Here is a 57,671-nt window from a genome sequence, read left to right on the forward strand (position 1 = left end):
TTATTTCCCAATTCCGGATGACCATCCAATGGCAGATGATAGCCAAACAGATTAATGTCATTGGCGAGTAACGCCTTGATTCGACGTTGCTTCATCCCCACCAGAACAGCCGGCTCACTTTTCCAAAAAAATCCATGATGCACCAGTAACGCATCGGCCTTAAGTTCGACAGCCTTATCAATCAATGCCTGACAGGCAGTAACGCCTGTCACTATCGTATTGATTTGCTGACATCCTTCTACTTGTAGGCCATTTGGGGCGTAATCTTTATAACGCTCAACTTGTAAAAACTCATCAAGATACGCTTCAAGCGCTTGCCGCTCCATCCTGCTGCTCCTATTGATATTCATTAGCCGCCAGCATATCACATCCTGCAATTGTCCTGCCGTTTGACGATTAATCCGATACCAATGTAACGTTTCTGACGATTATTACAGCGCCAAATTGGACATTGACAGCATTTGCTTTATAAAATCCCCCGACCTTTGAAATTCACAATAAAATAACAGGCCTAATTCAATGACCAAACTGACTAAAGAAGATGTCATCAGCCAATTGGAAGCAGCTCTTTCAAAGCGTGATGGAAAAGCTGTAAGCATCGAGCAAAGCGGTAGCTGGTATAAGATCGATGGTGGTAAATCAATGCGATTTGCAGAGCTGGAAAGTATGTTAGCGGAATTGGGCACCAATGAAGCACCAGCGGCGACACCTAAAGCTGCTGAAAAGAAAGCTGCCACAGCCGCACCTGCTAAAAAAGCAGCGACGACGTCATCAGCTCAAGGTAAAACACCTAAGCAATTATGGCGCGAAAAACTGGCCAAAAATCCTGGAAGCCGTCTTCCTCGCGGGTTCTAATCGGCTAGGCGATGTGGACGCTAATAGCGCTCACATCGCTTTATCAACACGTACACCGGTATCAAAATAGACGACTCTCACCTCATCACCGCGGCGTAGCGGCATATTGGCAGCTGGCTGTTGAATGACCATCACTTGTTCGCCATCATTTTGCTTAATCAGTAGTTCTTGCAAGTGTACGACACGAGTATGCTGTTGTTGCCCTTGCTGACTGCCCACACCAGCTCCGATGATTGCACCCAAGACTGTTGTGACGTCTCGACCGTGACCATCACCAAACTGATGTCCAATTACACCGCCTAAAAGTGCACCGCCAAAGGTTCGCCAGCCATTACTGCGATCACGTTCTAACTCAGTACGACTTACATCACGAATCGAATCCAAGGTTCCATAGACAACTTTTACTACCGGCATCGCCTGATTACGGGGAAACTCCTCGGAATAAGCTACATTTGTATACGGTAGCAACACTGACAGCCCAAATAAGAGTATTAGTATTTTCCACATACGCGAATTTCCGTTAAGTTATTAGCTAAATTGCATTGTGCACTAAGTAACCGTGAACACACTATCGTTCCTAAAAGATGCATCAGATCCGTTTCCCGCACCAGAGTTAGCGCTCGCCGAGCCTAACGGCTTACTGGCTGTGGGCGGAGATCTGCATCCACAACGATTATTAAGTGCATATTACCAAGGCATTTTCCCTTGGTTTAATCATGATGACCCCATTTTATGGTGGTCACCTGATCCTCGAGCTATTTTCCTCCCCGGTAGTGTAAATGTCAGCCGTAGCCTGCGTAAATACATGAAAAAAATGGGCTGGCGTTTCACCATTAACCATTCATTCGCTGATGTTGTTGCTGGCTGCGCGATGACGCGCCAACAGCAACCCGGCACTTGGATTACCGGAGAGATGCGCTTAGCCTATCAGCAACTGCATGAACTGGGACGGGCGCACTCTATTGAAGTATGGCAGGATGAGCGACTCATTGGCGGTTTATATGGTTTGGATGTCGGCCTCATCTTTTGTGGCGAATCTATGTTCCATCGCGCCACTAACGCGTCTAAAGCAGCATTTGTGGTGTTGCATCATCATCTGCTGTGCCATGGATATAAACTCATTGATGCGCAAGTGATGAATCCGCATTTAGCCTCACTAGGCGCACGCTCATTGGATCGACGTAGCTTTATCGAATTAGTCCACCGTTTTCGTGACGGTCAGGCTCTCGCCGGATGTTGGGCACCACAAGAGGTAACAATTGCACTCTGATCAACAAACAGTTGCGGTGGGTTTAACACAAACCTTCCCTTGTAGTTATCTTGAACATCAGCAAGAACAGCTGCTGGTGATTAAAGAACAGATGATGCAACCAGCACTATTTGAACAGTTGCTATCAATGGGATTCCGCCGTAGTGGCAGTATGGTATACAAACCTAGGTGCCCGAGCTGTCATGCTTGTCAGCCTATCCGAGTACCACTCGCAACGTTCACGCCTTCAAAACGACAAAAACGTACCTTGGCGCACAATCGCGATATTCGTGTACAAGTCAGCCGAGAGTTTCGCGATGCGCACTACGATTTATATCAACGCTATATCAAGGCTCGTCACCACGATGGACCTATGTTCCCGCCCTCATTAGAGCAATATGTGGGATTTATCGGCTGCGATTGGATGCAATCTGGCTTTCTAGAACTCTATTTAGATGAGCAGTTAGTGGGGGTTGCCGTCACCGATTTGTTAGCTGACAGCATCTCGGCGGTGTACAGTTTTTTTGAGCCAGAGTTGAGTCAACGCTCGTTAGGCAGCTTAATGATTTTGCAACAGTGCAAACTCGGAGCGTCGATGAATAAATCCTTTCTTTATCTTGGATATCAAATAGATGATAACAAGAAGATGAATTACAAACGTCTCTATCGTCCCTACCAAGTGCTCACTTCATCCGGCTGGCAAAATGGTACTGCCCTGCCGCAAATTCCTTTACACCGTGGGTAAATTGCGGCATGATACGGCGGTTTTTATTTCCTAGAGGCTAACAGGACAAAAATTTAATGGCGAAAGAAGACAGTATTGAGATGCAAGGGACAATTCTTGAAACCTTGCCAAATACGATGTTTCGAGTTGAACTGGAAAATGGTCACGTTGTGACAGCTCACATTTCCGGCAAAATGCGTAAAAACTACATCCGTATCCTGACTGGTGATAAAGTCACCGTTCAGCTGACCCCGTACGATTTGAGCAAAGGCCGTATCGTCTTCCGCGCACGCTAATATTTATTCTCCACAGCTATCATAGACTTACCACACTGTAGATGTGGTGAAGTGGATTATTTTTAACGCCTGTTAAGATGCCATAAAAAAATGGCTGCAAAGCGCAGCCATTTTTTATGGGTTAAGTTCAACACTAAGACACTTTCTCTGGTACCTCGATTGCGATATTCAGTTCGCCATCAATGATATCGACCTTGGCCGTACCACCAAACTCAAGCTTACCGAACAAGATCTCATCCGCCAGCGGACGTTTCAGCATATCCGTAACAACACGTGCCATTGGGCGAGCCCCCATGGTCTTATCGTAGCCTTTTTCTGCCAGATAAGTACGCGCCTCATCGGTCACATCCAGCGTTACACCCTTCGCATCTAGCTGAGCTTGCAGCTCAACAAGGAACTTATCGACCACTTTCGCAATGATGGTCATATCTAGGCTGTTGAACCAAATGATGCTGTCGAGACGATTACGGAACTCTGGTGAGAACACCCGGTTAATCTCACTCATGGCGTCGTGACTGTGATCTTGCTGCTTAAAGCCTATCGATTTCCGCACTGTTTCCTGCACACCCGCATTCGTCGTCATGACCAATGTCACGTGGCGGAAGTCTGCTTTTCGGCCGTTATTGTCGGTCAGTGTACCGTGATCCATTACCTGCAGCAGCAGGTTGTAGATATCCGGATGTGCCTTTTCAATCTCATCCAGCAAAATCACACAATGCGGATTTTTAATCACCGCATCCGTCAGCAAACCACCTTGGTCAAAACCCACATAGCCAGGAGGAGCACCAATCAAACGCGACACAGTGTGACTTTCCATGTATTCCGACATATCAAAACGTACTAGCTTCATACCCAAACAATTCGCCAGTTGGTTTGTCACCTCGGTTTTACCAACCCCTGTTGGGCCCGCGAAAAGGAAACTCCCCACGGGTTTGTTTTCATTACCTAAGCCACTGCGTGACAGACGAATAGCAGCGCTTAAGCTTTCAATCGCCTTATCCTGACCGAATACTGTCATCTTCAGATTGCGCTCTAAGTTTCTCAACGTATCGCGCTCAGTAGAAGATACTGACTTTTCCGGAATGCGTGCCATCTTGGCGATAACCGCCTCGATCTCCGCTTCGCCGATAGTTTTCTTACGCTTACTTTGCGGCAGCATGGCCATACGAGCCCCCGCCTCATCAATCACGTCAATCGCTTTATCAGGTAGATGACGGTCATTAATGTGACGATCAGACAACCTTGCGGCTGTCGCTAGCGCGGCTTTGGTGTAACGAATATGGTGATGCTCTTCGTAGCGCGACTTAAGTCCTTCTAGGATCTTAGTGGTCTCTTCAACACTTGGCTCATTAATATCAATTTTTTGGAAACGACGTGCTAACGCACGATCTTTCTCAAAAATACTTTGATACTCTTGGAACGTAGTCGACCCCATGCAGCGCAACTTACCGCTAGATAACAGCGGCTTCAGCAGGTTAGATGCGTCCATAACGCCGCCCGAGGCTGCACCCGCGCCGATAATGGTATGGATTTCATCAATAAACAAAATGGCCTGTTTGTCGGCAGTTAACTCTTTCAGAATATTTTTCAGACGTTTTTCGAAATCACCACGATATTTAGTTCCGGCAAGCAACGCCCCCATATCTAATGAATAGACAGTTGCGTCACGAATAACCTCTGGCACTTCATCAGAAACGATACGATACGCTAGGCCCTCAGCAATAGCGGTTTTCCCGACGCCAGCCTCGCCCACCAGCAGCGGGTTATTTTTACGGCGCCGACAGAGGATTTGAATACTCCGTTCAATCTCATCATGGCGACCAATAAGTGGGTCAATTTTGCCTTGTGCGGCCTGTTCATTGAGGTTACTGGCAAATTGCGACAGCATGTTGCGCTCTTCCATCGCCTCAGTTTGCTCTTCTGATGCGCTTTCTTGAGCCGCATTATTTTCAGGCTCCTCATTATTTTTAGCGAACCCGTGGGAGATATAATTCACCACATCTAAGCGGGTCACGTCATAACGACGTAGCAGGTAGACAGCTTGTGACTCCTGCTCACTAAAAATGGCAACCAACACATTGGCGCCCGTCACTTCATTGCGTCCAGAAGATTGCACGTGGAATACCGCACGTTGCAGAACGCGCTGAAACCCCAACGTTGGTTGGGTTTCCCGTTCATCTTCAGGATCTGAAATCACTGGAGTGGTTTGAGTAATAAAACTCGAGATATCATCACGTAATTTCTCAATGTTAGCCCCACAGGCTAACAGAGCATCACGCGCGGCGGGGTTATCAATCAACGCTAATAGCAGATGCTCAACCGTCATATATTCATGACGGGCATCTCTGGCTTGCTGAAAAGCCAAATTCAGCGTGACTTCAAGATCTTTATTCAGCATGTGCACCCCCTAACTTCAGTGATAGCTAAATTTACGCCTTTTCTAAGGAACACAGCAGTGGATGCTGATGTTGCCGGGCGAATTGATTTACCTGCGCTACTTTGGTTTCTGCGATTCCGAATGGATACAGCCCGCAGACCGCTTTTCCCTGGTGATGAACCAACAACATAATGTCGGTCGCTTCCTGATGATTCTTATTGAAAAACATCTGCAACACCTCAACCACAAACTCCATTGGGGTGTAATCATCGTTAATCAACAACACTTTATACATCGGCGGTGGCTGAAGTTCTTGTTCAACGCCGCTCTCTAGTTGCTCAATTTGACCGATTTTTGTCATAACTCAATACTAGTATCTGTATCACACTTCAACCAACCGAACCAATGTGATGAATCGATTAATTTGTGCGATTTTTCCGACTGATTCTAATTTCACTATACGATCAACTTAACGAAATTGTCTAAAGCTATTGGCTAACCAAGCTCGATAAATTTCGCTTGGAAGTGTTCAAACGCTCGAATTTCATACGTTCTGATTTGATTAAGGTTTTACTCAATTAAAAAAATGCGATGTCACGCTTTTCACTATTATCCTTTAGTCTTAAAAATGTTGTAATTATGTTAATTCAATCTTGACATCAACTTTTAAGGCTCGCATTCTGTATCCGATCAGTAGATATTTCGCACAATGAAAACGAAGTATCGGTGTATTGGGAGCAACAGTAGAAGGAAGTAGATGTATGGCAAGCGGAACTGTTAAGTGGTTCAACAACGCCAAGGGATTCGGGTTCATCTGCCCGGATCAAGGTGGTGAAGACGTTTTTGCACACTATTCAACCATTGAGATGGATGGCTACAGAACTCTAAAAGCAGGTCAACCTGTTGAATTTGAAGTAGAGAAAGGTCCTAAAGGCATGCATGCCTCACAGATCTCTCCAGTCAAGTAAAGCACCAGACTAATTTCTACTTAAAAGGCGGGAATTCCCGCCTTTTTTTATTTACCTATTATTAACATCATAATACCCCATGCCACCAATAAGATGTCATGGGGATTTTGCTTAATAGGTCATTAATTGATTAAGTGTCGCACTTGGACGCATGGCAGCAGCAGCCTTGCTGCTATCTGGACGGTAGTAGCCGCCCATATCAACCGCTGCGCCTTGGGCACCATTTAACTCAGCAACAATCTTATCTTCTTGAGCTACCAGCGCATTCGCCAATTCGACAAATGCAGCTCGCAGTTCACTGTCTGTACTTTGCTCAGCCAAGGCTTTCGCCCAATACTGTGCCAGATAGAAATGGCTGCCACGGTTATCAATCTGTCCTACCTTACGAGAAGGAGACTTGTTGTTGTCGAGGAACTCACCAATCGCTTTATCTAAGCAATCCGCCAGCACCTGTGCTTTCGCATTATTGGTCGTCTGGCTCAGATGCTCCAACGAAGCGCCCAAGGCTAAAAACTCACCGAGTGAATCCCAACGCAGATGGTTCTCTTCTTCGAACTGCTGTACGTGTTTAGGTGCACTACCGCCTGCACCAGTTTCAAACAGACCGCCACCATTCATCAATGGCACGATAGACAGCATTTTCGCACTGGTACCCAGTTCCAGAATTGGGAACAGATCCGTCAGGTAATCGCGCAATACGTTACCGGTAACAGAAATCGTATCTTGACCAGCTTTCATACGTGTCAGCGAGAAACGAGCGGCCTCTTCTGGTGACATGATATGAATTTCTAAACCATCGGTCTCTTCTTCTGGTAAGTAGGCTTTCACTTTGGCAATGACTTGCGCATCGTGAGCACGATTTTCATCTAACCAAAATACTGCTGGTGTAGATGACAGACGAGCACGGCGTACCGCCAGCTTCACCCAGTCACGAATTGGCGCATCTTTGGCCTGACACATACGCCAGATATCACCAGCAGCTACTTCGTGTTTCATCAACACTTCACCTGCGCTGTTGATGACTTTCACGACACCATCAGATGGAATTTCAAATGTCTTATCGTGGCTACCGTATTCTTCGGCTTTCTGTGCCATCAAACCTACGTTTGGCACTGTGCCCATAGTGGCAGGATCAAACGCACCATGCTCTTTACAGAAATTGATGGCTTCTTCGTAAACACCTGCGTAGCAACGATCAGGGATCATCGCTTTCATATCTTTCAATTGACCATCTGGGCCCCACATCTGACCACCAGCACGAATTGCCGCTGGCATAGAGGCATCAATAATTACGTCACTTGGTACGTGCAGGTTAGTAATACCTTTATCTGAGTTCACCATCGCTAAAGGTGGCTGTGCAGCATACACGGCGGCGATATCAGCCTCGATTTCCGCTTTTTGTGCTGCGGGCAGTTCAGCGATTTTAGCAACCACATCACCAAAACCGTTTTTCACATCAACGCCCAGAGACTTAAAGGTTTCAGCGTGCTTAGCAAATAAGGCTTTAAAATAAGCTTTTACCGCATAGCCAAACATGATCGGGTCAGACACTTTCATCATGGTCGCTTTCAAATGCAGCGATACCAGCACATCTTGTGATTTTGCGGTTTCAATTTCACGTTCAAAGAAGTCTTGCAGTGCCGCAACACTCATCACTGAGGCGTCAATAATTTCGCCTGCCAATAACTTCAAACCGGCTTTCAGCGTTACTGCTTCACCTGCGGTTTCCAAGACGATGTTGACGCTGTCAGCAGCAGGCAAGGTCACTGATTGCTCGCTACCGTAGAAATCGCCTTGATCCATGTGCGCGACATGCGTTTGGCTGTCTTTGCTCCACGCCCCCATTGAATGCGGATGTTTACGCGCGTAGTTTTTCACTGACAAAGGCGCTCGACGATCCGAGTTACCTTCACGTAATACCGGGTTAACCGCGCTACCTTTAATCTTGTCATAACGGGCTTTTGCTTCTTTTTCTTCAGCTGTCGCCGGTTCTTCTGGGTAGTTAGGCAGGTCGTAGCCTTGCGCTTGCAACTCTTTGATACAGGCTTTTAGCTGCGGAATCGAGGCGCTAATGTTAGGCAGTTTGATGATATTCGCTTCTGGCTTAGTCGCCAATTCACCCAACTCGGCCAAATGATCACCGATTTTTTGTGCTTCAGTTAAACGCTCTGGAAACGCGGCAATTACGCGGCCAGACAGGGAAATATCACGCGTTTCTACCGCGATACCCGCAGGTTTAACGAAGGTTTGGATGATCGGCAGCAACGACAAAGTGGCCAGCGCAGGCGCTTCATCTGTTTCCGTGTAGATGATTGTTGGGGTTTTGTCAGTCATTTTCAGTCCTATGCGTACTTGCAAGAAAGAAAGGAGGACTGCTCCCGCTCGAACTTCTTCGAATAAAGTTAAATAATATTTATATTCAATCAGTTATACAAAGAATACCACTTATCGTTAACGGGTCGCAGATCACATTTTGGCGAACATCATAGTTCATTCTTTAAAAGATTCAAATTCCGCAACGTGGTTTATCAAGGTAGACTATTGTCCGATTGATTCTGATTCATCCTCCGATAAGGCACTCGAAGATCTTCCATGAGTAGCACGCAGCAAAAGTTTAAGCAGAACAAAGGCGTGAAGCCACGCAACGCGAATAGCCAGTCAGCGCGTCGGCGCCCAGCCAAAGCCACAAAATCCGCTAAGCCAAAAGTCAGCGTGCAGGACACGCGCGTTATTTTGCTCAATAAGCCCTACGATGTCTTATGTCAGTTTACCGATGAACAGGGACGGCAAACGCTCAAAGATTTTGTGCCCATCGCCAATATTTATGCCGCAGGCAGACTCGACCGCGACAGCGAAGGTTTGTTACTGCTAACCAATAATGGTCAGTTGCAGGCAAAACTTACCCAGCCCAATAAGCACACTTATAAGACTTACTGGGTGCAAGTTGAAGGCGCCATTACCGAAGCCGCGATGGAAGCGCTGCGCCAAGGCGTCGAATTAAAAGACGGCATGACACTGCCCGCTGCTGTTGAGCTAATCGGCGCACCTGATATCTGGCCGCGCAATCCGCCAATTCGAGAACGTGCCAACATTCCAACCAGTTGGCTCAAAATTTCCATCCGTGAAGGCCGTAATCGTCAAGTGCGGCGCATGACAGCTCATGTTGGTTTTCCAACGTTAAGACTCATTCGCTACGCCATTGGCTCACTATCCTTACAACAGCAGGGTGAACAGTTAGCCAATGGTCACTATTACGAACTCCCTTCTAGCGAAGTCGCTAAGCTGCTGTAGAAAAAGGAAACACTAATGGCTGAAAAATTGCGTTATCGCCCAAATGTAACGGTTGCCTGCATTATTGAAGCTGAACAACGCTTTCTCATGGTGGAAGAATTGATCAACGGTGAGCAGAAATTTAATCAGCCAGCGGGACATCTCGAAGCCAATGAAAGTTTGATAACCGCGTGTGAAAGAGAAATTCTAGAAGAAACAGGCCTTAACTTATCGCCCGCGGCACTGGTACGTATCGATCAATTTTCTGCCTCAGCAGAACTAGCGTTCTTACGCTTTACTTTTTGCTGTTCACTTGAACACGTCATGGCAGCGTCACCGCTAGATCAAGATATCCTTGCCGCTCACTGGTTCACATTTGAAGAAATTTTGGCGCGAAAATCCGCATTACGCAGTCCATTAGTGCTCGATACCATTGAGGCTTATCTTCGCGGCGAACGAATCCCTTTGAAAAGTCTAAATTCAGCGTTTCTGACATTAGCCCCTTAAGCTGATGCGTGCTAGAATACGCGCCCTAATTAGTATGGGATTTGGTCGCTATTGCGAACAAACGCACGCATCGACCGCCCCACCTGTATTTTGCTGTTCAATGGTTGTTAGCATCTATGAATTTTACTGATCCCAATCCTTCTTCTAAAAAAGTCATCGTCGGTATGTCCGGTGGTGTTGATTCCTCTGTTTCAGCTTACTTACTGAAGCAGCAGGGATATCAGGTGGAAGGCCTGTTTATGAAGAACTGGGAAGAAGATGACGACACTGAGTATTGTTCAGCCGCCGAAGATTTAAAAGACGCGCAAGCCGTATGTGACCGCTTAGGCATTAAGCTGCACACGGTGAACTTTGCTGCCGAATACTGGGATAACGTGTTTGAGTACTTTCTCGCCGAATATAAGGCTGGCCGGACTCCGAACCCAGACATCATGTGCAACAAAGAGATCAAATTTAAAGCGTTTCTTGATTTTGCTGACGATATTCTCGATGCCGATTACATCGCCATGGGTCACTATGTGCGCCGTGGTGAACATAATGGTAAGCCTGCCTTGCTTCGTGGCGTTGATGGCAATAAAGATCAAAGCTACTTTCTCTACACGCTGAGCCATGAACAGATTGGCCGTAGTTTGTTTCCGGTCGGCGATTTAGAAAAGCCACGTGTACGCGAAATTGCGCTGGAGCAAGGCTTAGTGACAGCGGCCAAAAAAGACAGCACAGGTATCTGCTTTATCGGCGAACGTAAATTTACTGAATTCTTAAGCCGCTACCTGCCTGCTCAGCCAGGTAACATTGAAACCGTTGATGGCGAAATCATTGGTAAACACCAAGGTTTGATGTATCACACGCTTGGTCAGCGTAAAGGTCTTGGTATTGGCGGCATGAAAGACAGCAATGACGATCCTTGGTACGTGGTAGATAAAGACCTTAAACGTAATGTACTGATTGTGGCGCAAGGTGGCCGTCATCCGCGTCTGATGTCCAATGGTCTTATTGCCAATCAGCTTGATTGGGTAGATCGTCAAGGGCCAGCCGACGGCAGCCGCATTACGCTGAAAACCCGTTACCGCCAAACCGATGTGAGCTGCCAAGTTCACTATAATGCAGATAATGAGCTGCAAGTGACGTTTGATGAGCCTGTTGCGGCAGTCACCCCCGGACAATCAGCGGTATTTTATGACGGCGAAATCTGTCTCGGTGGCGGCATTATCGATCGTCTTATACAAGAGTAAATTCGCGGATGGATACACTAGAAAACAGAACCATGGCCTTGGCAGCTACACTGCAAGCCATTGCTCAGGTTCAGTATATTGCGCGGCACGGCGAAACGGATGAACAACAATTGGCCGCGGCATTAAATTCGGTGTTGGTGACCAACCCTGAAAGCATTGACGACATATATCCTAATAAACAAGTGCTCGCCAATGGCTTTCGCTGGGTGATCAATCAGCTTGGTGATAATCACCAGAAAGATGTTGAGATAACCCGTTATCTAGTAGGACTACTTTCGTTAGAACGAAAGCTAAGTCGTAACAACGGTGCGCTAAATGTATTGTCGGGGCGTATCAACCAGTTACAGCGTCAGCTACAGCATTTTAAGATTATTGACGACCAGATGATCAGTAACTTTGCCAGCATCTATAGCGATGTTATCAGTAATCTCGGCCCCAAAATCCAGATTTCGGGTAATCCGCATGTGCTGAAACAACCCTTAGTACAACATAAAATTCGCGCATTACTGTTAGCAGCAATGCGTAGTGCCGTATTATGGCGCCAGTTAGGCGGTAAACGTCGCCAACTGGTATTTTCGCGCAAAGCGATCGTCGATACGGCCAACCAATTTCTTACCCTACACTAAAAACGAGTTCATCAAGGAGCTTACAATGGAACTTTCCGCACTGACTGCTATCTCCCCGGTTGACGGGCGCTATGGTAGTAAAACCACCGAACTTCGGGGGATATTCAGCGAGTACGGTCTAACCAAGTATCGCGTACAAGTCGAAATTAACTGGTTGAAGCTGCTGTCAAGCTGCCCAGAAATCGAAGAAGTACCACCGTTTAGCGAAGACGCGTTGGCACTGCTTGATAGCATTCGCGACAACTTCAGCGTAGAAGACGCGCAGCGCGTAAAGAACATTGAAGCCACCACTAATCACGACGTGAAAGCGGTAGAGTACTTCATTAAAGAAAAAATCGCGGACAATGCTGAGCTGAGCGCGGTAGGCGAATTTGTTCACTTTGCTTGTACCTCAGAAGACATCAACAACCTGTCTCACGGTTTGATGCTGACTGAAGCGCGCGATCAGGTATTGCTGCCGTACTTAACCAAAATCCTTGATAGCGTTAAAGGTCTAGCACACAGCTACAAAACTGTGCCATTGATGTCACGCACGCACGGCCAACCCGCCTCGCCTTCTACGCTGGGTAAAGAGATGGCCAACGTTGCCGTCCGCCTTGAGCGCCAACTGAAGCAGATCGCAGCCGTAGAAATCATGGGTAAAATCAACGGCGCCGTAGGTAACTACAACGCGCACCTGTCAGCCTACCCGGAAGTTGATTGGCACGCGCTGTCACAACGCTTTGTGACTAGCCTTGGTTTGAACTGGAACCCATACACCACCCAAATCGAGCCACACGATTACATCGCTGAGCTATTTGACGCGGTTGCCCGTTTCAACACCATTTTGATCGACTTCGACCGTGACATCTGGGGCTACATCGCGCTGGGTCACTTCAAGCAAAAAACCATTGCGGGCGAAATCGGCTCATCTACCATGCCGCACAAAGTTAACCCAATCGACTTCGAAAACTCAGAAGGTAACTTGGGTATTGCGAACGCACTGATGCAACACTTGGCCAGCAAACTGCCGGTATCACGTTGGCAGCGTGACCTGACCGACTCAACCGTACTGCGTAACTTGGGCGTCGGTTTTGCCCATTCACTGATTGCTTATCAAGCGACCTTGAAAGGCATCAGCAAGCTGGAAGTGAATGAACAACACCTGCGTGATGAGCTGGACCACAACTGGGAAGTATTGGCTGAGCCAGTACAAACTGTGATGCGTCGTTATGGCATCGAAAAGCCATACGAAAAGCTGAAAGAGCTGACGCGTGGTAAACGCATTGATGGTGCGCAGCTGGCAGCATTTATCGACAATCTGGAACTGCCAGATGCGGTAAAAGCCGAGCTGAAACAGCTGACACCAGCAACCTACATTGGCCGCGCCGAAGCCTTTGTTGACGATTTGAAATAAGCGTCAACGCTAAGTTTATGGGCGGTCACTACTGTGACCGCCTTTTTCATTGCAGGAAACCATATGTACCAACTAAATCTGGATATACAGGATTTTCTTACCAACGTTTGGCAGAAAAAGCCGATGGTTTATCGTCAAGCGTTTAAAAATTTTGCCGATCCTATCGCTGCTGATGAACTGGCGGGCCTCGCCTGTGAAGAGGAAGTGTCTTCTCGTATCGTCGTTACACAAAACAAAGGCAAAGACTGGCAAGTCGTCAACGGCCCGTTTGAAGATTATGACCAATACGGCGAAGAAAACTGGCAACTGCTGGTGCAAGCGGTCAATCACTGGTATCCAGACAGCCAACCGTTAGTTGAAGCATTTAGATTCCTGCCGGACTGGCGCTTTGATGATCTGATGGTGTCGTTTGCCACCCCAGGCGGTGGCGTTGGTCCGCATATCGATCAATACGATGTGTTCATTATTCAAGGCGAAGGCCGTCGTCGCTGGACAGTTGGCGATATTGGTAGCCATCAACAACGTGGTGGCAACCTCACCTCGCCGTTGATTGACAACTTCACGCCTATCATTGATGACATTTTGGAGCCGGGCGACATGTTGTACATTCCGCCGGGATTCCCGCATCAGGGCTTTACTCTGACCTTAGCACTGTCATATTCCATCGGTTTCCGTGCGCCAAGTCAGCAGGAGCTGATGAGTCAACTGGCCGATTACCTAATTGATGAAAACGTTGGTCATCGCCGTTTCACCTCTACCACAGATGCCGCTGGCAAAGGTGTGGTGGCGCAAGAGCAGCAACTCGGCATGATGGCGCTGATTAAACAACTGGCGGAAGATCCACAATATTATCAAACCATGCTGGGTAAGTTGCTTAGCCAAAACCGCTTTGAGCTCGACATCTGTGAAAGCGAACCGGTGAACGCAGAGGCCTTGGCAGACGCTATTGAAGATGGTGCGATACTGCGTCGCATTGGTGGCTTAAAGGTCCTGAGTTTAGAAAATGACAGTCAAAGTCGGCTGTTTATCAACGGTGAAAGCTATTCATTCGATGCGGCCGATACCGCATTGGCACACCAATTAAGCGATGACACAGAATTGAGCGGCGACGCGTTACAGGTACTTGCTGACTCTAGCCTACAACCAGTGTTATTAAAGTTATTGCAACAGGGCCTGTTCTATTTAGCGGAAGCAGAGTAATTTTTTGCTGAACAACAGGCACAAAAAAACCGCTCATTCGAGCGGTTTTTTATTTAACCCACAACCAAATTACAGGTCGTCAGCATTTTCAGCCAGGTAAGAAGCTACGCCGTCAGGGCTACCTTCCATACCTTTATCACCTTTCTTCCAGCCAGCTGGGCAAACTTCACCGTGCTCTTCGTGGAATTGCAGTGCGTCGATCATACGCAGCATTTCGTCGATGTTACGACCCAGTGGCAAATCGTTCACTACTTGGTGACGCACAACGCCTTCTTTGTCGATCAGGAATGAACCGCGGAACGCAACGCCAGCTTCTGGATGTTCAACATCGTAAGCTTTGCAGATGTCGTGACGAGTATCAGCAACCAAAGTGTATTTCACTTCACCGATACCGCCTTTATCGACTGGGGTGTTACGCCATGCGTTGTGGGTAAACTGAGAGTCGATAGAAACACCGATAACTTCAACACCGCGCTTTGTGAATTCTTCCAAACGGTGATCGAATGCGATCAGCTCAGAAGGACATACAAAGGTGAAGTCGAGTGGGTAGAAAAATACAACCGCTGGTTTGCCTTTGATAGCTGCAGTCAGGTTGAAGCTATCAACAATTTCACCTGAACCCAGCACAGCTGCCGCAGTAAAGTCGGGAGCCGGACGGCCTACTAATACGCCCATTTTCTTTCCTCCATCTATGGATTGAGCAGTGATAAAAAGATTCCGTTTTAACTACTCAAGCATTATAGGCTGTGCCTGCTTGGTGACAACCTATTTATGATCTATATCACCTTTTTTAGCTGAATATTCAAACGATTGATTAGTTCTGTCCAGCGTAACAGTCAAGTTCGAATCAGCACTGCTGTTTTGCCCAATCGCTACAAATTATTAACTTGGCGCTGGACAGCACCCGCTGGCTTGCAGACAATGTCTGCTTCTAAAAATAACGATAAAACTCCAATATGAACGCTGTTGTAATTGCGGTATGCCTGATGTTAGCACTGAGTATCGCGCGGATTAACGTAGTAATTGCCCTGACGATAAGTGCCGTAGTCGCTGGACTCGTCGGCGGTTTGGATATTGATCAAACTGTCGCAGCCTTTAATGATGGCTTAGGTGGTGGCGCGCAAATTGCTCTCAGCTACGCTTTGTTGGGTGCGTTTGCAGTCGCGCTATCGCATTCAGGGCTGACCAATGCCATCTCATCGTCTGTGTTGACATTACTCGGTAAAGAACAGCAACAGAGCAACATGAAATTAGTGCGTATTACGCTTATTGTTGCGCTCGTTGCCATGTCCATCAGTTCGCAAAATATTTTGCCAATCCATATTGCCTTTATTCCCATTTTAATTCCGCCATTGCTGCAGTTGATGACGCGTTTAAAAATGGATCGCCGTTTAGTTGCTTGCGCCCTCACCTTCGGACTTGTCACCACCTATATGGTGTTGCCTGTGGGATTTGGTGGCATCTTTCTAAACGATATTCTGCTCACCAATCTGAATAAAAATGGCTTATCAATTACGTCTGCAGATGTGCCGGGCGCGATGTTAATTCCGGCAGTGGGAATGGTGCTTGGCCTGCTGATTGCCGTATTTATCTCTTATCGCAAGCCACGTGAATATCAAGAACACACGGATTTTTCTCCCACTGAGACAACCAAAGTAGGTAAGAAAGATATGGCGATTGCCATCTTGGCAATTGTCGCCACTCTGGCCGTACAACTGCGCACTGACTCCATGATTTTTGGTGCGTTAGTCGGCTTTATCATCTTCAGTTTTTCCGGCGCCTTAAAACAGGTCGATAAAGATGATGTATTCACTCGTGGCACCAAGATGATGGCCAGCATCGGCTTTATCATGATTGCCGCCAGCGGCTTCGCAGCTGTGGTTAATGCGACAGGAGAAGTGGCAACCTTAGTGAATACCCTTGGCGACATTATTGGCAACAATAAGGGGTTAGCCGCATTTTTGATGTTGTTGGTCGGGCTGTTAATTACTATGGGCATTGGTTCGTCATTTTCGACCATCCCCATCATTGCCACAATCTATGTACCTCTGGCACTACATTTTGGCTTTTCACCGACTGCAGTGGTGGCACTGGTGGGTACGGCAGCCGCTTTAGGAGATGCAGGTTCGCCTGCGTCAGACTCTACATTAGGACCTACCGCCGGGTTAAATGCCGATGGTCAGCATGATCATATTCGCGACAGTGTCATCCCGACATTTATTCACTACAACTTGCCGCTATTGGCCTTTGGCTGGATTGCCGCCATGGTGTTGTAAAGGCAAACGAGAATAGTGTATGCAATAAAAAAGCCCGCTCACTGCGGGCTTTTTTATGTTATCAACGCCTTACTTGGTGCCGAATATCTTGTCACCTGCATCGCCAAGGCCTGGCAGAATGTAGCCCTGCTCATTCAGACAACGGTCAACTGAAGCACAATACAACTCAACATCTGGGTGCGCCGCTTCTAATGCCTTAATGCCTTCTGGTGCTGCCACCAACACTAAGGCTTTAATATTGCTACAACCACGTTGTTTCAACAGGTCGATAGTCGCAATCATTGAACCACCAGTCGCCAGCATAGGGTCAACCACCAGCGCCAAACGCTCTTCGAGTTCGCTGGCAAACTTCTCAAAATATGGCACAGGTTCAAGAGTTTCTTCATCACGATACATGCCAACAACAGAGATGCGAGCACTTGGAATATTTTCTAACACACCATCCATCATGCCTAAGCCGGCACGTAGGATAGGAACGACGGTGACCTTCTTCCCTTTGATCTGTTCAACTTCCACTGGACCATTCCAACCTTCGATGGTCACTTTTTCTGTCATTAAATCCGCTGTTGCTTCGTAGGTTAAAAGACTACCCACCTCAGAAGCCAGTTCACGAAAACGTTTGGTGCTGATATCGCCTTCGCGCATCAAACCGATTTTGTGACGGACTAACGGGTGTTTAACCTCAACAACTTTCATGGTAACTCTCCTGAACTATCTCGCGGGGTTGGCGCAAACGAACAGCAGAGTTCGCCTGCGACAGGCAAATTTGTGAAAGTTTAGTAGATTTGCCTGACCTGGAAAACATAAAGTTTTGTTTATCAGCCAATTCGTGAGCCCTATCCGGTTAGCTAAGCGGCACGTTTCGCTTTCGACCCCTACGGCAAACTGATAGAATACGCCCGCATAATATTCATAACCCTGTACCCGAGAGGATCAAGTGAGTACTCCTACCCCACTGAGCTACAAAGATGCTGGTGTCGATATCGATGCGGGCAACGCCTTGGTTGATAACATTAAATCTGTTGTCAAACGCACCCACCGTCCTGAAGTGATGGGCAATCTGGGTGGCTTCGGAGCCCTGTGTGAACTGCCAACTAAATATAAGCAACCAGTGTTAGTGTCTGGTACTGATGGTGTTGGTACCAAACTGCGCTTAGCAATCGATTTTAAAAAGCACGACAGCGTTGGTGTTGACTTAGTTGCTATGTGTGTCAATGACTTGATTGTTCAAGGTGCAGAGCCATTATTTTTCCTCGACTACTACGCCACTGGTAAGCTGGACGTTGAAGCCGCTACCGCGGTTGTCACGGGCATCGGCGAAGGATGTCATCAGTCAGGTTGTGCCCTGATTGGTGGTGAAACTGCTGAAATGCCTGGCATGTACGAAGGTGCTGACTACGATTTAGCGGGTTTCTGTGTTGGCGTCGTTGAGAAAGCGGACATCATCGACGGTTCTAAAGTTGCCGCTGGCGATGCTCTGATTGCGCTGGGTTCATCTGGCCCACATTCAAATGGCTACTCACTTATTCGTAAAGTATTGGAAGTCAGCCAAGCAGACCCACAACAAGATTTGGCAGGCAAGCCTCTCATTGAACACCTGCTTGAACCAACCAAAATTTACGTAAAATCTGTACTGGATTTGATTGCCAAACAAGAAGTACACGCGCTAGCGCACATCACTGGCGGTGGCTTCTGGGAAAATATTCCACGTGTACTGCCTGATAATGCTAAAGCTGTTATTAAGGGTGACTCTTGGCAATGGCCAGTGGTATTTGACTGGTTGATGTCTGCAGGCAATATCGAGAAATATGAAATGTACCGCACCTTCAACTGTGGTGTTGGTATGGTCATCGCCCTGCCAGCTGATCAAGTTGAAGCCGCGCTTGCTTTGCTTAACAGCCATGGTGAGAAAGCATGGCACATCGGTGAAATTGCCGCTCGTGCAGATGGTGATAAAGCGGTGGAGATTGTTTAATGCCGCATTTGTGTCGTGTATTGGTGCTGATTTCGGGCAACGGCAGTAATCTGCAGGCCATTATCGACCACAGCCATCCAAAAGCGAATTATCAGGTAGTAGGCGTTATCTCTAACAAAGCTGACGCCTATGGCTTAAGCCGCGCTGCGGATGCTGCAATCGAGACGAGCTGCATTAGCAGTGTTAGTGGCGAAAGCAGAGAGGCTTATGATGAACGTTTAATGGCGGCTATCGACAACTATCAGCCTGATCTCATCGTACTCGCTGGCTTTATGCGCATTTTAAGCAACGCCTTAGTTGAAAAATATGAAGGCAAAATGCTGAATGTCCACCCGTCACTGTTGCCACGTCATACTGGTTTACACACGCATCAGAAAGCGATTGATGCCGGTGACGACGAACACGGCGCCAGTGTCCACTTCGTGATCCCCAAGTTAGATGCAGGCCCTGTGGTACTACAAGCAAAAGTGCCGGTATTTGAAGATGATTCAGCCGAGTTGCTGGCAGCACGAGTACATGAACAGGAACACGCGATTTATCCGTTGGTGGTTAAGTGGTTCGCTCAGGGAAGATTAAGCATGCAAAAAGGTCAAGCCCTGCTTGATGGTGAAATATTGCCAGAATCAGGTTACGCGGCTGATTGATTTCATGTGAAATTTTGATGAAAAGGAGTCTACGGATTCCTTTTTTTATGCGTGCTTTCATAGTTTAATAAAATAGTCGCTTTCACCATTGATATTGTATGATAATTGTCTTTGAATAATGGCAGTTTATTTAAAAACGATGAGATGGGCATGAAAAATATTATCTGTGATATTGATGGCGTGCTGATGCACGACAACAAGCTGATACCCGGCAGTGAAAAATTTATTGCACGGGTGCTGGAACAAGGCAACCCACTAGTAGTGTTGACCAACAACCCAGCACAAACGGGTAAAGACCTACAAAACCGTCTGGCATCTGCAGGCTATCCAATGATCCCTGAAGAGTGCTTTTACAGCTCAGCGATGGCCACAGCGTCATTTCTTCGCCAACAAGCCGGCACTAATGGCGCCAAAGCTTATGTGATTGGTGAAGGTGCCCTTACCCATGAGCTTTATAATGCCGGCTTTACTATCACCGACATCAATCCAGATTTCGTGATTGTAGGTGAAACTAAAACCTTTAACTGGGACATGATCCATAAGGCCGCGCGCTTTGTGGCGAATGGTGCTCGCTTCATTGGTACTAACCCAGACACTCATGGTCCTAACTACTCGCCAGGCTGTGGTGCATTGTGTGCTCCTATCGAAGTCATTTCTGGTCGCAAGCCTTTCTATGTTGGTAAGCCAAGCTCACTGATTATTCGCTCAGCCCTAAATCATATGGGCGCGCATTCAGAAGATACGGTGATTATCGGTGACAACATGCGTACCGACATTTTGGCCGGTTTCCAATCAGGTCTTGAAACCATTCTGGTATTGAGTGGCGTTACTAAACCTGAAGATATTGAGCGTGAACCGTTCCGTCCGAACCATGTATTCCGCTGTGCTGGCGAAATCGACATCGTATAACGCTCCCTCAGATTTTAATGGTGCCCACGCATTGTCGTGGGCGCTCTATTTTTGTGCGAACAGACATAAAAAGTAACATTCCAGTTACATCTGCTCTCTTTTTTGCTGCTAACATGCGTCGCTAGAAAAATGAGAAAGCAGGACATTTTATGCGCATAATCGTGCCACTCTGCGCTGCAGCACTGTTACTTGGCTGCAACGAGCATAGCGAATCAACCCCATTTCAGGCGAAATTTGACGAACAACTGTTTCGTCAAGACCTCAAAACTTTGTCATCTGATGCGTTCGAAGGACGAGCTCCGACAACCCACGGAGAACAGATGACACTGGATTACCTCAGTGCGGCCTTTAAGCGCATAGGTTTTGCCCCTGCCGCAAATGGCAGCTATCTGCAAAAAGTGCCAATGGTAAGTTATACCGCCAGCGATGATGAACAGGTCACATTGGCGGATCTGCCATTAAAATATCGCGACGATATAGTCCTTAACAGCCGACACGACGTTAGCGAAGTCGCGATTGATAACGCACCTCTAGTGTTTGTTGGCTACGGCATTAACGCACCTGAGTATGACTGGAACGACTATCAGGGATTGGATATGCGGGGCAAAATTGCGGTCATTCTCGTCAATGATCCGGGCTTTGCAGCACCCGATTCTGGTAAATTTGCGGGAAAAGCAATGACCTATTATGGTCGCTGGACTTACAAATATGAGGAAGCTAGCCGTCAAGGTGCCTTAGGGGCGATCATTATCCATGATACAGCACCAGCCTCCTATCCTTGGTCGGTCGTGGAACATAGCTGGACCGGACCACAGCAAGATTTAGCTGGCGATAAAAAAGATTACCGCGTCGCGGTTGAAGGCTGGATGACCAAAGATGCAGCTACGCAAGTCTTCAAAAAATCGGGCTTAGATTTACATTCCGCGAGTGAGCGCGCAGCTCATGGGCCAATTCAGTTACCTCTCGAACAAACAGCATCAATCCATTTTAACAACAGTGCGGTTTATGCCGACAGCTATAACGTTGTGGCCACACTCAAAGGCACCGCGGCAGCGGAAGAACATATTTTAGTCACGGGTCACTGGGATCATCTTGGTAAAGATGACACACTTGAAGGCGACCAGATTTTCAATGGTGCAATGGATAACGCCTCCGGCGTATCAGGTATGCTGGCGCTGGCACGTCAGTTTGTCGCTGCCGCCAATGCTGGCCAGCCACTGCAACGTTCAGTCACGTTTGTGGTTACCACTGGCGAAGAACAAGGACTACTTGGCTCGCGCTACTATGCCGAACATCCGCTCTACCCATTAGCCAATACCATCGGCGTATTTAATTTAGACAGCACCAATATTTTTGGGCGTACCAAAGATTACACTATCGTCGGTAAAGGTAAGTCGGAATTAGAACTCTATCTGCAAAAGGCGACCAGCGACATGCAACGTATCGCGAAAGCAGAATCACATCCAGAGTCCGGTGGTTATTTCCGCTCAGATCACTTCAGCTTTGCAAAATTTGGCGTTCCAGCGGTTTTTGCCGGTGGCGGCAGCGAGCCGGTTGATAAGACAACAGCTGACTACAAGCAACAGATACTGCGACTCGAAAAAGGTTGCTATCACAATACCTGTGACGAATACCACGAAGAATGGGATTTATCTGGCACTTTTGAAGATCTGCAGGTCTACTTTAACGCCATTAGCTTACTGGGGAACAGTCAGGCTCGTCCTGGTTACTATCAGGGGACAGAGTTTTACCAACTCCGCCCAGAATCAGGGATTAGCCTTAAGTAAAATACGCGCTAAAGGGGCTAAATGCCCCTTTTTATTTGACCTTAGTCTAGCTTTTTGCTCAAATTATACCCATTAAAAATCAGATAGTTATTCTACATTGCAACTGGTCATTCTTTCGGCATTATCGTTTTATTAATCAAAACCCAATTTTTATAGGAAAACGATAGACACCAGCTCACTTTTGCCACCTCATTTGATAGATCATCATAAAAAAACACTAATCTTTGAATTTGATCCACATAAATCAAAAAATTAATAAATTATTCATCGTTATTTTGCTTGATTTCTACATAATTAATGGCAAAGTATCTCTAAATAGTTTTTTGTGAAAGCCCGGAGTTTTTATGTGTTCGATTTTTGCCATTCTTGATATTCAGTCTGATGCGGCTTCACTACGACAAGTAGCTTTAGAAATGTCCAAGTTAATGCGCCATCGCGGCCCAGATTGGTCAGGTATCTATGCATCCGACAAAGTGGTAATGGCCCACGAGAGATTAGCGATTGTTGATATTGAACACGGTGCACAGCCGTTGTACAGCGAAGACGGCAGCATTGTCTTAGCCGCTAACGGTGAAATCTATAACCACAAAGAATTGAAAGCTAAACTTGGTGATAAATATACTTATCAAACCAATTCAGACTGCGAAGTGATTCTCGCCCTGTATCAAGAATACGGCACTGATTTCCTCGACATGCTGAACGGTATCTTTGCGTTTGTGCTGTACGATCAGAACAAAGACAGCTTCCTTGTTGCCCGCGATCATATCGGTATCGTGCCCTTGTACACTGGTCGCGACGCTGCAGGTAACTTCTACGTTTCCTCAGAGATGAAATCTCTGGTACCTGTCTGCAAAACAGTGGACGTGTTCCAACCGGGTCACTACATGGTAAGCGGCACTGAAGAGCCAGTGAAATACTATCAACGTGACTGGCGTGACTATGATGCCGTCAAAGACAACCCTGCCAGCAAAGAAGAGCTGCGCACGGCATTGGAAGCTGCGGTAAAACGCCAGTTGATGTCAGACGTACCTTACGGCGTGCTGCTGTCTGGTGGTCTTGATTCTTCCGTAATTTCAGCCATTACCCAAACCTATGCCAAACGCCGGATTGAAGACAACGATGAATCTGATGCTTGGTGGCCACAACTGCACTCATTTGCAGTAGGGTTAAAAGGTGCGCCCGATTTAATCGCAGCCAAAAAAGTTGCTGACGCCATCGGTACCATCCACCATGAAATCAACTTTACCTTCCAAGAAGGCTTAGATGCGATTAAGGATGTTATCTACCATCTGGAAACCTATGACGTCACCACTATTCGTGCCGCAACGCCTATGTACTTGATGGCGCGTAAGATCAAAGCAATGGGCATCAAAATGGTGTTGTCGGGTGAAGGTTCTGATGAGCTGTTTGGTGGTTACCTGTATTTCCATAAGGCACCGAATGCGCAAGCTTTTCATGAGGAGCTGATCCGTAAGCTGGATAAACTACATCTGTACGATTGCCTACGCGCCAACAAAGCGATGGCGTCTTGGGGATTGGAAGCACGTGTGCCCTTCCTTGATAAAGAATTTATGGATGTGGCAATGCGCCTCAACCCAGAAGCCAAAATGTCAACCAACGGCCGCATCGAAAAGCATATTCTGCGCGAAGCGTTCGAACATATGCTGCCAGCAGAAGTGGCATGGCGCCAAAAAGAACAGTTTAGTGATGGTGTGGGCTACTCATGGATTGACGGTCTCAAAGAGCATGCAGCCGCCGTGGTAGATGACAAGGAACTGGCAAACGCTCATTTCCGCTTCCCATACAACACGCCGGATACTAAAGAAGCCTATTTCTACCGTACCTTCTTCGAAGAACTGTTCCCGTTGGAATCTGCCGCGCGAACTGTACCAGGTGGTAAATCGGTTGCCTGTTCAACGCCTGAAGCTCTGGCCTGGGATGCTAGTTTCCAAACGATGGCAGATCCGTCAGGTCGTGCCGTACGTTCGGTACATACCGACGCATACAAAGATGCATAATCTCGTATGAACATAAAAAAGGGCGCTTAAAGCGCCTTTTTTATTAGTTGTTACGATTAAATGGAAATTGACGCCGCGCCAATCGTTGTCGGCTGCGTTCAAGGATGGCCAATCGCTGTGGTTGCTTAGCATCATGCCAGGCTTTGATCTCGTGTAAGGTTCGTCCACAGCCAAGACAAACATCATGCTCATCTAAACAACAGTTGCGCACACAGGGAGAACGACATTCATCAATAGGGACCTGATTTGATAACGCCATTATTGCCTACTTTTTACGATAGCTTTCTTTATGGAGATCGCAGGTTTCCACCGATAAGCCACCGACTTGCGGTGCTAATGCGTTAACGGCTTCAAATACAGTATTGGTCAACAGTTGCTTTTGCGCTTCAGTCCGGCCCGGCATTATCCGTACACAGATATGAATAAAGCTGTTAATTTTCCCAGTACCCAACACATAATCAGCACAAGAATAGGCGCGCGACTTCACCGCATCAGGATTAAACAAATCAGTGGCGATAGCCGCCTCATGTGCTGTTTCGACGAGTTGACTAATATCAATCTCAGCAGCGACATTGGTGGAATACTCGATAATCACATGAGGCATAAGGACTCCTTAAAGTTGTTGAATAATGCCGCTAACCAAACCAATTAAACCACCAAAAACGCCGCCCCACACCACCAGCCAACCAAGATGTTCACGGATCATACGTTGTACTATCTCTTTCACTAGCTTTGGCGTTAATTCAGCCAAGCGCTGATCGACAATTAATTGGATCTGTTCGCGCATATTGGCCATCACATTAGGTTGCTCGAGTTGCTGCCGCAATAGTTCAGCAAATTCTTCTCCGTCTGCAATCTCACTTAACGACGCCTGCATCTTTTCGATAAAAGGTTGTTTCAGAGGGGTTAACGCTTCTGTGCCACCAAACATAGCCAACATGTTGCCCAGCGATGACTGAGCAACGGTAGCCACTAATGCATCAAATGCTGGTGCCAAATCTATCTTGCTGAGTAACGCCGCCACATCAAGTTTGGGCGCAGCGCTTTTGTTGCGAATAAATTTATCAATGTTATCAGCAGAGAAAAACTGCTCCATCATCATGGTGCTGATCGCCTGTTTGAACGCTTCAAATCTGGCGGGAATGACGCCTGAGCCATACAGCCCCGGCACTCGCTCAAACAGCATGTAGACAGCTAACCAGTTGGTGATGGCGCCTGACAGCGCAAATAAGCCAATACTTAGGCAGATATTATTATCGATAGCAATACCGACCACTAATACCAATGCCGCTAACAGGTTGGTAAGTAAACTCATATCAAAACGGCTGGAAGCTGGTTTGGACTGGGACAACGTTGATACTCCTCCAATAAACAAGCACTCGCAATGTTAACAACGGCATCAACACAGTCAACTGACAGACAACAATTTACCGAGTTTTTATTCGACGCTTCGCGACTCGTCTACACTCAGTAGGGTCAATCATTTGCAAGGGAAACGCTATGACATCGCCCTTTAACACACACGGCAGTCTCAGCTGGCATGAACTCACCAGTACCAATCCAGAAGAAGCCATTAAATTCTACAGCAAAGTCTTCGGCTGGAGCTTTAGTACGCTAGACCTACCACATGGGCGCTATTATCTGATAGAAAACCATGGCGCTAATATTGGCGGTATTACCGAAAGCCTTACACCTGAGATGCCAAGTACATGGACGGGCTACATTACCGTAGAAGATGTAGACGAAGTGGCTATCAATGCGCGCGCTTTGGGCGGCGAGCTCATTTATGGACCTGAAGATATCCCGCGTATTGGCCGCTTCTGTTGGATAAAAGACCCAACTGGCGCCATTATCGCCGCCATTTCTTACTCCCCCATAAGTAAAACAGAGGAAGGTTAGCTGGTCATCCACATGATTATGCTGTAAATATAACGCAATAAATGAATCAGTTAAGGCAGCGATTGTCTTAACTATATTGATGTTTGAACGTGTGGTGCCAGTGCTGACAACTTCCGATAAACTTTGTATCTTAGTCGCTCTTTCTTGCTTGGTGTGTGGCTGTTCCAGCAAACCAGAGTTAAAACCCATCGGTCCGGTGGAAGATAATTTTGCTACGCATATCCTAGGTGACGGAACTAAACTATTTCGCTACACCATTTTACTTGCAGGCAGTCATCAGAAACGACAGGAACCTCGAGAGGTCGAACGCCGCCAGAACTCAAGGACAGGCCGTAGCGACGAGCAGGATAATCCGCTAGAAGCACAGATGATCGCGCATCTGGAGCAGACGTTAAAGACGACCGGTTATTGTAACGATCAATATTATGAATTATCACGAGTGGTGATGAAGACACGCGCCGAGATACGCGGTGAATGCCATGAAGGCGCAACAGCAAAAGATAGGAATAAATTCCCTAACAAATAAGCATCTTTATTAATTTTAAATTAATTTAATAACGACAGTTAATTAAAATCAGGCAATAAAAAACGCGGAGTAATTGCTCCGCGTTTTATTAAAACCTGTTTAGGTCTTAGCCGATGATTTGAACGTTCTCAGCTTGAGGACCTTTCTGGCCTTGAGTCACAGTGAAGCTAACTTTTTGACCTTCGTCCAGAGTTTTGAAGCCATCAGCTACGATAGCACGGAAGTGAACGAAAACGTCTGGACCTGATTCTTGAGCGATGAAGCCAAAACCTTTGTCAGAGTTAAACCACTTAACAACACCAGTTACTTGAGACATAGTCTATATTCCTGTAAATAAAACAATACGTAAGCCTTTGCGGCGGTGGAGCTGAAAATGCCGGTATTACTTATGTTCACAGGACGACCTAGTCGAATTGAATACATAAAAATAAGCCCAACTTTCAAGCTTTCTTGACTATAAATCATTCCGAAAATAAGTCAACAAACTTCATTCGATAAGACCGCTTTTGAAGCAGATTTTGGATTAATTATTTATTGCAATCAGACTTTCTATTTATTCGGTCATTTTTTTAAAGATTTCAATGTTAAAATCTATTTCGCAAATTAATCCTAATTGTTTTAACTCGTTTTTTTGTTGTTCAGAAAATTTCCAGGCATAAGGTGTCATCTGTAAAAACGCAGCGCAGATATCTCCTTCTGGTAACTGCATTTTCCACTGTAAGCGCTCTTGGTGGATTTTCTCAAAACCGGGTATTTCGGTGTTTCGCTGCGGATGCTGCCTAGGTTGCTCATAAATCAGCTTTTTCACAGCAAAATGGTGCATGGGACCCGCGCTGACATTGATAAAAATCCCTGCTTCGCGACACACACGTAAAAGCTCGGCATCACTTCCAGGAGCAAAGATACGCAGAATCAAATCAACGCTGTTATCTGCTAGTGGCAAGTCAAAGGCGCTCGCGACCGCAAATTGAATGGCGTGATAGCGTTTCGATGCATAACGCACTGCCGCACGCGAGATATCAATACCAACAAAATCACCGCCTACCAACGCTTGCAACCGGGAGCTGTAATACCCCTCTCCGCAGCCAACATCTAACGTTGATGACGGTTGCCAATCAAACGTCTTTACCAGTTCCTTGATACGCTCGATGAGCGGTTGATAATGACCACTTTCTAAAAATAGACGTCTCGCGGCCATCATCTCTTTGTTGTCACCCGGGTCTTTGCTGTGCTTCTTATTGACGGGCAACAGATTAATATACCCTTCTTTGGCAACATCAAAGTGATGCCGATTAGCGCAGCGCCAAGCGTGTGATTCAACCGTTAACGTTTGCTGACAGATAGGACAAAGAAACAACATAACAACCTTTACTTAACCTGACGCAGATCCAACATCTTCGCCGATCATCATATTCACTAAGGATTTGAGTTCATCCGCAACCAACATCTCATACAATGCTAAGCGTCGTTGCAGCTCATGAGTGCTCACATTATTAGCACTCATCGCCAAGTTGCCGCGTTCTAACACAGTACAATACTGACGAAACAACCATTGGCGTTTACTTTCAAGTTGCCGCTGTAAACGTGTGACCATGTGTAGCATTTCAGGGGCGTGGGCCAAGCCAACTCGCGTCACATAGTATTTAAGATCTTGTTCGGCCTGCGCCAATTCGCTTAACTCAAACGCTATCGTTTGCGGCTCGGCAGTATAATCTAATGGTCGAGCAAGTACAGTCTTAGCCGTTAACACCTCTGGGGGTTCAAGCACAAGATGATCGTCATCCTCCAACGCCACAAGGTAAAAATGCGCAGTTTGAACCCGAAAAAACACCCCTTGTCCGGGAACCACATCAATACAAATGCCCTGCTTCAATGCGTTAATAGCAGACGCCTTGCGTTCATTTAGCTGTTGATAAAGCCTAAAACCCTGCCCCGTTGTACGTTCAATGCCTGCTAAGGCGCTTAAGGTTAGCGGTTGAAGCGTAATGTCGACAATCGGCTGAACGCGTAATTTAACTTGGCGAACATCACTAGTAATGCCACTCACGATAGCCTCGCACAACGGGAAATTGAGCATTTCCAGCAGCAATAACTCACTGACGTCTTGTTTAGGGGTGATCAGTATGCGACTAGGGCTGTTTATGTCCACTTGTCGGGTAAGAGATAAGCAATGACTGAACATCGGCGTCCATCAGTAACGATTGATATTGTACATGGCAACACAATTGCTATGCAGTGACTTTGCGTTAGATCATAACTTACTAGCTGAATCCATTAAGAAAAATTAAATAAGCGAATTTTTCTCACGGCAAGGCAAAAATGTTAACATGACACAAATTTGCTAATCAACCAGTAACCATGACGCAAGCGCCTAACTCGGCAACTATTTTCTGGCATGACTATGAAACCTTCGGGGCAAACCCTGCCCGTGATCGGCCAGCACAGTTCGCAGGTATCCGCACCGATCTCGACTTAAATATTATCGGTGAGCCCGAGACCTTTTACTGCCAAATCGCCCCTGATTACCTGCCTGCGCCAGAAGCGATTTTCGTTACTGGTATTACACCGCAGCTCGCGAATACCAAAGGGCTGCCAGAAAGTGAATTTATGGGCAAGATTCAGCAAATTTTTAGTCAGCCCAATACCTGTGTCGCTGGATATAACTCGCTGCGGTTCGATGATGAAGTAACGCGCTACGGCTTCTATCGCAACTTTATCGACCCCTATGCGCGCGAATGGCAGCAAGGTAACTCACGCTGGGATATTATTGATTTAGTGCGTGCCTGTTATGCGCTGCGTCCCGAAGGTATCAATTGGCCTCAGCGCGAAGATGGCTCACCAAGTTTTAAGTTAGAGCACCTTACCGCTGCTAACGGCCTTGGGCACGAAAAGGCGCACGACGCCATGTCTGATGTATACGCCACTATCTCACTAGCTCGACTGATTAAAGAGCAGCAACCACGTTTATTCGAATACTATTTTAACTTGCGTAAAAAGCAGCGCGCTGCTGAGCTCATCGATGTACTTAACATGACACCGCTGGTGCATGTAAGTTCTAAGTTACCTGCATCACAGGGTTGCATAAGTCTAATGGCCCCATTGGCTTATCATCCCACCAACAAGAACGCGATTATCTGCATCAATCTGGCAATGGATGTACAACCGTTACTGGAGTTGGATACAGATGCCCTTCGCGAACGCATGTATACCGCCAGGGCCGATCTCGCAGAAGATGAATTACCCGTGGGCATTAAGCTGATTCACCTCAACAAATGTCCATTTATTGCCCCAGCAAAAACACTCAGCGATGAACGCGCGAATGAGCTTGGCTTTGATAAAGCTTTCGCCAGAGAGCAATTTAAGAAGCTTAAAAATGCGCCTTATGTTCGTCAAAAGCTTAACGCCTTATTTGAAACAGAAAGCTTTAAAGAGCTTAGTGATCCTGATTTGATGCTTTACGCTGGCGGATTTTTCTCCCCGGCTGACAAAGCCAAAATGGAGATGATCCGCAACACTGCGCCGCAAAACTTGGCCGCTCTGGAACTCAATTTTGATGATGCTCGTCTGCCAGAAATGCTGTTTCGCTATCGCGCACGCAACTATCCGTCGACACTAAGCGACGCAGAAAGCCGTCGTTGGCAATCATTCTGCCAACAACGACTAAACGATCCAGATTACGTTTTACACTTGGAAAACCTGCTTGATGAAACTGCTGAAAATCAAGACAAACAGAAGTTGTTAAAAGCCCTAGTGCTTTACCTTCAATCGCTTTAGCTGCATGATGCTTATCCAATTCCGCTCGGATAAACGAACATGCAAGACAGATTTATCAAGCAGATAAACCAACTTCCGGCCAGTCTCGCGGCCGGGTTGGTACCGCTGTTAAATCAGCACTTTTCAGGTCATTTGGATGCGCAACAAGTCGCCGATTTAATCTCAATCTCAGGCCTAGAAAAAAGTGAGCTGATGTTTCAGCTACTGACAATTGCCAAACAAATATCCCTCGCGCCCGTCAGCCATTTTCATGTGGGAGCCATCGCTGAAGGTAATAGTGGCGATATCTATATGGGCGCTAACGTTGAACTTCAGGGCCGGGCCCTATGCCACTCAGTGCATGCAGAGCAGCATGCAATTAGCCATGCTTGGCTCAATGGTGAAACCGGGATTCGCAATATCTGGATTAACGCTTCACCATGCGGTCACTGTCGACAATTTATTAACGAAATTGACGGTGGTGCGGCGATCAATATTTACCTGCCAAATACTGTGGTAAAAACGGTGAGTGAATACCTGCCCAATGCCTTTGGCCCGGCAGATCTTGGTGTTGCGGAGCCATTAATGCACAAACAGCAACACACACTGTATTGTGATGATCAAAGTGATCCACTTATTATTGAAGCGTTAGATCACGCCAGCCTAAGTTACGCTCCTTACAGCAAAAACCACAGTGCAGTAGTACTAGAACTGATTGATGGACAAACCTTTTCTGGGCGTTACGCGGAAAATGCGGCATTTAACCCATCAATGATGCCGATGCAGATGGCGATAGCCAGCTTATTACGTCATAACCATGGCTTTGAAGAAATTCAACGCGCCGTGTTGTTAGAATCATCCGCGGGCGCATTATCGCTGATTGATATCAGTAGTGATGCCTTACAGGCGATATCAGCAGTGCCATTGGAGCATATAGTCGCAGAGGCGATATAACAAAACTATCCGTAATAAAAAACGCAGGCTAGCCCTGCGTTTTTTATTACTACAGCAAAGTAACTATCATCTTTGCTGGCATTTTTTTTGTCGTGCCATCAGGCTCGAAGTATCCCAACGGCTTCCCCCCATTGCTTGCACTTCAGCGTAGAACTGGTCAACTAACGCCGTCAGTGGCAGCGTAGAACCGTTGCGACGCGCTTCAGCCAAGGCGATACCCAAATCCTTGCGCATCCAATCCACCGCAAAACCAAAATCATACTCATCTTTCAGCATGGTTTGATAACGGTTTTCCATCTGCCAGCTTTGCGCCGCGCCTTTACTGATCACCTGCACAACTTTTTCACCGTCAAGTCCCGCATTCTGCGCAAAACTGAGGGCTTCTGATAACCCTTGTACAATGCCCGCAATACAGATTTGGTTAACCATTTTAGTCAGTTGGCCGGCACCGCTGTCACCCATCAGTACCGCGCTTTTGGCATAGACATCAATAATAGGTTTCACCTTAGCAAAGACTTCGGCGTCGCCCCCGACCATCACAGTTAATGCGCCATTTTCAGCTCCGGCTTGGCCTCCAGAAACCGGGGCATCTAAAAAGGCAATCTGCTTCTCAGCTAAAGATGTCGCCAACTCTCGCGCAACATCGGCAGAGGCTGTCGTATGGTCCACAAATATGGCACCAGCCGCCATACCATGCACTGCGCCCTGCTCACCAATCACGACTTGTCGTAAATCGTCGTCATTACCAACGCAACAAAATACAACATCTTGGCCTTTTGCGGCATCTGCTGGTGTCGCACAAAACTTACCGCCGAATTGAGCCGCCCAAGCCTCGGCCTTAGCAGTCGTGCGGTTATACACGGTTACTTCATGCCCTTGTTTTAAAAGATGTCCGGCCATTGGGTAACCCATTACGCCCAATCCCAAAAATGCAACCTTAGCCATCGAAAGTCCTTATGAAATGAGTAAAAACAAAAGAGGCATTTGTGTGAACAAACGCCTCAGTTTCGATTGATGACAGAAATCAGGGGTGGATATGTGCTTCCATCTCGACGCCTATTTTCTTACGCATTTCCATCAGCTTAATGGCCGAATCACGAAGCTGAATATCGCGTTCGGTCACTGGTACCCATTCAGGTACTTCAGTTGGGGCGCCATCTTCATCCACCGCGACCATAATCACGATGCAATGGGTGGTGAGTTGCCGCTCACAGAACTTTGGATCACACGCTTTCACGTCGATACCGATATGCATTGAGGTACGTCCGGTATAAATCACCTTAGCACTCACCTCAACAATATTGCCCACCAAAATCGGTTTTACAAAACGGATCCCGCCAGCATAAGCAGTAATACAATACTTACCACTCCAACCCGCAGCACAAGCATAAGCAGCCAAGTCGATCCATTTCATTACCGCACCACCGTGAACTTTGCCGCCAAAATTCACATCTCCAGGTTCTGCCAGAAATCTGAGGGTAATATCTCTTTCCATACCGGCCATGTGTTTCCTCTCATCAACTGTGCAATCGTAAAATATTGCACTTTAAGCTTGAGTGTATTCGAAAATATCGGTTAAGGAAACGTTTAGCGAGGCCTTACCAGCTAGCAGACGAGTAATGAAGTTAATCAAAGGTTTGTGTCACTAGACCTATAGCTCAAGCACGCATCACCTAAACGCGTAGTGGATATATCCAAGACTTCATTTATTGACAATCGTTACCAAGGCCACCATCACCTTGCGAGTAGTGGTGAAGTTTAACACCCTTGTTTGCACTATTGGTTCGAATTTCAAAACGTCCCAAGCGGCCAACGAATAACTTTGTTGCTCAACATCGACATCAAGCTCTCCTTCACCAACTAACAGAAAGAAGGTCGTATCCGCAGCAAGAGAAAGCGTCTCTACAGAAGAGAGCGCATGCCATGTCACGTCAACTTCCACGCGCTTATCATCGAAAATCACGTTAAAGTCGTAAATAGCCCCATCAATTAAACGACAGTCAGTGGTAGCACTGCCATCAAAATGAAATGACTGAAAGCACGTTATTGGCCCAGATTCACAACCATTAACTGCGAGTAACATTCCATTCCCCGCTAGCACGGAGATAATCCGCTGATAACCATTAAAATGGGAAAACAGTCCATCTTGCGCTACTGTCGCAATCGATAAACGCCAAGTAAACCTTTCATTTAGATCTTGCTGCAGCGCAATCTCTTCGGTAATTCCCTGTCCGTTTTTCCACGGCACCTGCTTAAATAGTCTTCGAGGAAGACATGTCACGCTCATGCTGCATCCCTAACGTTATTGTCTATTATCACTTAATATGTATATACATGAAGATAAACACAAGCACTCTAGTACTAAACTGGCAATAAAAAAGCGAACCTTTTGGTTCGCTTTTTTATCATGCAGCTAATTTGCCGAAGCATAATGCCTAATAGCTAGACTTTCTTCAGCAACAGTGAACCGTTAGTACCACCGAAACCAAACGAATTACACAAAGCGTATTCCATGTTTACTTGGCGAGCGGTGTGAGGCACAAAGTCCAAATCACAACCTTCATCGGGATTATCCAAGTTAATGGTGGGTGGAACTGCTTGATTTTGCAGCGCTAGTGCCGTGAAAATAGTTTCGACCGCGCCCGCAGCGCCCAGTAAGTGACCTGTCATCGATTTAGTCGAACTCACCATCACTTTATTGGCTGCCGCACCAAATACGGCTTTCACAGCTGCAGCTTCAGCTTTATCGCCGGCAGGAGTCGAGGTGCCGTGAGCATTGATATAACCCACTTGCTCTGCATTCAAACCGCCATCACGCAGCGCATTTGCCATCGCAGCCGCAGCGCCTTTGCCATCTGCTGGAGGTGATGTCATGTGGAATGCATCGCCACTCATACCAAAACCGACCAATTCAGCGTAGATTTTGGCACCACGCGCTTTCGCGTGTTCGTATTCTTCAACGACCATCACTCCTGCGCCGTCACCAATGACGAAACCGTCACGGTCCTTATCCCAAGGACGGCTCGCTTTAGTCGGTTCGTCGTTACGAGTCGACAGTGCTTTAGCAGCGCCGAAACCGCCTACACCAAGCGGACAAGTAACGTCTTCCGCACCGCCTGCCACCATCACATCCGCATCGCCATATGCAATGGTACGGGCAGCAAAGCCGATGTTATGTACACCAGTAGTACATGCGGTCGTTACCGCGAAGTTAGGGCCAGTCATGCCGTACATAATTGAGAGATGGCCAGCAATCATGTTGATAATGGTACTTGGTACAAAGAATGGGCTGATTTTACGCGGGCCGCCATTCATCAACGCCGTATGATTTTGTTCAATCAACCACATACCGCCCATACCAGCGCCAATGGCCGTACCGACACGGGATGGATCTTCTTTATCCATCTCTAGGCCAGAGTCATTCATTGCTTGAATACCCGCAGCCATGCCGTACTGGATAAACAAATCCATCTTACGAGCATCTTTCTTGCTCAGATATTGTTCGACATCAAAATCTTTTACAGAACCACTAAAGCGGGTGGTAAATTCGCTGGCATCAAATTTGGTGATGGGGGCGATGCCGCTTTGGCCTGCAAGTAATGCTTTCCATGTGCTATCGACATCATTACCGACGGGAGTTACTAGGCCAAGCCCAGTGATCACTACTCGACGTTTAGTCACGTTAGTCACCTATTTAGTAGAGGAAACCTGCGACAACAGCCTAAATTTAGCAAGGAATAACGCTGAAAACGCTGTTGACGGGGGAAACACTATCAACATAGTGGTGCAAACAAAAACAGGCGGCAAATCTGCCGCCTGTTTTCTGGAATTCAGTATTACTGATTCTTAGAAACGTAATCGATCGCTGCTTGAACAGTAGTGATCTTTTCAGCTTCTTCATCAGGAATTTCGGTGTCAAACTCTTCTTCCAGAGCCATAACCAACTCAACGGTGTCCAGAGAATCTGCACCCAGATCGTCTACAAAAGAAGCAGATGCTTTAACGTCTTCTTCTTTAACGCCCAGCTGCTCAACAATGATTTTCTTTACACGTTCTTCGATGTTGCTCATTAGTTTTCTTTCCTATTCAAATTACGCACTTGCGTAAGATTGCGAGTAGTTTATTCGATTCGACCAACATTGCAAGTCCCGTTTTCGTGGTCTAACCACGAATTTGGACTCCAATGGCTTGGGATTTAACAAAATCCTGACAATTTAAATTCGCCAATAAGCTCTTAAACCATATACATGCCGCCGTTTACATGCAAGGTTTCCCCTGTAATGTAAGCAGCTGCATCAGATGCTAAAAATAGCACAGCGTTGGCTATTTCTTGTGCCTGACCCAAGCGTTCCATTGGCACCTGCGACATGATGGCCTTTTGCTGATCTTCTGTCAGCTCATCAGTCATGTCTGTCTGGATAAATCCAGGAGCGATAGCATTCACTGTAATCTGGCGCGACGCAACCTCTCTGGCAAGCGATTTTGTAAAACCAATCAAACCAGCTTTAGCTGCTGCGTAGTTTGCCTGACCAGGATTACCCATGGTACCTACTACTGAGCCAATGCTGATAATACGGCCATGACGTTTCTTCATCATAGCGCGCAAAACCGGTTTTGACAGACGGAATAATGAGGTCAAGTTGGTGTCGATAATATCTTGCCACTCGTCCTCTTTCATACGCATCAACAGGTTGTCGCGGGTAATACCAGCATTGTTAACCAGAATATCAATATCGCCAGCTTTTTCCTTGATCGATTTAAACAAATTTTCGATAGATTCAGGATCTGTGACGTTGAGCACTAATCCTTGGCCGTTTTCACCTAAATAGGCAGAAATAGCTGCAGCACCCTTTTCACTCGTTGCCGTGCCGAACACAGTTGCGCCGGCAGCAGCTAACGTAGTTGCGATTGATTTTCCGATACCTCGGCTAGCACCAGTAACTAACGCTACCTTGCCAGACAAATCGATGGCAAAACTCATGTAAACTCCTGTTATTCAGTAATGGCCGCCAATGATGCTTGATCATTGACTGGCTTAGCGCTCAGCGCTTTGCTGATACGTTTTGTCAATCCAGACAATACCTTACCCGGACCAAACTCTAGCAATTCTGTGACACCTTCTGACGCCATGAGTTCCACAGTTTCCGTCCAACGGACTGGGCTGTAGAGTTGGCGGATCAGCGCATCTTTAATCTCTTCCGCAGCTGTTGGTGATGCGACATCAACGTTGTTAATCACACGAATGCTCGGTGTGTTAAAGTTGATATCAGCCAAGGCTGTGGCCAATTTATCAGCTGCTGGCTTCATCAGTGCACAATGCGACGGCACACTGACTGGTAACGCAACGGCCATTTTAGCGCCGGCTTCTTTACAAGCAGCGGCGGCACGTTCAACTGCGGCCTTTTCGCCGGCAATAACCACTTGGCCAGGGCTGTTGTAGTTAACAGGGCTAACTACCGCGCCTTGCGCTTGTTCGTTACAAACGTTAGCGATGGTATCGTTATCCAACCCAATAATAGCAAACATAGCACCAGTGCCAGTTGGCACAGCGTCTTGCATCAATTGTCCGCGCAGTTCAACCAATTTAACTGCATCTTTAAATGAGATAACGCCCGCACATACCAGTGCTGAGTATTCACCCAAGCTATGGCCAGCCATTACTGCTGGAAGTGCTTTATCACTGGCTTGATAAGCGCGCCATAAGGCAACACTAGCGGTCAACAATGCGGGTTGCGTTTTATCAGTTTGGTTCAGCGCTTCGGCTGGGCCTTCCTGAACTAATTGCCAAAGATCATAACCCAAAGCTTCACTTGCTTCTGCGAAAGTCTCGGCAACAACAGGATATTGTTCCGGCAAATCGGCTAACATGCCAACGGCTTGTGAACCCTGCCCCGGAAATACGAATGCAGTAGTGGTCATATTTTTAACCTTGTTGTGTAAATTAAATCCTTAAAACCTTACCAGTGCGCTGCCCCAAGCAAAGCCAGCACCAAAGGCTTCCAGCAACAATAGCTGGCCACGCTGAATACGTCCATCTCGTACGGCTTCATCAAGCGCAATCGGTACGGAGGCCGCAGAAGTGTTACCGTGCTTACCAACAGTAACCACCACCTTGTCCATGCTCATATCCAGTTTTCTGGCAGTTGCAGCAATGATGCGCAGGTTGGCCTGGTGTGGCACTAACCAATCTAGCTCAGATCTATCGATATTATTTTCTTGTAAGGTCTCGGTGACCAGATGCGACAACTGGGTAACGGCTACTTTAAAGACATCGTTACCTTTCATGGTCATAAAGCTAACGGCATCAGCAGTCTCTCCAACGCGTGGTGGGAAAGCGCATTTGAGCAAATCACCTTGACGACCATCAGCATGTAGATGCGTTGAGATAATGCCCTGTTCTTCGCTAGCACCAACAACAGCCGCGCCCGCACCATCACCAAACAAAATAATGGTTGAACGGTCTGCAGGGTCACACAGACGTGACAGCACATCGGCACCTACTACCAATACCTTTTTCGCACCGCCAGCTTTGACAAACTGATCAGCAACGGACAAGGCATAGACGAAACCTGAACAGGCGGCCGCGACATCGAATGCAGGAATATTAGAAATGCCCAGCATAGCTTGAATTTCACAAGCGGCTGCTGGAAATGCATTTGCCGCACTGGTGGTGCCGCAAATGATGAGATCAATTTCAGAAGGGTCGATCCCCGCCATTTCAATTGCGTTAACGGCGGCGTTGTACCCCATAGTAGCGACGGTCTCGTCGCCACCGGCAATGCGGCGCTCTGAAATGCCTGTGCGTTCAACAATCCACTGGTCATTGGTTTCCACCATCTGTTCCAGATCTTGATTGCTACGCACCTGCGCCGGCAAATAACTGCCAGTACCAAGAATTTTTGTGTGCATAAAGAGAAATCAGCTGTTTATGTCTAAAAGTATCGATTCCAGACGCAATTTAATTTGTTCTGGAAGACGACGCGTAACTTCGGTCACAGCCAGGCTGATTGCCTGCAAGTATGCGGCTTCGTCCGCATTCCCATGGCTCTTGACAACTATTCCGCGCAATCCTATCAGACTTGCTCCATTATAGTGGTCGGGGTTCATTTGTCGCAGTACTCGCGAAATGCTAGGTGCTAACAATTTCGCCAGTAATCTGACAAAGAAACCCTGTTTTAAGCCTTGTTTTAGCTGATGCACCAACAGCCGAGCGATACCTTCTGAGGTTTTGAGTGTAATATTGCCGATAAAACCATCGCAAACGATGACATCTACTTTACCGGTATAGATTTCATTACCCTCAATATAGCCCTGATAATTGATTTGAGGTGTGTGTTGCAGCAATTGTGCTGCTTGCTGCACTTGGTCGTTACCCTTGCACTCTTCACTGCCAACATTGAGCAGCGCCACTTTTGGATGGCTCTGCTTGGTGACCACTTCACACAATACCGACCCCATCACCGCAAACTGAAACAGAATATCGGCATCACAACTGACGTTAGCGCCGAGATCAAGCAGATATAGCGGTTGATGATTAACGGTAGGTAAGCAAGTCACTAAGGCCGGACGGTCAACGCCAGGCAATGTTTTCAGTACCACTTTTGACATCGCCATCAATGCCCCAGTGTTACCAGCACTGACGCAAGCGTCCGCTTCAGCCTCTTTCACACTTTCTAGAGCAAGACGCATAGAGCTTTGCTTTTTACAACGCAGAGCAACCGCTGGACGTTCGTCCATCGCAACGCATTCTTCAGTGTGTTTGATTGTGATTCGGCTACGGTAAGAGGCACCGCATTCAGAAAGAAGTGGTGTTATCTGGTTTTCATCGCCAACCAGAATAAGTTTTAGGTGTGGATATAATCGAAGTGCCTGCATTGCAGCAGGCACTGTAACGTGGGGGCCATGATCGCCACCCATCACATCCAACGCAAGCGTCAGACTTGTCATAAGACAATCAGCAATTACTTGTTGATTACCTTTTTGCCACGGTAGTAACCGTCAGCAGTCACACAGTGACGACGATGAGTTTCACCGCTGGTAGCGTCTACAGACAGCTGAGCTGTGCTCAGAGCATCATGAGAACGACGCATTCCGCGCTTTGAACGTGATTTTTTATTCTGTTGAACAGCCATTGATCTGTCTCCTGGATTACTTGCTCTTCAGTTTTTCTAACACTGCAAACGGATTCGGACGCTCTTGCTGAGCTTCTTCGATCTCGCCTACGGCCATATCTTTTGAACCAAAATGACATTCTGCAACGTCATGAGTTGGTACCAAAGGTACGGCCAGCATCAATTCATCTTCAATCATTCGATGAAGACGAATCTCACCAATCTCATCGCACTCAATAGGATCGTACGCATCCGGGAGCTCATCGATTTCTGCCTGTGTCCGACAAGGACTAAAGCAAAACTCAACTGCTGCTTCTGCGGTAAATAGTGTCATGCAACGTTGACATAACAGAGTGAGCTCCGTCACAGCCTTCCCTTTCAGGTAGACTATCCCCTGTAAATCGACGCCACATTCAAGTGACACAGCCACATCAGAACAGTTGTCGGCACATGCTTCAGCTAATCTTTTCAGCGTTTGCCCTGGAACGAAACCTTCGTAAACGAGGCGGCTCGTAGCAGCGCGGAGAGGATCAATTGAAACCGGTATCTTTACTGTTTGCATAAGCAGGCGCGCATCTTATAGTTTGACGCCCTTTGAGTCAAAGAAAATCTCGCATCTCCATTCACAAATATCAATGAACACGCTGTTTCGCGACTTTTTAAGGGCCGAAATTGACGGACGACAATTTTACTCAAGCAGATATCACCATACAAGCGTCAACCGCGTAAAATCAGCGCAATTAATGCTGATCGGGTGTCATTTTATTCAGTTTGCAATCAACAACCACTAAAGAAACAATAGTAGCGACGATTAGCTTCAGCAAAATTCATGGTAACGTTTCTATGTCCCACGCAATTAATTCTCCGCTAACGCGACCAGCGTTAGTCTTGGCTTCAACGTCCAGCTTTCGTAAAGCACTTTTGGAAAAGCTAGCACTGCCGTTCAGCACTTGTGCCCCAGATGTGGACGAAACGCCACAAACGGCAGAATCGGCCATAGCACTTGTCGAACGCTTAGCAATTTCCAAGGCGAAAGCTGGTGCAGCCCAAAATGCAAACGCATTAATTATCGGCTCGGATCAAGTGGCCGTGATTGATGGCAACATCGTCGGCAAACCTTTAACTGAGGAAAAAGCCGTCGAACAACTTATGGCGGCGGCGGGGAAATCCATCACCTTTTATACTGGACTGGCACTTTACAATAGCGCAACCGGAGAACTGGATAGCCTAGTTGAGCCTTTTATTGTTCACTTTAAATCACTGAGCCAAGCACAAATCCGTTACTACGTTGCCACAGAGCGACCTTTATATTGCGCAGGAAGTTTTAAATGTGAAGGTTTAGGGATTGCCTTGTTCGAGCGCCTAGAAGGAAAAGACCCAAATACGTTGATCGGTTTGCCGCTTATCACACTCACGGAAATGTTAGCCCGACAAGGTATCGATGTATTATCACCCCATGAGATTGGGTGCTAATACTCAATGTGAGCGTTAGCCAAAGACTGACACTAACGCTCAACCCAATATTGTCTTAGAGCCACTGCAACAGTTCTAACGGCTGATGGATAACAGCTTTTGGATTGCAACACTGCAATTTTTGCTCGCCATGTGCGCCGTAAGAAACCCCTACAGCCGAAAACCCGGCGCTATTTGCCATGGAAAGATCCAGCAGCGAATCCCCAACCATCATACTTTTATTCGCATCATGACCAGTTGCCTGCAATAACTGCTGCAGCATATCAGGGTGCGGCTTAGATTGGGCTTCATCGGCGGTACGCGTATGACGAAAAAAGCGCCCTAGTCCAGTTTGTGCCAGCATGCGGTCGAGCCCGGCTCGCGACTTACCAGTGGCAACGGCCAGTTCAATATCGCGCTGCTGCAATTCTCCCAATAACTGCTCAATACCGTCGAACAAGGGTAAAGGCTCATCCGCTCGGCGCAGAAAATGATGCCGGTAACGAAGCTGTAGCGCTTCTTGCGTCGTCGCACTCACTCGCGGAAAAAGTTGCTTCACGGCGGTCGAAAGTGACAAGCCGATAATGTCACGGCAGGCTTGTTCGTGAGGGACGTCAAGATCTAAGTCATGGCACATATCGCGTAAACATTCGAGAATGCGACCAATGGAATCCATCACGGTACCATCCCAATCAAACACCACCATCTGATATGCGCTTTGACTATTTGAGGCGTACGACACAATCGGCTCCTAACACTTTTTCAATTTATCGAGTAACTGCTGCAACTCATCATCTAATGGCGCTTGTACTTCCATTACATCTTCAGTACCTGGATGAGTAAAACGCAACTGCGCCGCATGCAGGAACAGACGATTCAGCCCCAATGCACGCATACTGTCATCAAATGCCTGCTCACTGTATTTTTCATCGCAGGCAATCGGATGGCCAGCATATTGGCAATGCACGCGGATCTGGTGCGTACGTCCAGTCACCGGACTGGCTTTGATCAAGGTTGCCTGCTCATAGCGCTGCATAATACGGAAATGAGTTTCCGACGGTTTGCCTTCGGCGTTAACACGGACAATGCGTTCGCCGTGAGGTAACGTGATTTTTAACAGTGGCGCTTTGACGACTCGGTCATGTGCCTGCCACGCACCACGCACTAACGCTAAATAATCTTTTTGCATCTGCTTATTGCGCAGTTGGTCATGCAAATGACGCAATGCACTGCGCTTTTTCGCGACCAGCAACACACCAGAGGTTTCTTTATCTAAACGGTGCACCAGTTCGAGAAACTTCTGTTGTGGTCGTAAAGAGCGTAATCCTTCGATTAACCCATAATCGACACCGCTGCCCCCATGCACCGCAATACCGGCGGGCTTGTTCATCACGATGATGTGTTTATCTTCAAACAGGATGCGGTCTTCAAGCTGCGCTACCCGCTGCAACTTAGGCGAAGGCGCCGTACGCGGGTCACTTTCGCTAACCCGTACAGGAGGAATACGCACTACATCGCCATCCTGCAATTTATACTCAGGCTTAATGCGTTTTTTGTTCACTCGCACCTCGCCCTTGCGCACGATGCGGTAAATCATACTTTTAGGCACACCCTTCAACTTTGCGAGCAGAAAGTTGTCGATGCGTTGGCCAGTATTGTCTTCGTCGATGGTCAGCATTTGTACATGCTGAAACTGAGATTCGTTGTTGGTCATCTTTTTCACTAAGAAAAGTAAAGCGCCTTATTGTACATGAACTGGCGTGATTTCATTGCCCAAATTTTTTAATTCGGCTATATTTCAGCAGCTAACATAATTCTCGCTGTCCATTTTTACAGCAAATGATTGTGTTATGCGAATTGGGGAACGGAAGTAAAGTTTAAAAACTATGGTCGCATGTCATTGATATGCAGGCTGTTGAGAAGCACAAATGTCATATTTAAAGTGCTGACAGTCAAACCGATAAAACAACTAGCATTTCATACTTTAACCCGCCATTCCTCTGCACTGAAACGAATATATTAATGTTAACCAGTTATTGAACGACACTTGACGCCTTTGGCATTACTGGAACAATTAAACGAATTTATGGGGTTGGTTGACGTTTTACAACGAATTCCTTGTTTTTGTAATCATTGAAAAATAAGCCATAAATAGGAAGCTACACGCAGCGATTGCGTCTAACAGTGATGGGCTCCTGATGCCTGGGACCAAACCGTGAGGTTTAGGATTATATTCCCGAGGCCCGTAATGCAGCGCAAATGACGTTTGATGACACTAAAAGAAGAATGTTGTCATCATGAAACGGATGCTAATCAACGCAACTCAATCTGAGGAGTTGCGCGTTGCCCTTGTAGACGGGCAGCAGTTGTATGATCTGGATATCGAAAGTCCAGGCCACGAACAGAAAAAAGCGAATATCTACAAAGGTAAAATTACCCGTGTAGAACCCTCTTTAGAAGCTGCTTTTGTTGACTATGGCGTTGAACGTCACGGTTTCCTGCCGTTAAAAGAGATCGCCCGCGAATATTTCCCGCAAGGTTATTCCTTCCAAGGTCGTCCGAACATCAAAGATGTGGTGAAAGAAGGCCAAGAAGTTATCGTTCAAATTGACAAAGAAGAGCGTGGCAATAAAGGTGCTGCACTGACAACCTTTATCAGTTTGGCAGGCTCTTATTTGGTACTGATGCCAAATAACCCACGCGCTGGCGGTATTTCTCGTCGTATTGAAGGCGACGAGCGTACTGAACTCAAAGAAGCGCTTTCAGAGCTTGAAGTGCCTAACGGCATGGGCTTAATCGTTCGTACTGCGGGTGTAGGTAAAGCGTCAAGCGAACTGCAATGGGATTTAAAAGTACTGTTGCACCACTGGAATGCGATTCAAGAAGCTGCCAACAGCAAAGCTGCGCCGTTCCTGATCCACCAAGAAAGTAACGTTATTGTACGTGCTATCCGCGACTATTTGCGCCGTGACGTAGGCGAAATCCTGATTGACCATCCGCGCATTTTTGAAGATGCCAAGCAGCATGTTGGTTTAGTACGTCCAGACTTTGTTGAACGAGTGAAGTTCTACAAAGCCGAAGTGCCGCTGTTCACTCACTACCAGATTGAATCGCAGATCGAATCAGCCTTCCAACGCGAAGTCCGTCTGCCTTCTGGTGGCTCGATTGTTATCGACCCAACCGAAGCCTTGACCTCTATCGATATCAACTCAGCCCGCGCGACTAAAGGCGGCGATATCGAAGAAACCGCACTGAACACCAACTTAGAAGCGGCAGATGAGATCGCACGCCAATTACGCTTGCGTGACCTCGGTGGCTTAGTGGTTATCGACTTCATCGATATGACGCCAGTACGTCACCAACGCGAAGTTGAAAACCGGCTGCGTGATGCGGTGCGCCATGACCGCGCTCGCGTACAAATTGGCCGAATTTCTCGCTTTGGCCTGATGGAAATGTCACGCCAACGTCTGCGCCCATCCTTGGAAGAATCAGCAGCGCACATCTGCCCTCGCTGTCACGGCCAAGGCACCATTCGTGGTACTGAGTCACTAGCACTGTCTATTTTGCGTTTGATGGAAGAAGAAGCCATCAAAGAAAACACCGCGCAAATTGAAGCGATTGTGCCTGTCGATGTAGCCGCCTTCTTGTTGAACGAAAAACGTAAAGCGATTCGTATTACCGAAGAACGCCATGATGTTGAAGTGTATGTGATTCCAGATCCACACATGACGACGCCTGACTACCGTGTAGTACGTCATCGTACCGACGACGAAATCGATGAAGCAAGCTATCAGCGCGCAGAGAAACCAGAAGCTAAGCTGTATGAGCCTCGTAAACTTGAACGTGCTGCAGCACCTACGCCAGCGCTTTCAGGGTTTGCAACCCCAGCAAAAACTGACATTGAAGCGCCAGCACCTAAAGCGAAAGCCCCTGCAGCAAAAGCCAAACCAGTTGCGAAACAGACTGATGCGGAACCTGGTTTGTTAGCTCGCTTCTTCAAAGCGCTATCAGGTATTTTCTCTTCAGAACCCGTTGAAGAAGAAAAACCGAAGAGTAAGCCACAAGGTAATCGCAACAACAGTCGTAATCGCAACAATGAGCGTAACGATCGTCGTCGCAAGAACAATCGCAATACCAACAAGCCTGCCAGCAACGCTGACAATGCCGATAAGCCGAGCGATGAAAGCAAAGCTGATAGCAAGCCTGCTAACAGCAGAAGACGTAATCAAAAGACGGATAACGCGAAAGCTAACCGTAATGAACGCAAGGCTAAGGCTGCTGATGTTGCAAATGAAGCGAGTAGTGATGAGCAGCAACAACCACAAAAAGAAGTGGTCCGCGAACGTCGTCAACGACGCGATATGCGTCGTAAGGTACGTATCGAGCAAGATACTCCAGCGAATGAGCAAGCAACTGACACCGCGAATGCTGAAGCTGTATCAGCAAAAGATGCACAGCCAGCAAAATCTGACAAGCCGCGTCGTAGTCGTCGTAACGACGACAAACGTCAAGACAAGCCAGAAGTAGCAGTAGCTGAAGCCGCTGCTGAAGCGGTAACGACACCAGCCACACCTGAAGCTGCTGAGGCTATCAATGATGCTGCTAAAGCCAATCAAGGTGAACAGCTAGATCTGCTCGCTGCAGAAGCTGCGACCAATGAATCAACCGAAAATGCTGAAAGCGCAAGCACCGAAGCGGAAGCAACTGACGAAAACGGCCGCGAAAAACGCGAAGGTCGTCGCAATCGTCGTAGCCCGCGTCATCTGCGTGCGGCAGGTCAGCGCCGTCGTCGTGAAACAGAAGACAATGGCAATGAAGAAGCCGTTGCTGATGTAGCCGCTGAGCAAACTGATGCAAACCTAGCCGCAACAGAAAGCGAAGTTCAGACACAGGCGCCAGCAGAAGCGGTTACCGCTGAAGCAGCATCTGAAGCCGAAGCGAAGCCAGCGGCTGCGCCAGTCGTTGCTGATGCTGCAGTAGCGGATGAGGTTATTATTGAAGCCGTGGCGGAACCTACAGCTGTGGAAGCGAAAGTGGTTGAGTATACTCCTGCAAACACCGCAGCCGTTGAAGTGCCGGTAACTGAGCCTACGCCAATCGTTGAAGTTGCGAACGCAGCAACAGCCGAGGTGGTAGAGTCTTCTGACGCTGCCACAACCAAAGCTGATACTGATGGTGCAGAGCAAATTGCCCCAACTGCTGAAACTACAGCTCCAGTCACTGAAAGCACCGAAGCGCCAGTGACTGAATCTGCGCCAGAAGTTGTTGATACCGTCGCTGTAGCAACAACCGAAAGCGTCGATAGCAAAGCTGTAAAAAATGACGCTAAACAAAGCGCCGCTTCAGCGCCGATGGCGAAACCAGCTGCTGTTACAGTAGCTGAAAAGCCTGTGGCAGCCAAAGTTGATGCGCCTAACCAACAGCCAGTTGCCGAGCCAGTAGCGCCAAAAGCGCCGCGTGCTAGCCGCTATCAGGCAATGGTCGCTGCGCAAATGACCAAGCCTGAAGTCGAGCAGCGTGCTCATGTTGAAGTGCCGCAAGGGCATGAATATGCTGGTAACGGTCAAGCGGCGGCGCCTAAAGCGCACAATGCAAATAGTGCCTCATCTGAAATGGCCAAACCGCAATAAGCGCAACCTAAACAGCTGTTTAAAAAGCCATGCCTGAGTGCATGGCTTTTTATTTCGACGCTTTTCACACTTTTTAAACATTCTCTATTCTGTTAGTATGCGCGACCTTATTTGAACCTTAACGCTTGGAAGATGATCACTGCATGTTTGAGTTAAATCGCCACAAGACCGCCAGTTTGCGCGCTGATGTGCTATCCGGCCTTACCGTTGCCCTCGCCTTAGTGCCAGAAGCTGTCGCTTTTGCCTTTGTCGCCCATCTGGCACCTATGGTCGGTTTATATGCCGCATTCATTATGTGTTTTGTCACCGCTGTATTGGGCGGACGCCCAGGGATGATTTCGGGTGCAACAGGCGCAACTGCGGTGGTGATGGTTGACCTTGTGGATAGTCATGGTTTGAACTATCTATTAGCCGCGGTGGCTCTTGCCGGTGTCTTTCAACTGTTGGCCGGGATTTTCCGCCTCGGTAAGTTTATTCGCATCGTGCCAACGCCAGTAATGGTCGGGTTTGTTAACGGCCTGGCGATTGTGATTTTTCTTGCCCAGTTAGCCCAATTTAAAACCAAAGGGCTCGATGGTGAGATGCACTGGATTGCCAGCAGCGATATTCAGCTTATGCTGGGCTTAGTGCTGCTCACAATGGCCATCATTCACTTTCTCCCCAAATTAACCACCGCTGTGCCCTCGTCGTTAGTGGCGATTTTAGTGGTCACCGGATTAGTCGTAGGCTTAGATCTGGATACCCGCACTGTTGTGGATTTTCTGCGTAATATGAGCGGTGACGCGAACGCTACAATCGCTGGCACGCTGCCAAGCTTCAGCATGCCTGAGGTGCCGCTAAACTGGCATACGCTCTACGTTGTGTTGCCCTATGCATTAATCCTTGCGTCGGTCGGCTTGATTGAATCTTTGCTGACACTGACCGTAGTAGATGAGATGACCCAAACTCGTGGGCAAGGTAACCGCGAATGTCTCGGTCAGGGCACTGGCAACCTTATCAGTGGATTCTTCGGAGCCATGGGGGGCTGTGCCATGATCGGTCAATCGATGATCAATATTAACTCTGGCGGTCGTGGCCGTTTGTCGGGCATTACTGCTGCCGTTGCCCTGCTTTGCTTTATTTTGTTTGCGGCTAGTTTTATCGAGATGATCCCGCTGGCGGCACTCGTCGGTGTAATGATGATGGTGGTACTTGGTACCTTTGAATGGGCCAGCTTCAAGATGATGCGCAAGGTGCCTAAGCATGATGCATTCGTGATTATATTGGTCACCATAGTGACGGTATTTACCGATTTGGCGATTGCGGTGTTTACTGGAGTTATCGTTTCGGCCTTAGTGTTTGCTTGGGAACACGCCAAGCATATCGAAGCGCGTCGTACCGATGACAACGGCAAAACCTTGTATCAATTGAAAGGTCCGCTGTTCTTTGGTTCTACTTCCTCTTTCTTAGAGCTATTTCACGCCGAAGCAGACAGCGACGAAGTGATTATCGATTTTGGCCGTTCACGGGTTTGTGATCACTCAGCATTGGAAGCAATTGATACTCTGGCTGAGCGCTATCTGAAATTAGGTAAGAAGTTGCATCTGCAACACCTTTCTGAAGATTGTAAGAAGTTGCTGACCAAGGCTGGCGATTTGGTTGAGATTGATATGGTCACTGACCCCACCTATCGTGTCGCTGATGACAAGCTAGCGTAACCCTTAGTCGTCATTAAGTTGCCAAAAGGGAAGCCATTGCTTCCCTTTTTCGTGACAGCTATTCAGCTGTTATGTAGTTGCAATGCTTAGGTTTTAAGATAACTGCTGAACTTTTCTCTAATCTTCGCCACTTTAGGGTTAATCACCACGGCACAATATGGCTGCTGCGGATGTTGCGCAAAATAATCAAGATGCTCATCTTCTGCACGATAAAACGTCTGATAAGCAGCGATTTCGGTGACAATCGGGACAGCAAATACCTGTTGTTCCGTGAACTTGTTGATCACGTTATTGGCGATTTCAGCTTGCTCATCGCTATGCACAAAAATAACCGAACGATATTGAGTCCCGACATCATTGCCTTGTCTATTAAGCGTAGTGGGATCATGACTGGCAAAGAAGATGGTTAATATCTCTTCGTAACTGATGACCGAACTAATAAATTTAAGTTGTACCACTTCAGCATGCCCAGTATCCCCACCGCACACTTGTCGATAGTTTGCAGTACTGGCATCGCCGCCAGCATAACCGGGTAATACTTCCAATACTCCTTCAATGTCCTTAAATACCGCTTCGGTACACCAGAAACAACCTCCGCCCAAGGTGGCAATATTGTCTTGTTGCGGCGCAGAATCCTCTTCCAGTGCTTCAAAACTCATTGAGACCGAATTCACGCAATGACGTATATTTTTCTGCGTCAATTGCTCGCCTTCAAAGACATGCCCAAGATGACCGCCGCAGCTGGCACAGACAATCTCAGTGCGCATCCCGTCGGCATCAGGAACTCGCGTTACCGCACCAGGAATTTCATCATCGAACGCTGGCCAGCCACAATGCGCCATAAACTTGTGTTCCGACAAAAATAACGGTGCGCCGCATTTACGGCACAAGTAACGCCCTTTCGCATTGTGATGGTAATACTGGCCGCTAAATGGCCGCTCAGTACCCTTTTGTTCAATCACGTACTGTTCAAACTCATTTAGAGGTTGCATCGATTTCATGTGCACTCCTGCATTTTCCCTGATAGCCGCTCTAGGTAGATTAACGGCACTCGCTGTGATGTAGATCACTTTACGTTGCCGCACAGCGGACATCAAGGTAGACTTGCGCCGCACTCACGCCCCGACTAAACCTTGTACAACACAGTGAAAAGATGGTGTGTTAACGCCACAAAAGTCAGGGCATATTTTAGAGAAGAGTATAACGATGAAACTTGAAACCATTGATTATCAAGCCGCCGATGCGCCGCAGCGCTTTGTTGAATCACTGCGTACTACTGGGTTTGGTGTCTTGAGTAACCACCCTATTGCCAAACCGTTAGTTGAACAGATTTACCGCGACTGGCAAGCCTTCTTTCTATCGGATGACAAGCAACAATTTCAATTTAATCCGGCCACTCAAGATGGCTTCTTTCCCGCCAGTGTTTCCGAAACGGCCAAAGGCCATACGCTCAAAGATATTAAAGAGTATTTCCACGTCTATCCTTGGGGGCAGATCCCGCCTGCGCTCAAGGACAATATTCTTAAGTACTACCAACTCGCCAATGAACTCGCTGCACAACTACTCGATTGGGTAGAACAATATTCTCCTGAAGAAGTGGCACAACACTACCGTGAACCGCTATCAAACATGATCAAAGATAGCCAGAAGACGCTACTGCGCATTCTGCATTATCCGCCGCTCACCGGTAATGAAACACCGGGCGCGATTCGCGCTGCAGCACATGAAGATATCAATCTACTCACGGTATTGCCCGCAGCTAACGAGCCTGGGCTGCAAGTGAAAGGCCGTGATGGTGAATGGATTGAGGTACCGAGTGATTTTGGTAATCTGATTATCAACATTGGCGATATGTTGCAGGAAGCGTCTAACGGTTATTTCCCATCAACCACCCATCGCGTTATTAATCCGCAAGGTGCTGATATGAGCCGCTCGCGCATCTCGTTGCCGCTGTTTTTGCATCCTCGGCCGGATGTGGTGCTATCAGATCGCTATACTGCAGATAGCTACTTGATGGAGCGTCTGCGCGAGTTGGGTGTCATATAATGCTTTTGCATGGATAACGCCAGCATGACGCGGCGTTATCCACCACGACTCTCTTTGTTTAGGTCATACAGTGCTCAATCACCAGCCGTGATTTTTATCGGTGGGAATAGTACAATACGCGCCTTTTTAAATTCAGCAGGATAAAACAATGGCGATTCAATGGTATCCCGGGCATATGCACAAGGCTCGCAAAGAGATCGAAAAAGTGATGCCGCAAATCGATCTGGTCATTGAGGTGCTCGACGCGCGTATTCCTTATAGCAGCGAAAATCCGATGGTAGCGCAGCTGCGCGGCGACCGGCCTTGTATCAAACTGCTGAATAAATCTGACTTAGCTGATCCTGAAATTACCGCGCGCTGGATTGAATATCTCGAACAAGAGCAAGGTGTTAAAGCACAGGCCATTACAACATTGCAGCCCGGAATGGTAAAAAAGCTGCCAGAACTTTGCCGTAAGTTAGTGCCCATCGAAGAAGGCAGTGTAAAAAATATTCGCACCATGATTATGGGGATCCCTAACGTCGGTAAATCCACCATCATCAATCTACTGGCCGGACGGGTTATCGCCAAAACCGGTAACGAACCCGCAGTAACCAAGACGCAACAGCGCATCAATCTAAATAACGGCATTGTGCTGTCTGATACCCCTGGCATTTTGTGGCCTAAAGTCGACAATGAAGCGAGCAGCTATCGCCTCGCGGTTACTGGCGCCATCAAAGACACCGCGATGGAATACGACGATGTGGCATTGTTTGCCTGTGAGTATTTCCTCAACGCCTATCCCGATGCGATGCAAGAACGCTTTAACTTAAAAGAACTACCGCAAAGTGATTTCGAACTGTTAGAAGAGATTGGTCGTCGTCGTGGTGCGCTGCGCGCCGGTGGACGCGTAGATCTACACAAAGCCTCGGAAGCCGTGCTTCACGACTACCGCTCCGGCAAAATTGGCCAGCTATCTCTGGAAACCCCCGAGATGGCGATTGCGGAAAAGATTGAAGTAGAAAAAATGTTGGCGGAGAAGGCTGCAGAAAAGGCACGACGCAAAGAAGAGATGAAGCTAAAGCACTCAGGGAAACGCCATCAAGGCTAACAGTGCCAATCGGGTAAATCATGCGATAAAAAAGGGAGCTAATGCTCCTTTTTTATCGACCACGCGATTTCATCAGATGTCGATTTATGACGATTGATTGGCTTGTTGGATCTGGCTAAATAAGCCCGTCATCGCTTTGTCCAACAGATCCAGCACCTGCTCAAATCCATCTTTTCCGCCATAGTAAGGGTCAGGCACTTCACGAACTTTACTATCAGCAAACGCCATTATCAGTACCAGCTTATGTTGATATTCCGCTGGGCACCGCGCTTGTAGGTCCGCTAAATTTTGTCTATCTGCCGCTAAAATAACGTCGAATGTCGCAAAATCCTCATCACGCACTTTGCGTGATGAGATGCCTGAAAAATCAATACCTCGGCGTTCTCCCGCTGCGCGTGCCCGGCGATCAGGGCCTTCGCCCTGATGATGTCCAATCGTTCCGGCAGAATCTATCGTCAGCGCCAAACCGAGCTCAGTCGCTTTCGCCCGAGCAACCGCTTCCGCGGTAGGTGAGCGGCAGATATTCCCTAAACATACAAACAACAGGCGGCTGACCTGTTGCCAATCAATGGTGGATGCAGACAAAAATACACTCCATCAGCAGCGATGCTAATTCGCATCATGACTTAATTCATAATCCAATCTTACGCGAAGGAACCGAGCAAACCTAGGTTTGCCACTAGAAGTAACGCCGTTGTGCGCAAAGGTAATCCAACTACCAATCGCAGGTGGCGTGCGCCGCTCAGCATCACTAAAGCCTGTCCCAATCTTAAAGCGGACACCCTCCGCCGTTTCCACCAGTAATGAGCCCATCATGCCGGCGTACTTTCCATTGCCAGGTAACACCGCCAGCACCTTAGCTTCGGCGTCATCCACAGGCTTGAATTTAAATAGGTATGGACTGCGCCCTGCTACAATCGGCGCATTTCGCTGATGCAATACCAAACCTTCACCACCACGAGTGACAATATCATCTAAACGCTGTTGCAATGCATTCACGTCGGTACCACGCGTTTGCGGAATAACACGCAAGTATGGTGTCAGCCGCTCAAACGCCTGAAAATGGTGGTAACGTTGTTCAAAACCTCCCGCCGCTGCTGGCGCGTCAAACAGCCAATATTGAATTGTGCGCCATGCATCATCATCCGTAAGTCCACGAGCAATAAGCGAGACCTGATCGAAACTGCTATAGCCTCCCCACAGTTCACCTTCCAAAGGTTCGTCAGGAAATCCCTTTGTAAACCAATGCGGTGCAGCAATAATCAATCCTGAGCGGCTATAAAGCCGTTCGCCATCCCAGCGCGCCCGCACGCCATCAAGCTTCTCGCTGACCAGAAAATCTGACGGGGATGATTGCGCTTGCCATACGTTAGCGAGTTCGGGATTGGGTAAGTTGTGCAGTGACGTCTCATCGGCACTGATTGATGAGGTAGTACACAAAAACGCAGATAAAAGAAGCAAACGAATATAGGGGTTCAACAAAGACATCTTTGGCCTCCTTGCCTTAATGGTTTGTTAAGCAAGTGTAGTTGAAATATGCGCTTTGTTTCGCCCCGCAACGCGGGAAAACCGTTTGAAGACTCAGCTAAGGTGCTATACTGTCGCGGTTTTTCTGTGCTTAGAATTAAGTAATTAACCTAACAGGAACTGACTAGCTCACCATGAAACCTGCCAATAACCACGGTCTGAAAAGAGTTTTCCGCGCCACTGGATTTTCGATGAAAGGGCTAAAATCAGCATGGCAGCATGAAGCTGCATTTCGTCAAGAAACCATTCTGGCATTGTGCATGGTACCGATTGCACTGCTGGTGCCAGTCACCACAGTTGAGCGCCTGCTGATGATCCTCACGGTGTTTATTGTGTTGATTGTCGAGCTGTTAAACTCTGCAGTAGAAGCTGTGGTTGATCGCGTCGGCGATGAAATCCATCCGCTGAGCGGCCGTGCAAAAGATATTGCATCTGCCGCAGTGTTTATCAGTCTGTTCCTCTGCGGCATTACCTGGGTGACCGTGTTATGGCCGTTATTTACCGGCGCATAAACTAGACACCCCGACGTAAGAACTCCACCGCGCGCTCTATTTCCGTCAGGCGTTCATTGTTCGCCAGATAGGAGATATAAACATTACGGCTTATTGTCGGGGCATTACCCACCCAATGTAGTGCGCCCCGCTCTATTTCTGCTTGCACCATATTCTGTGGCAAAAAAGCTGAGCCACCATTATTCAATAAAAAATCCAGCGCAATGCGCGCCGAGCCCGTGTGCAAAATCGGCAGCGGTAATGCAGCAAAGTCACGGGCATGTTGAATATTGAAGGCTGTTCCCCAATCCACTTTAATGTATTGTCGCGAGCGCAACTCATCCACGTTAGCGGCAGGCTCACTGCTGACCAGCGATAACACCACTTCACCAATCTGCAGCAATTCGAACTCTTCCAGCTTAGGCGGATCAAAGGAGATGGCGATATCGAGCGTACGCTCCATCAACTGCCGCGTCATCACAGATTGGGTCAAGACTTCAGTACGCAACGAGATACCAGCCATGCCGCGATGCAGCTTTTGCAAAAACTCCTGCAAAAAGGCGTCCCACAAATTAGGTGCAGCACCAATGGCCAGCTGCACCGACTGATGCTGGCTCAAGGAGACATCTTGCTTGGCACGCTCCCAGGCCATCAACACGGCCTCTGCATGAACCAACATTCGTTCACCGGCAGGTGTCGGCTGAATGTTGTTGCGTTGACGCTCAAACAACTCAACGCCCAAAATAGTCTCTAACTGTTTGACGCGAAACGATACTGCGCTGCGCGTTAGAAACAGATTGTCGGCCGCCTTACCAAAATGGCGGGTATGAGAAACTTCCAGAAAGGTTTTTAGTAGATCCGTATCCATAAAAAATATTTCAACGTGCAGGCAAAATTTTTTTGATTTATTTACGCATAATACTAGCCAATACTCTGCTTGCAAATCATCGGTTAAGGTAAATTTTGCAAGGATTGAGACTATGTTAAGCACAACTTCTACATCATTACCCCATGCAGTTTTGGTGAATGCAGAAACTGCGACTAGTTTTTCATCTGATCGTCGTTTTTACGACGACGCTAACTTTCCGCGCGGCTTCAAGCGCTCAGGCGATTTTACGCATAAAGAAGCTGAGTTGTTAGAAACCTATGGTGTGGCTATGCGCGCTCTAGCCAGCGGCAGTCGCAGCGCAATCAATGAAGAGGAACAGCACTTTATTGATGCTGCTAAAGGCCACACCGCTCCGACAAGCACCTTGGAGAAGCTATGGCAGAAGTATTTAAAACTGTCCATGGGTAAACCTTTTTATGCGGTTGTCGGCACCACATTGATGAAAGCCAGCAGCCGCAGTGAGTCCTCAGTCGACACGATTGAAGCCGATATAGAACTCGCTGAAGACAGTGATGAAACCATCGTTGAGGATGTTGAATAACGCCCTAACGCACGTTAATGAATCTAAAAAAGGAGACCTATAGTCTCCTTTTTTGTGACTTACTGCCGTTTATCGATGTCGATTAACGACCATCCTGCCCACGACGTTTTTTAAAGTCGGACTCTTCGAGCCATTTAGGCCAATCGCGGTTATGTGACAGCGTATCAATCACATCGCTGATCAAGCCCAAGTCTTGTTTAACGCCGTCTAAGGTCCAATTTGGATCATAGTCATCCGCCGCTTGGTGATATTTATGTGGAATATAGTCAGGGTCAGTATCCCCCAAACTCATAAATAGCAGTCCTGGCACTCCTTGCTGCGCTAACGCGAAATGATCTGAGCGGAACATTAACCCATTTTGCGGACGTGGATCTGGGTTTACATGACGGCCCTGCTTCTTGGCGGCATCAGCCATGTACTTTTCTAGCTCAGAAACGCCATCGCCGTAACGCAAAATATAATCCACACTTTTCCCCATATTCATGCCATCAATATTGAGGAATGACACCAACTGCTTGGTTGGTACCGGAGAATTTTCAGCAAAGTACTGAGCACCAATCAAACCGGTTTCTTCAGCAGTAAAATCAGCAAATAAGATAGAACGTTCAGGCGCGTCTTTACCCGTCAGGCTCTTAAAGTGACGCGCTAAGTCGAGCACGCCTGCAACACCTGAGGCATTATCTACTGCACCGTTATATATAACCGGTTTACCATCAACCATCTCCTTGCCAAGATGATCCCAGTGCGCATGCATCACAATCCATTCATCAGGATATTTTGTCCCACGCAGCAACCCCGCAACGTTGTGCGATTCTGCACGTTCAATGCGGTTTTTCAGGGTCAGATTAGCCTTCATATGCAGCGGAATGGCTTTAAAGCCGGGCTTTTCAGCGGTATGTTTGATTTGGTCAAAATCGATGCCCGCTTTTGCAAAAATCTTCTGCGCTACATCATGTTGGATCCAGCCCATGATGCCGACTTTCGACATGTTGTCGTTGTTATCCACTAAGGTGAAACGTGTGCTGGTACCACCAGCACGCACCACATTCCAGCCATAAGCTGCTGGCGCGGTTTCATGCACAATAAACACGGCCTTAGCACCTTGGCGGGCGGCTTCTTCATACTTGTATGTCCAACGACCATAGTAGGTCATGGCATTGCCTTTAAACACCTTGGGATCCTGCGTCGCAAAGCCCGGATCGTTCACCAATACAATGACAGTTTTGCCTTTAACATCAAGGCCCGCGTAGTCATTCCATCCGTATTCAGGAGCATTGATACCATAGCCAACAAACACGACATCACTGTCTTTAACATCCACTTCTTTGGCCAGCTGTTCAGTACGGGCAATAAAGTCATCTGCGAGCTTAAAGGTTAAATCACCCACCTTTAACTGCATGTCTTGGTTAAGCGGCGTGATTTTCGCCATCGGCACTTTCTGCAAGAAGCTCTTGCCAAATGCAGGCTCCAAGCCAATATCTTTAAAGGATTTTTCCAGATACGTGAGAGTAAGCATTTCCCCTTTGGAGAGTGGCGCACGACCTTCAAATTGGTCGCTTGCAAGGGTTTTCACGTCATTGCGATAAGCTTGTTCATGAAACTGATATGGCGCGGCGGAGAGCACTGGCGCCAGAATTAGGCCCGCAAAGCCCAATACGGAACGGTATTTCACTGACTTTTCCTTCGTATTGTTATAAATAGCAATTCATTCTAACAGCGAATATCATCACGGCAATTGCTACGGCAGACAGCTAAACTAAAAATTGTAATTTCTTGTTCCGGTGTCAAACCAACAACATATTTAGCGAAAATTTTCAGGATTTTTTATGGCGCTTTCTCTGTTACAGCAGGCCGCTCAATACCTCAAAAAAGCATTACCGCTGATGCTCAAGTATCAGATCCCAACAACCCCGACTAACTATGCGCTCTGGTACACCTATGTCAGCGAACAAAATGACCAGTTAAACGGTCAGCTTGATGCCATCGTCAATCAATACCAAACCTGTCCACCATCCGCAGCAGAAGCGTTATATCGCGAGCATATTGGCAGCCAGCAGGAACTGGACACCCGTCAGCTCCGCCAAAGTATGGAAGCGATGGCGACCGAATTGTCGCAATCCATCCGTGATACCAGTAGTGATACCTCGGCTTTTCGCGCCAAGTTAGATAAGAATTTCGGTAAGTTAAATCAACTTGAACAGGAAGCCACCAGCTTAGATCAAGTCATGGATATGGTGCGGTTACTGGTCAAAGACTCAGATGATATTCTGCATCGAACTGACTATTTTCAACAGCAATTAGATAAGGCCCAGCAAGAGATTGTCACCCTGCAACATAAACTGCTGGCGGCAGAAAAGGACGTGATGTTTGATGCGCTGACCGGCTGTCACAACCGTCGCGCTTTTGACCTCGATTTTAAAACCTTACTCAGAGATACGCCGAAAGGCATCTGTGTCGTCATGTGCGACATTGACCATTTTAAACGTATCAATGATACCTACGGCCATGTGCTCGGCGATCAGGTACTAAAAGCGGTAGCCAACCGCTTAAAAGAAGGTTGCCGTGACAGCATGAAGGTTTACCGATTTGGCGGTGAAGAATTTGCCATTATTGTGCCGAGCAGCCAATTACAGGTGGCACGTCATCAGGCAGAGTCTTTACGACGTAGCATTGAGAAAGTCACCGTAAAGGACCGCCGTAAAAACAGCACCATCAGCAATATCAGTGCATCATTCGGTGTCGCCGAGTGGCAAATG

General features: G+C 47.4%; 60 protein-coding genes (2 of these 60 running past the window's edge). 29 read left to right on the forward strand and 31 right to left on the reverse strand.

Annotation, left to right across the window (positions count from 1 at the left end):
* Positions 1-326, reverse strand: the 5' end (the start) of a protein-coding gene (locus HR45_RS04050; RefSeq protein ID WP_037439951.1) for a Nif3-like dinuclear metal center hexameric protein. 427 nt of this gene lie to the left of the window's left edge; 326 of the gene's 753 nt are visible here — the first part of the coding sequence; it begins with the start codon at positions 324-326; the stop codon falls past the left edge of the window.
* Positions 327-519: 193 nt separating this feature from the next.
* On the opposite strand from HR45_RS04050, the gene HR45_RS04055 reads away from it, so the two are divergent.
* Entirely contained in the window at positions 520-855 is a 336-nt protein-coding gene (locus HR45_RS04055; protein WP_037439953.1) for a hypothetical protein, read from the forward strand.
* 30 nt (positions 856-885) lie between these two features.
* Here HR45_RS04055 and HR45_RS04060 read toward each other — a convergent pair whose 3' ends face one another.
* The gene (locus tag HR45_RS04060; protein ID WP_037439955.1) at positions 886-1,362 is read right to left on the reverse strand and encodes an outer membrane lipoprotein; all 477 of its coding nucleotides are present in this window, start codon (positions 1,360-1,362) and stop codon (positions 886-888) included.
* A 52-nt stretch (positions 1,363-1,414) separates the two neighbouring features.
* On the opposite strand from HR45_RS04060, the gene aat reads away from it, so the two are divergent.
* From aat to infA, 3 genes are read left to right on the forward strand one after another with little or no spacing between them, the layout of a single operon-like run.
* Positions 1,415-2,125 (forward strand): leucyl/phenylalanyl-tRNA--protein transferase, encoded by a 711-nt coding sequence (aat, locus tag HR45_RS04065; RefSeq protein WP_037439957.1) that lies wholly within the window; start codon positions 1,415-1,417, stop codon positions 2,123-2,125.
* Positions 2,115-2,849, forward strand: a complete 735-nt coding sequence (locus HR45_RS04070; protein WP_037439958.1) for an arginyltransferase — start codon at positions 2,115-2,117, stop codon at positions 2,847-2,849. The genes aat and HR45_RS04070 overlap by 11 nt, the downstream gene beginning before the upstream one ends.
* A 56-nt stretch (positions 2,850-2,905) precedes the next feature.
* A complete protein-coding gene (gene infA / locus HR45_RS04075) occupies positions 2,906-3,124 on the forward strand; it encodes a translation initiation factor IF-1 (RefSeq protein WP_037439960.1) in 219 nt (72 codons plus the stop codon).
* A 133-nt stretch (positions 3,125-3,257) separates the two neighbouring features.
* On the opposite strand, the gene clpA is transcribed toward infA, so the two are convergent.
* Positions 3,258-5,522 carry an ATP-dependent Clp protease ATP-binding subunit ClpA gene (gene clpA, locus HR45_RS04080; protein WP_037439962.1) on the reverse strand — a complete coding sequence of 755 codons (2,265 nt, stop codon included), beginning with the start codon at positions 5,520-5,522 and terminating at the stop codon, positions 3,258-3,260.
* A 31-nt stretch (positions 5,523-5,553) separates the two neighbouring features.
* Positions 5,554-5,862 carry an ATP-dependent Clp protease adapter ClpS gene (gene clpS, locus HR45_RS04085; RefSeq protein ID WP_037439964.1) on the reverse strand — a complete coding sequence of 103 codons (309 nt, stop codon included), beginning with the start codon at positions 5,860-5,862 and terminating at the stop codon, positions 5,554-5,556.
* A 400-nt stretch (positions 5,863-6,262) separates the two neighbouring features.
* Here clpS and cspD point away from each other — a divergent pair, with 400 nt between their 5' ends.
* Positions 6,263-6,469 (forward strand): cold shock domain-containing protein CspD, encoded by a 207-nt coding sequence (gene cspD, locus HR45_RS04090; RefSeq protein WP_037439966.1) that lies wholly within the window; start codon positions 6,263-6,265, stop codon positions 6,467-6,469.
* A gap of 111 nt (positions 6,470-6,580) precedes the next feature.
* On the opposite strand, the gene HR45_RS04095 is transcribed toward cspD, so the two are convergent.
* Positions 6,581-8,803, reverse strand: a complete 2,223-nt coding sequence (locus tag HR45_RS04095; protein WP_037439969.1) for an NADP-dependent isocitrate dehydrogenase — start codon at positions 8,801-8,803, stop codon at positions 6,581-6,583.
* A gap of 258 nt (positions 8,804-9,061) precedes the next feature.
* Here HR45_RS04095 and rluE point away from each other — a divergent pair, with 258 nt between their 5' ends.
* From rluE to HR45_RS04125, 6 genes are all read left to right on the forward strand, one after another.
* A complete protein-coding gene (rluE, locus tag HR45_RS04100) occupies positions 9,062-9,760 on the forward strand; it encodes a 23S rRNA pseudouridine(2457) synthase RluE (protein WP_081933374.1) in 699 nt (232 codons plus the stop codon).
* A 15-nt stretch (positions 9,761-9,775) separates the two neighbouring features.
* Entirely contained in the window at positions 9,776-10,246 is a 471-nt protein-coding gene (locus HR45_RS04105) for an NUDIX hydrolase (RefSeq protein WP_037439970.1), read from the forward strand.
* Positions 10,247-10,362: 116 nt separating this feature from the next.
* Positions 10,363-11,478 carry a tRNA 2-thiouridine(34) synthase MnmA gene (gene mnmA, locus HR45_RS04110; RefSeq protein WP_037439972.1) on the forward strand — a complete coding sequence of 372 codons (1,116 nt, stop codon included), beginning with the start codon at positions 10,363-10,365 and terminating at the stop codon, positions 11,476-11,478.
* 8 nt (positions 11,479-11,486) lie between these two features.
* Positions 11,487-12,104, forward strand: a complete 618-nt coding sequence (hflD, locus tag HR45_RS04115; RefSeq protein WP_037439974.1) for a high frequency lysogenization protein HflD — start codon at positions 11,487-11,489, stop codon at positions 12,102-12,104.
* A 25-nt stretch (positions 12,105-12,129) separates the two neighbouring features.
* Positions 12,130-13,500 carry an adenylosuccinate lyase gene (gene purB, locus HR45_RS04120; protein WP_037439976.1) on the forward strand — a complete coding sequence of 457 codons (1,371 nt, stop codon included), beginning with the start codon at positions 12,130-12,132 and terminating at the stop codon, positions 13,498-13,500.
* A 63-nt stretch (positions 13,501-13,563) separates the two neighbouring features.
* Positions 13,564-14,700 carry a ribosomal protein uL16 3-hydroxylase gene (locus tag HR45_RS04125; protein ID WP_037439978.1) on the forward strand — a complete coding sequence of 379 codons (1,137 nt, stop codon included), beginning with the start codon at positions 13,564-13,566 and terminating at the stop codon, positions 14,698-14,700.
* Positions 14,701-14,769: 69 nt separating this feature from the next.
* Here the strand turns inward: HR45_RS04125 and HR45_RS04130 are convergent, their stop codons facing one another.
* A complete protein-coding gene (locus HR45_RS04130) occupies positions 14,770-15,375 on the reverse strand; it encodes a peroxiredoxin (protein ID WP_037439980.1) in 606 nt (201 codons plus the stop codon).
* A gap of 281 nt (positions 15,376-15,656) precedes the next feature.
* On the opposite strand from HR45_RS04130, the gene HR45_RS04135 reads away from it, so the two are divergent.
* Entirely contained in the window at positions 15,657-16,976 is a 1,320-nt protein-coding gene (locus HR45_RS04135) for a Na+/H+ antiporter family protein (protein WP_037439981.1), read from the forward strand.
* A 69-nt stretch (positions 16,977-17,045) separates the two neighbouring features.
* On the opposite strand, the gene upp is transcribed toward HR45_RS04135, so the two are convergent.
* Entirely contained in the window at positions 17,046-17,672 is a 627-nt protein-coding gene (gene upp / locus HR45_RS04140; RefSeq protein WP_037439983.1) for a uracil phosphoribosyltransferase, read from the reverse strand.
* A gap of 241 nt (positions 17,673-17,913) precedes the next feature.
* Here upp and purM point away from each other — a divergent pair, with 241 nt between their 5' ends.
* The 5 genes from purM (at position 17,914) to asnB (ending at position 24,309) form a co-directional block, all read left to right on the forward strand.
* On the forward strand, positions 17,914-18,951 hold the full coding sequence (purM, locus tag HR45_RS04145) for a phosphoribosylformylglycinamidine cyclo-ligase (protein ID WP_037439985.1): 1,038 nt from the start codon (positions 17,914-17,916) through the stop codon (positions 18,949-18,951).
* Positions 18,951-19,595, forward strand: coding sequence for a phosphoribosylglycinamide formyltransferase (purN, locus tag HR45_RS04150; RefSeq protein ID WP_037439987.1), 645 nt, complete (start codon positions 18,951-18,953; stop codon positions 19,593-19,595). The genes purM and purN overlap by 1 nt, the downstream gene beginning before the upstream one ends.
* A gap of 150 nt (positions 19,596-19,745) precedes the next feature.
* Positions 19,746-20,504 carry an HAD-IIA family hydrolase gene (locus HR45_RS04155; RefSeq protein ID WP_037440362.1) on the forward strand — a complete coding sequence of 253 codons (759 nt, stop codon included), beginning with the start codon at positions 19,746-19,748 and terminating at the stop codon, positions 20,502-20,504.
* A gap of 149 nt (positions 20,505-20,653) precedes the next feature.
* Positions 20,654-22,291 carry a M28 family metallopeptidase gene (locus tag HR45_RS04160; protein WP_037439989.1) on the forward strand — a complete coding sequence of 546 codons (1,638 nt, stop codon included), beginning with the start codon at positions 20,654-20,656 and terminating at the stop codon, positions 22,289-22,291.
* 344 nt (positions 22,292-22,635) lie between these two features.
* Positions 22,636-24,309, forward strand: a complete 1,674-nt coding sequence (asnB, locus tag HR45_RS04165) for an asparagine synthase B (RefSeq protein WP_037439991.1) — start codon at positions 22,636-22,638, stop codon at positions 24,307-24,309.
* 43 nt (positions 24,310-24,352) lie between these two features.
* On the opposite strand, the gene HR45_RS04170 is transcribed toward asnB, so the two are convergent.
* From HR45_RS04170 to HR45_RS04180, 3 genes are read right to left on the reverse strand one after another with little or no spacing between them, the layout of a single operon-like run.
* Positions 24,353-24,568 (reverse strand): DUF1289 domain-containing protein, encoded by a 216-nt coding sequence (locus HR45_RS04170; RefSeq protein ID WP_052074481.1) that lies wholly within the window; start codon positions 24,566-24,568, stop codon positions 24,353-24,355.
* Positions 24,569-24,574: 6 nt separating this feature from the next.
* Complete coding sequence (locus HR45_RS04175) at positions 24,575-24,913, reverse strand: 5-carboxymethyl-2-hydroxymuconate Delta-isomerase (RefSeq protein ID WP_037439993.1); 339 nt, start codon at positions 24,911-24,913, stop codon at positions 24,575-24,577.
* Positions 24,914-24,922: 9 nt separating this feature from the next.
* Positions 24,923-25,624, reverse strand: coding sequence for a DUF445 domain-containing protein (locus tag HR45_RS04180; RefSeq protein ID WP_037440366.1), 702 nt, complete (start codon positions 25,622-25,624; stop codon positions 24,923-24,925).
* Between the two features lie 185 nt (positions 25,625-25,809).
* Here HR45_RS04180 and HR45_RS04185 point away from each other — a divergent pair, with 185 nt between their 5' ends.
* The gene (locus HR45_RS04185; protein ID WP_037439996.1) at positions 25,810-26,208 is read left to right on the forward strand and encodes a VOC family protein; all 399 of its coding nucleotides are present in this window, start codon (positions 25,810-25,812) and stop codon (positions 26,206-26,208) included.
* Between the two features lie 79 nt (positions 26,209-26,287).
* Positions 26,288-26,734 (forward strand): hypothetical protein, encoded by a 447-nt coding sequence (locus tag HR45_RS04190; RefSeq protein WP_037439998.1) that lies wholly within the window; start codon positions 26,288-26,290, stop codon positions 26,732-26,734.
* Between the two features lie 106 nt (positions 26,735-26,840).
* Here HR45_RS04190 and HR45_RS04195 read toward each other — a convergent pair whose 3' ends face one another.
* The 3 genes from HR45_RS04195 to HR45_RS04205 form a co-directional block, all read right to left on the reverse strand.
* Positions 26,841-27,050 (reverse strand): cold-shock protein, encoded by a 210-nt coding sequence (locus HR45_RS04195; RefSeq protein ID WP_037440000.1) that lies wholly within the window; start codon positions 27,048-27,050, stop codon positions 26,841-26,843.
* A gap of 237 nt (positions 27,051-27,287) precedes the next feature.
* A complete protein-coding gene (rlmA, locus tag HR45_RS04200; RefSeq protein ID WP_037440002.1) occupies positions 27,288-28,094 on the reverse strand; it encodes a 23S rRNA (guanine(745)-N(1))-methyltransferase in 807 nt (268 codons plus the stop codon).
* 12 nt (positions 28,095-28,106) lie between these two features.
* Positions 28,107-28,916, reverse strand: a complete 810-nt coding sequence (locus HR45_RS04205) for a hypothetical protein (protein ID WP_037440004.1) — start codon at positions 28,914-28,916, stop codon at positions 28,107-28,109.
* Positions 28,917-29,092: 176 nt separating this feature from the next.
* Here HR45_RS04205 and sbcB point away from each other — a divergent pair, with 176 nt between their 5' ends.
* Together sbcB and cdd are read left to right on the forward strand one after the other, a co-directional pair.
* Positions 29,093-30,508 carry an exodeoxyribonuclease I gene (gene sbcB, locus HR45_RS04210; RefSeq protein WP_037440006.1) on the forward strand — a complete coding sequence of 472 codons (1,416 nt, stop codon included), beginning with the start codon at positions 29,093-29,095 and terminating at the stop codon, positions 30,506-30,508.
* A gap of 39 nt (positions 30,509-30,547) precedes the next feature.
* Positions 30,548-31,441: a cytidine deaminase gene (gene cdd, locus HR45_RS04215; protein WP_037440008.1), complete on the forward strand. Its 894-nt coding sequence runs from the start codon at positions 30,548-30,550 to the stop codon at positions 31,439-31,441.
* 66 nt (positions 31,442-31,507) lie between these two features.
* On the opposite strand, the gene HR45_RS04220 is transcribed toward cdd, so the two are convergent.
* From HR45_RS04220 to yceD, 11 genes are all read right to left on the reverse strand, one after another.
* Entirely contained in the window at positions 31,508-32,386 is an 879-nt protein-coding gene (locus HR45_RS04220) for an NAD(P)-dependent oxidoreductase (protein ID WP_037440011.1), read from the reverse strand.
* A 79-nt stretch (positions 32,387-32,465) separates the two neighbouring features.
* Entirely contained in the window at positions 32,466-32,945 is a 480-nt protein-coding gene (locus tag HR45_RS04225) for an acyl-CoA thioesterase (protein WP_037440013.1), read from the reverse strand.
* 198 nt (positions 32,946-33,143) lie between these two features.
* Complete coding sequence (locus HR45_RS04230; RefSeq protein WP_052074483.1) at positions 33,144-33,728, reverse strand: HutD/Ves family protein; 585 nt, start codon at positions 33,726-33,728, stop codon at positions 33,144-33,146.
* Between the two features lie 155 nt (positions 33,729-33,883).
* Complete coding sequence (gene fabF / locus HR45_RS04235; protein WP_037440014.1) at positions 33,884-35,122, reverse strand: beta-ketoacyl-ACP synthase II; 1,239 nt, start codon at positions 35,120-35,122, stop codon at positions 33,884-33,886.
* Between the two features lie 155 nt (positions 35,123-35,277).
* On the reverse strand, positions 35,278-35,511 hold the full coding sequence (acpP, locus tag HR45_RS04240) for an acyl carrier protein (protein WP_037440015.1): 234 nt from the start codon (positions 35,509-35,511) through the stop codon (positions 35,278-35,280).
* A 164-nt stretch (positions 35,512-35,675) separates the two neighbouring features.
* Positions 35,676-36,422 carry a 3-oxoacyl-ACP reductase FabG gene (fabG, locus tag HR45_RS04245; protein ID WP_037440016.1) on the reverse strand — a complete coding sequence of 249 codons (747 nt, stop codon included), beginning with the start codon at positions 36,420-36,422 and terminating at the stop codon, positions 35,676-35,678.
* An 11-nt stretch (positions 36,423-36,433) separates the two neighbouring features.
* The gene (gene fabD, locus HR45_RS04250; protein WP_037440017.1) at positions 36,434-37,360 is read right to left on the reverse strand and encodes an ACP S-malonyltransferase; all 927 of its coding nucleotides are present in this window, start codon (positions 37,358-37,360) and stop codon (positions 36,434-36,436) included.
* A 30-nt stretch (positions 37,361-37,390) separates the two neighbouring features.
* On the reverse strand, positions 37,391-38,350 hold the full coding sequence (locus HR45_RS19365; protein WP_037440018.1) for a beta-ketoacyl-ACP synthase III: 960 nt from the start codon (positions 38,348-38,350) through the stop codon (positions 37,391-37,393).
* A gap of 9 nt (positions 38,351-38,359) precedes the next feature.
* The gene (plsX, locus tag HR45_RS19370) at positions 38,360-39,388 is read right to left on the reverse strand and encodes a phosphate acyltransferase PlsX (protein WP_037440019.1); all 1,029 of its coding nucleotides are present in this window, start codon (positions 39,386-39,388) and stop codon (positions 38,360-38,362) included.
* Positions 39,389-39,402: 14 nt separating this feature from the next.
* Positions 39,403-39,573: a 50S ribosomal protein L32 gene (rpmF, locus tag HR45_RS04265; RefSeq protein ID WP_037440020.1), complete on the reverse strand. Its 171-nt coding sequence runs from the start codon at positions 39,571-39,573 to the stop codon at positions 39,403-39,405.
* Positions 39,574-39,589: 16 nt separating this feature from the next.
* Entirely contained in the window at positions 39,590-40,114 is a 525-nt protein-coding gene (yceD, locus tag HR45_RS04270) for a 23S rRNA accumulation protein YceD (protein ID WP_037440021.1), read from the reverse strand.
* Positions 40,115-40,395: 281 nt separating this feature from the next.
* Between yceD and HR45_RS04275 the strand changes: the two genes are divergently transcribed.
* A complete protein-coding gene (locus HR45_RS04275) occupies positions 40,396-41,025 on the forward strand; it encodes a Maf family protein (RefSeq protein ID WP_037440022.1) in 630 nt (209 codons plus the stop codon).
* 55 nt (positions 41,026-41,080) lie between these two features.
* Here the strand turns inward: HR45_RS04275 and HR45_RS04280 are convergent, their stop codons facing one another.
* Positions 41,081-41,746, reverse strand: coding sequence for an HAD-IA family hydrolase (locus HR45_RS04280; RefSeq protein ID WP_241461050.1), 666 nt, complete (start codon positions 41,744-41,746; stop codon positions 41,081-41,083).
* A 9-nt stretch (positions 41,747-41,755) separates the two neighbouring features.
* Complete coding sequence (rluC, locus tag HR45_RS04285; protein WP_037440023.1) at positions 41,756-42,718, reverse strand: 23S rRNA pseudouridine(955/2504/2580) synthase RluC; 963 nt, start codon at positions 42,716-42,718, stop codon at positions 41,756-41,758.
* A gap of 583 nt (positions 42,719-43,301) precedes the next feature.
* Here rluC and rne point away from each other — a divergent pair.
* Together rne and HR45_RS04295 are read left to right on the forward strand one after the other, a co-directional pair.
* Positions 43,302-46,634 carry a ribonuclease E gene (gene rne, locus HR45_RS04290; protein ID WP_037440024.1) on the forward strand — a complete coding sequence of 1,111 codons (3,333 nt, stop codon included), beginning with the start codon at positions 43,302-43,304 and terminating at the stop codon, positions 46,632-46,634.
* Between the two features lie 143 nt (positions 46,635-46,777).
* On the forward strand, positions 46,778-48,331 hold the full coding sequence (locus tag HR45_RS04295) for a SulP family inorganic anion transporter (RefSeq protein ID WP_037440025.1): 1,554 nt from the start codon (positions 46,778-46,780) through the stop codon (positions 48,329-48,331).
* Positions 48,332-48,417: 86 nt separating this feature from the next.
* On the opposite strand, the gene HR45_RS04300 is transcribed toward HR45_RS04295, so the two are convergent.
* Positions 48,418-49,323 carry a bifunctional methionine sulfoxide reductase B/A protein gene (locus HR45_RS04300; RefSeq protein WP_037440371.1) on the reverse strand — a complete coding sequence of 302 codons (906 nt, stop codon included), beginning with the start codon at positions 49,321-49,323 and terminating at the stop codon, positions 48,418-48,420.
* A 214-nt stretch (positions 49,324-49,537) separates the two neighbouring features.
* On the opposite strand from HR45_RS04300, the gene HR45_RS04305 reads away from it, so the two are divergent.
* Together HR45_RS04305 and ylqF are read left to right on the forward strand one after the other, a co-directional pair.
* Positions 49,538-50,377 carry an isopenicillin N synthase family dioxygenase gene (locus tag HR45_RS04305; RefSeq protein ID WP_037440026.1) on the forward strand — a complete coding sequence of 280 codons (840 nt, stop codon included), beginning with the start codon at positions 49,538-49,540 and terminating at the stop codon, positions 50,375-50,377.
* Between the two features lie 148 nt (positions 50,378-50,525).
* On the forward strand, positions 50,526-51,467 hold the full coding sequence (gene ylqF / locus HR45_RS04310) for a ribosome biogenesis GTPase YlqF (RefSeq protein ID WP_037440027.1): 942 nt from the start codon (positions 50,526-50,528) through the stop codon (positions 51,465-51,467).
* 84 nt (positions 51,468-51,551) lie between these two features.
* Here ylqF and HR45_RS04315 read toward each other — a convergent pair whose 3' ends face one another.
* Entirely contained in the window at positions 51,552-52,052 is a 501-nt protein-coding gene (locus HR45_RS04315) for a low molecular weight protein-tyrosine-phosphatase (RefSeq protein WP_430742016.1), read from the reverse strand.
* Between the two features lie 24 nt (positions 52,053-52,076).
* A complete protein-coding gene (locus HR45_RS04320; RefSeq protein WP_037440028.1) occupies positions 52,077-52,955 on the reverse strand; it encodes a DNA ligase in 879 nt (292 codons plus the stop codon).
* 173 nt (positions 52,956-53,128) lie between these two features.
* On the opposite strand from HR45_RS04320, the gene HR45_RS04325 reads away from it, so the two are divergent.
* Positions 53,129-53,506, forward strand: a complete 378-nt coding sequence (locus tag HR45_RS04325; protein WP_037440029.1) for a diacylglycerol kinase — start codon at positions 53,129-53,131, stop codon at positions 53,504-53,506.
* Between the two features lies 1 nt (position 53,507).
* On the opposite strand, the gene hdfR is transcribed toward HR45_RS04325, so the two are convergent.
* A complete protein-coding gene (gene hdfR / locus HR45_RS04330) occupies positions 53,508-54,353 on the reverse strand; it encodes an HTH-type transcriptional regulator HdfR (RefSeq protein ID WP_037440030.1) in 846 nt (281 codons plus the stop codon).
* A gap of 112 nt (positions 54,354-54,465) precedes the next feature.
* Between hdfR and HR45_RS04335 the strand changes: the two genes are divergently transcribed.
* Positions 54,466-54,915 carry a MaoP family protein gene (locus tag HR45_RS04335; protein WP_037440031.1) on the forward strand — a complete coding sequence of 150 codons (450 nt, stop codon included), beginning with the start codon at positions 54,466-54,468 and terminating at the stop codon, positions 54,913-54,915.
* A gap of 82 nt (positions 54,916-54,997) precedes the next feature.
* Here the strand turns inward: HR45_RS04335 and HR45_RS04340 are convergent, their stop codons facing one another.
* Positions 54,998-56,551 carry a M28 family metallopeptidase gene (locus HR45_RS04340; RefSeq protein ID WP_052074521.1) on the reverse strand — a complete coding sequence of 518 codons (1,554 nt, stop codon included), beginning with the start codon at positions 56,549-56,551 and terminating at the stop codon, positions 54,998-55,000.
* 190 nt (positions 56,552-56,741) lie between these two features.
* Here HR45_RS04340 and HR45_RS04345 point away from each other — a divergent pair, with 190 nt between their 5' ends.
* Positions 56,742-57,671: the 5' portion of a GGDEF domain-containing protein gene (locus HR45_RS04345; RefSeq protein WP_037440033.1), read on the forward strand. 96 nt of this gene lie beyond the right edge of the window; 930 of the gene's 1,026 nt are visible here — the first part of the coding sequence; its start codon is at positions 56,742-56,744; its stop codon lies off the right edge, out of view.

Origin of the sequence: Shewanella mangrovi (genome assembly GCF_000753795.1) — a bacterium.
GTDB classification, from domain to species: domain Bacteria; phylum Pseudomonadota; class Gammaproteobacteria; order Enterobacterales; family Shewanellaceae; genus Shewanella; species Shewanella mangrovi.

Coding starts and splice junctions, on each gene's coding strand:
- HR45_RS04055 (WP_037439953.1), top strand. CDS start 520: ATGACCAAACTGACTAAAGAAGATGTCATCAGCCAATTGGAAGCAGCT.
- HR45_RS04060 (WP_037439955.1), bottom strand. CDS start 1,362: ATGTGGAAAATACTAATACTCTTATTTGGGCTGTCAGTGTTGCTACCG.
- infA (WP_037439960.1), top strand. CDS start 2,906: ATGGCGAAAGAAGACAGTATTGAGATGCAAGGGACAATTCTTGAAACC.
- clpA (WP_037439962.1), bottom strand. CDS start 5,522: ATGCTGAATAAAGATCTTGAAGTCACGCTGAATTTGGCTTTTCAGCAA.
- clpS (WP_037439964.1), bottom strand. CDS start 5,862: ATGACAAAAATCGGTCAAATTGAGCAACTAGAGAGCGGCGTTGAACAA.
- cspD (WP_037439966.1), top strand. CDS start 6,263: ATGGCAAGCGGAACTGTTAAGTGGTTCAACAACGCCAAGGGATTCGGG.
- HR45_RS04095 (WP_037439969.1), bottom strand. CDS start 8,803: ATGACTGACAAAACCCCAACAATCATCTACACGGAAACAGATGAAGCG.
- rluE (WP_081933374.1), top strand. CDS start 9,062: ATGAGTAGCACGCAGCAAAAGTTTAAGCAGAACAAAGGCGTGAAGCCA.
- HR45_RS04105 (WP_037439970.1), top strand. CDS start 9,776: ATGGCTGAAAAATTGCGTTATCGCCCAAATGTAACGGTTGCCTGCATT.
- mnmA (WP_037439972.1), top strand. CDS start 10,363: ATGAATTTTACTGATCCCAATCCTTCTTCTAAAAAAGTCATCGTCGGT.
- hflD (WP_037439974.1), top strand. CDS start 11,487: ATGGATACACTAGAAAACAGAACCATGGCCTTGGCAGCTACACTGCAA.
- purB (WP_037439976.1), top strand. CDS start 12,130: ATGGAACTTTCCGCACTGACTGCTATCTCCCCGGTTGACGGGCGCTAT.
- HR45_RS04125 (WP_037439978.1), top strand. CDS start 13,564: ATGTACCAACTAAATCTGGATATACAGGATTTTCTTACCAACGTTTGG.
- HR45_RS04130 (WP_037439980.1), bottom strand. CDS start 15,375: ATGGGCGTATTAGTAGGCCGTCCGGCTCCCGACTTTACTGCGGCAGCT.
- HR45_RS04135 (WP_037439981.1), top strand. CDS start 15,657: ATGAACGCTGTTGTAATTGCGGTATGCCTGATGTTAGCACTGAGTATC.
- upp (WP_037439983.1), bottom strand. CDS start 17,672: ATGAAAGTTGTTGAGGTTAAACACCCGTTAGTCCGTCACAAAATCGGT.
- purN (WP_037439987.1), top strand. CDS start 18,951: ATGCCGCATTTGTGTCGTGTATTGGTGCTGATTTCGGGCAACGGCAGT.
- HR45_RS04155 (WP_037440362.1), top strand. CDS start 19,746: ATGAAAAATATTATCTGTGATATTGATGGCGTGCTGATGCACGACAAC.
- HR45_RS04160 (WP_037439989.1), top strand. CDS start 20,654: ATGCGCATAATCGTGCCACTCTGCGCTGCAGCACTGTTACTTGGCTGC.
- asnB (WP_037439991.1), top strand. CDS start 22,636: ATGTGTTCGATTTTTGCCATTCTTGATATTCAGTCTGATGCGGCTTCA.
- HR45_RS04170 (WP_052074481.1), bottom strand. CDS start 24,568: ATGGCGTTATCAAATCAGGTCCCTATTGATGAATGTCGTTCTCCCTGT.
- HR45_RS04175 (WP_037439993.1), bottom strand. CDS start 24,913: ATGCCTCATGTGATTATCGAGTATTCCACCAATGTCGCTGCTGAGATT.
- HR45_RS04180 (WP_037440366.1), bottom strand. CDS start 25,624: ATGAGTTTACTTACCAACCTGTTAGCGGCATTGGTATTAGTGGTCGGT.
- HR45_RS04185 (WP_037439996.1), top strand. CDS start 25,810: ATGACATCGCCCTTTAACACACACGGCAGTCTCAGCTGGCATGAACTC.
- HR45_RS04190 (WP_037439998.1), top strand. CDS start 26,288: ATGTTTGAACGTGTGGTGCCAGTGCTGACAACTTCCGATAAACTTTGT.
- HR45_RS04195 (WP_037440000.1), bottom strand. CDS start 27,050: ATGTCTCAAGTAACTGGTGTTGTTAAGTGGTTTAACTCTGACAAAGGT.
- rlmA (WP_037440002.1), bottom strand. CDS start 28,094: ATGTTGTTTCTTTGTCCTATCTGTCAGCAAACGTTAACGGTTGAATCA.
- HR45_RS04205 (WP_037440004.1), bottom strand. CDS start 28,916: ATGTTCAGTCATTGCTTATCTCTTACCCGACAAGTGGACATAAACAGC.
- sbcB (WP_037440006.1), top strand. CDS start 29,093: ATGACGCAAGCGCCTAACTCGGCAACTATTTTCTGGCATGACTATGAA.
- cdd (WP_037440008.1), top strand. CDS start 30,548: ATGCAAGACAGATTTATCAAGCAGATAAACCAACTTCCGGCCAGTCTC.
- HR45_RS04220 (WP_037440011.1), bottom strand. CDS start 32,386: ATGGCTAAGGTTGCATTTTTGGGATTGGGCGTAATGGGTTACCCAATG.
- HR45_RS04225 (WP_037440013.1), bottom strand. CDS start 32,945: ATGGCCGGTATGGAAAGAGATATTACCCTCAGATTTCTGGCAGAACCT.
- HR45_RS04230 (WP_052074483.1), bottom strand. CDS start 33,728: ATGAGCGTGACATGTCTTCCTCGAAGACTATTTAAGCAGGTGCCGTGG.
- acpP (WP_037440015.1), bottom strand. CDS start 35,511: ATGAGCAACATCGAAGAACGTGTAAAGAAAATCATTGTTGAGCAGCTG.
- fabG (WP_037440016.1), bottom strand. CDS start 36,422: ATGAGTTTTGCCATCGATTTGTCTGGCAAGGTAGCGTTAGTTACTGGT.
- fabD (WP_037440017.1), bottom strand. CDS start 37,360: ATGACCACTACTGCATTCGTATTTCCGGGGCAGGGTTCACAAGCCGTT.
- HR45_RS19365 (WP_037440018.1), bottom strand. CDS start 38,350: ATGCACACAAAAATTCTTGGTACTGGCAGTTATTTGCCGGCGCAGGTG.
- plsX (WP_037440019.1), bottom strand. CDS start 39,388: ATGACAAGTCTGACGCTTGCGTTGGATGTGATGGGTGGCGATCATGGC.
- rpmF (WP_037440020.1), bottom strand. CDS start 39,573: ATGGCTGTTCAACAGAATAAAAAATCACGTTCAAAGCGCGGAATGCGT.
- yceD (WP_037440021.1), bottom strand. CDS start 40,114: ATGCAAACAGTAAAGATACCGGTTTCAATTGATCCTCTCCGCGCTGCT.
- HR45_RS04275 (WP_037440022.1), top strand. CDS start 40,396: ATGTCCCACGCAATTAATTCTCCGCTAACGCGACCAGCGTTAGTCTTG.
- rluC (WP_037440023.1), bottom strand. CDS start 42,718: ATGACCAACAACGAATCTCAGTTTCAGCATGTACAAATGCTGACCATC.
- rne (WP_037440024.1), top strand. CDS start 43,302: ATGAAACGGATGCTAATCAACGCAACTCAATCTGAGGAGTTGCGCGTT.
- HR45_RS04295 (WP_037440025.1), top strand. CDS start 46,778: ATGTTTGAGTTAAATCGCCACAAGACCGCCAGTTTGCGCGCTGATGTG.
- HR45_RS04300 (WP_037440371.1), bottom strand. CDS start 49,323: ATGCAACCTCTAAATGAGTTTGAACAGTACGTGATTGAACAAAAGGGT.
- HR45_RS04305 (WP_037440026.1), top strand. CDS start 49,538: ATGAAACTTGAAACCATTGATTATCAAGCCGCCGATGCGCCGCAGCGC.
- ylqF (WP_037440027.1), top strand. CDS start 50,526: ATGGCGATTCAATGGTATCCCGGGCATATGCACAAGGCTCGCAAAGAG.
- HR45_RS04320 (WP_037440028.1), bottom strand. CDS start 52,955: ATGTCTTTGTTGAACCCCTATATTCGTTTGCTTCTTTTATCTGCGTTT.
- HR45_RS04325 (WP_037440029.1), top strand. CDS start 53,129: ATGAAACCTGCCAATAACCACGGTCTGAAAAGAGTTTTCCGCGCCACT.
- hdfR (WP_037440030.1), bottom strand. CDS start 54,353: ATGGATACGGATCTACTAAAAACCTTTCTGGAAGTTTCTCATACCCGC.
- HR45_RS04335 (WP_037440031.1), top strand. CDS start 54,466: ATGTTAAGCACAACTTCTACATCATTACCCCATGCAGTTTTGGTGAAT.